General features: G+C 64.7%; 50 protein-coding genes. 23 read left to right on the top strand and 27 right to left on the bottom strand.

Annotation, left to right across the window (positions count from 1 at the left end):
- Nucleotides 1–91 precede the first annotated feature (91 nt).
- Nucleotides 92–235, top strand: a complete 144-nt coding sequence (locus tag FM104_RS16460; protein WP_179206676.1) for a hypothetical protein — start codon at nucleotides 92–94, stop codon at nucleotides 233–235.
- 17 nt (nucleotides 236–252) lie between these two features.
- Here the strand turns inward: FM104_RS16460 and FM104_RS04940 are convergent, their stop codons facing one another.
- Nucleotides 253–1,155 carry a LysR family transcriptional regulator gene (locus tag FM104_RS04940; RefSeq protein WP_087130352.1) on the bottom strand — a complete coding sequence of 301 codons (903 nt, stop codon included), beginning with the start codon at nucleotides 1,153–1,155 and terminating at the stop codon, nucleotides 253–255.
- A gap of 72 nt (nucleotides 1,156–1,227) precedes the next feature.
- Between FM104_RS04940 and FM104_RS04935 the strand changes: the two genes are divergently transcribed.
- From FM104_RS04935 to FM104_RS04920, 4 genes are all read left to right on the top strand, one after another.
- Nucleotides 1,228–2,154 carry a DMT family transporter gene (locus FM104_RS04935; protein ID WP_087130351.1) on the top strand — a complete coding sequence of 309 codons (927 nt, stop codon included), beginning with the start codon at nucleotides 1,228–1,230 and terminating at the stop codon, nucleotides 2,152–2,154.
- 181 nt (nucleotides 2,155–2,335) lie between these two features.
- Nucleotides 2,336–3,007, top strand: coding sequence for a LysE family translocator (locus tag FM104_RS04930; RefSeq protein WP_087130350.1), 672 nt, complete (start codon nucleotides 2,336–2,338; stop codon nucleotides 3,005–3,007).
- Nucleotides 3,008–3,219: 212 nt separating this feature from the next.
- Entirely contained in the window at nucleotides 3,220–3,525 is a 306-nt protein-coding gene (locus FM104_RS16735; RefSeq protein WP_373407834.1) for a GNAT family N-acetyltransferase, read from the top strand.
- A gap of 191 nt (nucleotides 3,526–3,716) precedes the next feature.
- Nucleotides 3,717–4,055 (top strand): ArsR family transcriptional regulator, encoded by a 339-nt coding sequence (locus FM104_RS04920; protein ID WP_087130349.1) that lies wholly within the window; start codon nucleotides 3,717–3,719, stop codon nucleotides 4,053–4,055.
- Between the two features lie 697 nt (nucleotides 4,056–4,752).
- On the opposite strand, the gene FM104_RS04915 is transcribed toward FM104_RS04920, so the two are convergent.
- The 3 genes from FM104_RS04915 to FM104_RS04905 are packed head-to-tail and all read right to left on the bottom strand — an operon-like array spanning nucleotide 4,753 to nucleotide 6,188.
- Nucleotides 4,753–4,989 carry a hypothetical protein gene (locus FM104_RS04915; RefSeq protein ID WP_143738258.1) on the bottom strand — a complete coding sequence of 79 codons (237 nt, stop codon included), beginning with the start codon at nucleotides 4,987–4,989 and terminating at the stop codon, nucleotides 4,753–4,755.
- A gap of 43 nt (nucleotides 4,990–5,032) precedes the next feature.
- The gene (locus tag FM104_RS04910) at nucleotides 5,033–5,446 is read right to left on the bottom strand and encodes a hypothetical protein (protein ID WP_087130347.1); all 414 of its coding nucleotides are present in this window, start codon (nucleotides 5,444–5,446) and stop codon (nucleotides 5,033–5,035) included.
- 46 nt (nucleotides 5,447–5,492) lie between these two features.
- Nucleotides 5,493–6,188, bottom strand: a complete 696-nt coding sequence (locus tag FM104_RS04905) for an SOS response-associated peptidase (protein ID WP_087130346.1) — start codon at nucleotides 6,186–6,188, stop codon at nucleotides 5,493–5,495.
- Between the two features lie 309 nt (nucleotides 6,189–6,497).
- Here FM104_RS04905 and FM104_RS04900 point away from each other — a divergent pair, with 309 nt between their 5' ends.
- A complete protein-coding gene (locus FM104_RS04900) occupies nucleotides 6,498–7,199 on the top strand; it encodes an AbiV family abortive infection protein (protein ID WP_040364787.1) in 702 nt (233 codons plus the stop codon).
- Here the strand turns inward: FM104_RS04900 and FM104_RS04895 are convergent.
- Both FM104_RS04895 and FM104_RS04890 read right to left on the bottom strand, forming a co-directional pair.
- Nucleotides 7,133–8,179 carry an IS481-like element ISKrh1 family transposase gene (locus tag FM104_RS04895; protein WP_087130345.1) on the bottom strand — a complete coding sequence of 349 codons (1,047 nt, stop codon included), beginning with the start codon at nucleotides 8,177–8,179 and terminating at the stop codon, nucleotides 7,133–7,135. The two genes, FM104_RS04900 and FM104_RS04895, sit on opposite strands and share 67 nt — an antisense overlap.
- The gene (locus FM104_RS04890; RefSeq protein WP_026077386.1) at nucleotides 8,176–8,631 is read right to left on the bottom strand and encodes a DoxX family protein; all 456 of its coding nucleotides are present in this window, start codon (nucleotides 8,629–8,631) and stop codon (nucleotides 8,176–8,178) included. Before FM104_RS04890 ends, FM104_RS04895 begins: the two co-directional genes overlap by 4 nt.
- A gap of 83 nt (nucleotides 8,632–8,714) precedes the next feature.
- Here FM104_RS04890 and FM104_RS04885 point away from each other — a divergent pair, with 83 nt between their 5' ends.
- Nucleotides 8,715–9,266, top strand: coding sequence for a TetR/AcrR family transcriptional regulator (locus FM104_RS04885; protein ID WP_012397337.1), 552 nt, complete (start codon nucleotides 8,715–8,717; stop codon nucleotides 9,264–9,266).
- A gap of 30 nt (nucleotides 9,267–9,296) precedes the next feature.
- Here the strand turns inward: FM104_RS04885 and FM104_RS04880 are convergent, their stop codons facing one another.
- Together FM104_RS04880 and FM104_RS04875 are read right to left on the bottom strand one after the other, a co-directional pair.
- Nucleotides 9,297–10,283 carry an IS481 family transposase gene (locus tag FM104_RS04880; RefSeq protein WP_087130356.1) on the bottom strand — a complete coding sequence of 329 codons (987 nt, stop codon included), beginning with the start codon at nucleotides 10,281–10,283 and terminating at the stop codon, nucleotides 9,297–9,299.
- A 102-nt stretch (nucleotides 10,284–10,385) separates the two neighbouring features.
- Nucleotides 10,386–11,330, bottom strand: a complete 945-nt coding sequence (locus FM104_RS04875) for a DMT family transporter (protein WP_218778555.1) — start codon at nucleotides 11,328–11,330, stop codon at nucleotides 10,386–10,388.
- Nucleotides 11,331–11,401: 71 nt separating this feature from the next.
- On the opposite strand from FM104_RS04875, the gene FM104_RS16880 reads away from it, so the two are divergent.
- Nucleotides 11,402–12,295, top strand: coding sequence for a LysR family transcriptional regulator (locus tag FM104_RS16880; RefSeq protein ID WP_087130344.1), 894 nt, complete (start codon nucleotides 11,402–11,404; stop codon nucleotides 12,293–12,295).
- Between the two features lie 310 nt (nucleotides 12,296–12,605).
- Here the strand turns inward: FM104_RS16880 and FM104_RS04865 are convergent, their stop codons facing one another.
- The 14 genes from FM104_RS04865 to FM104_RS04795 all read right to left on the bottom strand — a co-directional run bounded on the left by FM104_RS04865 (nucleotide 12,606) and on the right by FM104_RS04795 (nucleotide 23,078).
- Nucleotides 12,606–12,848 (bottom strand): hypothetical protein, encoded by a 243-nt coding sequence (locus FM104_RS04865; RefSeq protein WP_087130343.1) that lies wholly within the window; start codon nucleotides 12,846–12,848, stop codon nucleotides 12,606–12,608.
- A gap of 30 nt (nucleotides 12,849–12,878) precedes the next feature.
- Nucleotides 12,879–13,427, bottom strand: a complete 549-nt coding sequence (locus FM104_RS04860) for a thermonuclease family protein (protein WP_087130342.1) — start codon at nucleotides 13,425–13,427, stop codon at nucleotides 12,879–12,881.
- 72 nt (nucleotides 13,428–13,499) lie between these two features.
- Complete coding sequence (locus FM104_RS04855) at nucleotides 13,500–14,105, bottom strand: hypothetical protein (protein WP_087130341.1); 606 nt, start codon at nucleotides 14,103–14,105, stop codon at nucleotides 13,500–13,502.
- A gap of 41 nt (nucleotides 14,106–14,146) precedes the next feature.
- Nucleotides 14,147–14,914, bottom strand: a complete 768-nt coding sequence (locus tag FM104_RS04850; protein WP_179206675.1) for a ParA family protein — start codon at nucleotides 14,912–14,914, stop codon at nucleotides 14,147–14,149.
- Between the two features lie 72 nt (nucleotides 14,915–14,986).
- Entirely contained in the window at nucleotides 14,987–15,421 is a 435-nt protein-coding gene (locus tag FM104_RS04845; RefSeq protein WP_087130339.1) for a single-stranded DNA-binding protein, read from the bottom strand.
- Nucleotides 15,422–15,533: 112 nt separating this feature from the next.
- On the bottom strand, nucleotides 15,534–15,779 hold the full coding sequence (locus FM104_RS04840) for a hypothetical protein (RefSeq protein ID WP_087130338.1): 246 nt from the start codon (nucleotides 15,777–15,779) through the stop codon (nucleotides 15,534–15,536).
- Between the two features lie 2 nt (nucleotides 15,780–15,781).
- A complete protein-coding gene (gene nrdH, locus FM104_RS04835; protein ID WP_087130337.1) occupies nucleotides 15,782–16,027 on the bottom strand; it encodes a glutaredoxin-like protein NrdH in 246 nt (81 codons plus the stop codon).
- A 358-nt stretch (nucleotides 16,028–16,385) separates the two neighbouring features.
- Entirely contained in the window at nucleotides 16,386–16,748 is a 363-nt protein-coding gene (locus tag FM104_RS04830; RefSeq protein ID WP_087130336.1) for a DUF3846 domain-containing protein, read from the bottom strand.
- Between the two features lie 206 nt (nucleotides 16,749–16,954).
- Entirely contained in the window at nucleotides 16,955–17,902 is a 948-nt protein-coding gene (locus FM104_RS04825; RefSeq protein ID WP_087130335.1) for a DUF3560 domain-containing protein, read from the bottom strand.
- 95 nt (nucleotides 17,903–17,997) lie between these two features.
- A complete protein-coding gene (locus FM104_RS04820) occupies nucleotides 17,998–18,333 on the bottom strand; it encodes a hypothetical protein (RefSeq protein WP_087130334.1) in 336 nt (111 codons plus the stop codon).
- A 360-nt stretch (nucleotides 18,334–18,693) separates the two neighbouring features.
- Nucleotides 18,694–20,061: a ParB/RepB/Spo0J family partition protein gene (locus tag FM104_RS04815; protein ID WP_087130333.1), complete on the bottom strand. Its 1,368-nt coding sequence runs from the start codon at nucleotides 20,059–20,061 to the stop codon at nucleotides 18,694–18,696.
- An 86-nt stretch (nucleotides 20,062–20,147) separates the two neighbouring features.
- Nucleotides 20,148–20,375 (bottom strand): hypothetical protein, encoded by a 228-nt coding sequence (locus FM104_RS04810; RefSeq protein ID WP_087130332.1) that lies wholly within the window; start codon nucleotides 20,373–20,375, stop codon nucleotides 20,148–20,150.
- Between the two features lie 260 nt (nucleotides 20,376–20,635).
- A complete protein-coding gene (locus FM104_RS04805; RefSeq protein ID WP_087130331.1) occupies nucleotides 20,636–21,865 on the bottom strand; it encodes a hypothetical protein in 1,230 nt (409 codons plus the stop codon).
- 886 nt (nucleotides 21,866–22,751) lie between these two features.
- Nucleotides 22,752–23,078, bottom strand: a complete 327-nt coding sequence (locus FM104_RS04795) for an ArsR/SmtB family transcription factor (protein ID WP_087130329.1) — start codon at nucleotides 23,076–23,078, stop codon at nucleotides 22,752–22,754.
- Between the two features lie 323 nt (nucleotides 23,079–23,401).
- Here FM104_RS04795 and FM104_RS04790 point away from each other — a divergent pair, with 323 nt between their 5' ends.
- The 13 genes from FM104_RS04790 to FM104_RS04730 are packed head-to-tail and all read left to right on the top strand — an operon-like array spanning nucleotide 23,402 to nucleotide 36,605.
- Nucleotides 23,402–24,829: a hypothetical protein gene (locus tag FM104_RS04790; RefSeq protein WP_218778554.1), complete on the top strand. Its 1,428-nt coding sequence runs from the start codon at nucleotides 23,402–23,404 to the stop codon at nucleotides 24,827–24,829.
- Nucleotides 24,829–26,205, top strand: a complete 1,377-nt coding sequence (locus FM104_RS04785; protein ID WP_087130327.1) for a MinD/ParA family ATP-binding protein — start codon at nucleotides 24,829–24,831, stop codon at nucleotides 26,203–26,205. Before FM104_RS04790 ends, FM104_RS04785 begins: the two co-directional genes overlap by 1 nt.
- Nucleotides 26,202–26,783, top strand: a complete 582-nt coding sequence (locus tag FM104_RS04780) for a DUF6668 family protein (protein ID WP_087130326.1) — start codon at nucleotides 26,202–26,204, stop codon at nucleotides 26,781–26,783. The genes FM104_RS04785 and FM104_RS04780 overlap by 4 nt, the downstream gene beginning before the upstream one ends.
- Nucleotides 26,780–27,043, top strand: coding sequence for a hypothetical protein (locus tag FM104_RS04775; RefSeq protein WP_087130325.1), 264 nt, complete (start codon nucleotides 26,780–26,782; stop codon nucleotides 27,041–27,043). The genes FM104_RS04780 and FM104_RS04775 overlap by 4 nt, the downstream gene beginning before the upstream one ends.
- 27 nt (nucleotides 27,044–27,070) lie before the next feature.
- Nucleotides 27,071–27,895 (top strand): hypothetical protein, encoded by an 825-nt coding sequence (locus tag FM104_RS04770; RefSeq protein ID WP_087130324.1) that lies wholly within the window; start codon nucleotides 27,071–27,073, stop codon nucleotides 27,893–27,895.
- Between the two features lies 1 nt (nucleotide 27,896).
- Nucleotides 27,897–29,237: a hypothetical protein gene (locus tag FM104_RS04765; RefSeq protein ID WP_087130323.1), complete on the top strand. Its 1,341-nt coding sequence runs from the start codon at nucleotides 27,897–27,899 to the stop codon at nucleotides 29,235–29,237.
- Nucleotides 29,234–30,757: an SCO6880 family protein gene (locus FM104_RS04760; RefSeq protein WP_087130322.1), complete on the top strand. Its 1,524-nt coding sequence runs from the start codon at nucleotides 29,234–29,236 to the stop codon at nucleotides 30,755–30,757. Before FM104_RS04765 ends, FM104_RS04760 begins: the two co-directional genes overlap by 4 nt.
- Before the next feature lie 12 nt (nucleotides 30,758–30,769).
- Complete coding sequence (locus FM104_RS04755; RefSeq protein ID WP_087130321.1) at nucleotides 30,770–32,371, top strand: hypothetical protein; 1,602 nt, start codon at nucleotides 30,770–30,772, stop codon at nucleotides 32,369–32,371.
- Nucleotides 32,371–34,074: a type IV secretory system conjugative DNA transfer family protein gene (locus FM104_RS04750; protein ID WP_143738256.1), complete on the top strand. Its 1,704-nt coding sequence runs from the start codon at nucleotides 32,371–32,373 to the stop codon at nucleotides 34,072–34,074. Before FM104_RS04755 ends, FM104_RS04750 begins: the two co-directional genes overlap by 1 nt.
- Nucleotides 34,071–34,760 (top strand): DUF4913 domain-containing protein, encoded by a 690-nt coding sequence (locus FM104_RS16260; RefSeq protein ID WP_143738255.1) that lies wholly within the window; start codon nucleotides 34,071–34,073, stop codon nucleotides 34,758–34,760. Before FM104_RS04750 ends, FM104_RS16260 begins: the two co-directional genes overlap by 4 nt.
- A 2-nt stretch (nucleotides 34,761–34,762) precedes the next feature.
- Nucleotides 34,763–35,821, top strand: coding sequence for a M23 family metallopeptidase (locus FM104_RS04740; protein ID WP_087130319.1), 1,059 nt, complete (start codon nucleotides 34,763–34,765; stop codon nucleotides 35,819–35,821).
- A gap of 14 nt (nucleotides 35,822–35,835) precedes the next feature.
- Nucleotides 35,836–36,312, top strand: coding sequence for a hypothetical protein (locus tag FM104_RS04735; RefSeq protein WP_143738254.1), 477 nt, complete (start codon nucleotides 35,836–35,838; stop codon nucleotides 36,310–36,312).
- Nucleotides 36,313–36,329: 17 nt separating this feature from the next.
- Nucleotides 36,330–36,605, top strand: coding sequence for a hypothetical protein (locus FM104_RS04730; protein WP_087130317.1), 276 nt, complete (start codon nucleotides 36,330–36,332; stop codon nucleotides 36,603–36,605).
- A gap of 8 nt (nucleotides 36,606–36,613) precedes the next feature.
- Here the strand turns inward: FM104_RS04730 and FM104_RS16455 are convergent, their stop codons facing one another.
- The 3 genes from FM104_RS16455 to mobF all read right to left on the bottom strand — a co-directional run bounded on the left by FM104_RS16455 (nucleotide 36,614) and on the right by mobF (nucleotide 40,940).
- The gene (locus FM104_RS16455; protein ID WP_179206673.1) at nucleotides 36,614–37,708 is read right to left on the bottom strand and encodes a zeta toxin family protein; all 1,095 of its coding nucleotides are present in this window, start codon (nucleotides 37,706–37,708) and stop codon (nucleotides 36,614–36,616) included.
- Nucleotides 37,705–37,974, bottom strand: a complete 270-nt coding sequence (locus FM104_RS16450) for a hypothetical protein (RefSeq protein ID WP_179206672.1) — start codon at nucleotides 37,972–37,974, stop codon at nucleotides 37,705–37,707. Before FM104_RS16450 ends, FM104_RS16455 begins: the two co-directional genes overlap by 4 nt.
- 68 nt (nucleotides 37,975–38,042) lie before the next feature.
- Complete coding sequence (mobF, locus tag FM104_RS04720) at nucleotides 38,043–40,940, bottom strand: MobF family relaxase (RefSeq protein ID WP_179206671.1); 2,898 nt, start codon at nucleotides 40,938–40,940, stop codon at nucleotides 38,043–38,045.
- A 269-nt stretch (nucleotides 40,941–41,209) separates the two neighbouring features.
- Between mobF and FM104_RS04715 the strand changes: the two genes are divergently transcribed.
- Together FM104_RS04715 and FM104_RS04710 are read left to right on the top strand one after the other, a co-directional pair.
- Complete coding sequence (locus FM104_RS04715; RefSeq protein WP_087130314.1) at nucleotides 41,210–41,464, top strand: hypothetical protein; 255 nt, start codon at nucleotides 41,210–41,212, stop codon at nucleotides 41,462–41,464.
- Between the two features lie 48 nt (nucleotides 41,465–41,512).
- Nucleotides 41,513–41,779 carry a hypothetical protein gene (locus FM104_RS04710; protein ID WP_143738253.1) on the top strand — a complete coding sequence of 89 codons (267 nt, stop codon included), beginning with the start codon at nucleotides 41,513–41,515 and terminating at the stop codon, nucleotides 41,777–41,779.
- 525 nt (nucleotides 41,780–42,304) lie between these two features.
- Here the strand turns inward: FM104_RS04710 and FM104_RS04700 are convergent.
- Together FM104_RS04700 and FM104_RS04695 are read right to left on the bottom strand one after the other, a co-directional pair.
- A complete protein-coding gene (locus tag FM104_RS04700) occupies nucleotides 42,305–42,892 on the bottom strand; it encodes a hypothetical protein (protein ID WP_087130312.1) in 588 nt (195 codons plus the stop codon).
- 22 nt (nucleotides 42,893–42,914) lie between these two features.
- Nucleotides 42,915–43,636, bottom strand: a 722-nt coding sequence (locus tag FM104_RS04695) for a recombinase family protein (RefSeq protein ID WP_256971522.1), incomplete at its 5' end; no start/stop codon positions are given.

Here is a 43,636-nt window from a genome sequence, read left to right as displayed (position 1 = left end):
TTTGTGCACACCAGTACAGATCGGGCGTTGTCCACAGTCCCCAGCACAATGCCCGGATTACTAGGGCCAGCTGTGCCGACGACTTCGGACAATGACAACTGTCGTTGCTCTCACCGCCCTCGGGTCAGTCTTCGCGCAACAGACAGGGGCCTACACAGTCTTGGCGATCACCGCCGCACTGATCGGGGTGCTGGCCATGTCGCGATCAGGCACGGCATCCACAACATCTGACTGATCCAGCGGCAGGCCCCACTAAGCGGGAGACTCCTGTTCGGTGCCGGTCAGATGGTCGATGAACGCCTCTACGCGTCGCGGGGCCGCCCGGCCGTCCGCGAGGAGCTGGATATCACGGTGCATCTGCGTTGCCAGCGGCCGGAACACCACTCCGTTGCCGTCTTCCGGCTGTTCCGCGGAGGGGATGCAGGCGACCGCGAGCCCGGCCCGCACTAGAGCGATCTGCGTCGAGTAGTCCGCCACGAAGTATCGGACCTGGACTTCCACGCCGACTGTGCGCGCGGCCTGTACGAGTGCCCGATGCCCATCGGCCCCTTTGGCGCAGGTCGCCCAGCGATCCGAGGCGAGGTCGGGGTACCCAAGCTGCTTTCTGTCGCGCAGTGGATGCTGCTCCGACAGCGCGATCCAGGCAGTCTCCCGACTCAGCGTGCGAACAGTCGCATTAGCGGGCAGGCTGAGCTGTGCTGCGCTCCACGACTCGGCGAGCACGACGTCGAGACGGCCGTCTGCGAGCAGCTCGATGTGCCGGACAGTCTCGCCGTCTTCGACACGTAGCTCCACCCGAGGATGCCGAGCCTGAAACGCTGCGAGTGCATCCGTCAGTGGCGCGCGGAGCAGCGAGGCCAGCGCGCCGACGCACACCCGCCCGACCAGCTCCTCGCCGCGGTGTAGGTCGCTCTCCGCCTTCGCCATGAGGTCCGCGACCTGCCCAGCGTAACCGGCGAGCACCCGCCCCTCACTGGTCAGGCGCACGCCACGGCCGTCCGGGATTACCACGCGGGTTCCCGCCTCGGCCTCGATGCGTCGCAACTGCTGGGAGACGGCGGGCCCTGTCATGTGCAGCAGCGCTGCCGCCCCCCTGACGGACCCCGTTCGCGCGACGGCGTCAAGCACCCGTAGTCGACTCCACTCCACACTCATACGACATGCTTATCACTAGTGAGCAGAAATGAGAACTAGTCCTAAACTGTATCTGCTGCCTACCGTCGATCCATGATCTCGCTTCCCTCGCCCGACTCGAACCAGACAAAAGTCCTCGCCCCGGCGGCGGTCCTGGCTGGGGCACTGTGTCTGTCCGTCTCAGCGATCCTGGTCAAGGTCGCGGGCGTGGACGCGGCGACGACGGCGATGCTGCGCTGTGCCCTCGCCCTCCTGGCGCTCATACCGCTGGCGTTCGGTGAACGGCGTTGGCACGGCTCTCTTTCACGGCAGGGCATCGGTTGGTCAATCGTCGCCGGGGTCGCGCTCGGCGTCGACTATGCCGCGTGGACCGCAGCGATCTACGAGGTCGGTGCCGGGATCAGCACAGTGCTGATCAACGTGCAGGTTATCGTGCTGCCCCTGCTCGCACTCATCATCGACCGAGAACCAGTCGCCAGACGGTTCGTCTGCGCCCTGCCGTTGATGATGCTCGGGATAAGCCTCGTCGGCGGTCTCTGGAACACGGCCACTCTCGGCCCACAAGCGCTCTCAGGCACAATGCTTGGCCTGTTGGCCGGCGTCGGGTACGGGGTTTACCTCTTTCTCACCCGCCGCGCTACCCGAGGCGAACCCAGACACGCCGTTCAGCCGCTCGCTTGGGCAACGGCCTCAGCGGCCGTGACGACGGCACTCATCGCTCCCTGGACCGGCGGCCTCCACCTGACCGGCATCAGCCTGCGCTCCTGGACACTGTTGGCCGTGCTCGCCGTACTCGGCCAGGTCGTCGCGTGGCTACTGATCCACTACGGGAGCATCAGGATCGCGCCCACGACCACCTCGGGGCTCCTTCTGCTCCAACCCGTTCTCGCACTCGGACTCTCCGCTGCAGTGGTCTCCGAGCGCCCGACGACGTTCCAGCTCCTGGGATCGGCGATCGTTATCGCCACCGTGGCAGTGTCTAATGGGCTCTTCCGGAGACCCAGAGTCAGTCCTGAGTGAGGCAATTGCTGAACGAGCCGCCAATCTACGTAGGCTCACCGCGCTGCATCGGCGCGCTTACACCGACGCGTTCGAACACTCCCGGAATGGCGACATCCAGGACGCATCTCGCAGTGAGCTAGGCACTTGTCACTCGGGTCGAGTGCCGCATGCGTGAGGCCGTCTCCCTACACTCTTGGGGATGATCACTCTGCAGCAAGCCGGAGCGCTCGCACTGGCGTGCGCGTTACTGATCGCAGTTCCTGGCCCCAGTGTCATGTTCGTCATCGGCAGAGCGCTCAGTGTCGGCCGTTCGGCAGCCCTGTCGAGTGTTGCCGGCAACATGATCGGCTGCTATCTCGTCGGCCTCGCCGTGGCTCTTGGTCTGGGCCCTCTGCTGGAGCGTTCCGAACTGCTCTTCCAGGTCATCAAGTGGGCAGGCATCATCTACCTCGTATGGTTGGGAATTCGCACCTTCCGCAGCGCCGGTCCTGCTGTGGAGGGACCCCCTGGGGCAAGATCCGGCGACCACGGTGGCACGCCTGTGCAGACGTCGAAAGTGACATCGTGGGCCGCCGCGCGTACAGGGGTGATCGTCGGCCTCACCAACCCCAAGGCGCTGATCATCTTCACTGCGCTGGTCCCACAGTTCATCAACCCCGACGCCGGCGGCACCGCGCAGCAGATACTCCTGCTCGGTCTCGTCCCCATCCTAATCGGGCTGGTGACCGATACGGCATGGGCACTTGCTGCCGGACGGGCCCGTAGCTGGCTCGGCTCCTCGCCCCGGAAGATGACCATAATCGGCCGTACGGGCGGACTCGCCATCATCGGAGTCGGCGCCTCCACCGCCATCGCCGGAGACCCCCGCTGACTGCCCCCGAGCGCGCCACATAACGGTGGAAGCCACTCGCTAACGTTCTGTCATGAACATTCTTGTCCGACCGATCGCCGAGCGCGACGAGTCCGCCTGGTCCAAACTCTTCACCGACTACAGGGCCCTCCACGGCGCAACAGGAGAACCGGAGATCGTGAGCAACGCATGGAGGTGGTTGCTTCACCGCGAACACTCCTTGCTCGGGATCGTTGCCGTGGATGAGAAGAGACACTCCCGTCGCGCTGGCTAACCTGCGCTGGTTCGCGCGCCCAGACGACGGGGACATCGCGCTCGCTCTGGACGATCTGTTCACCGATCCCGAGGCGCGCGGATCCGGCGCGGCCAGCGCACTCTTACGCGAGGCGGCGGCCATCGCCACCGAAGGCGGTGCGACCGTCGTCCGCTGGATCACCGCCAACGAGAACACGACCGCCCGCCGGCTCTACGACCGGCACGCAACGAGCGCAGGGTGGGTGACGTACGACATGCCGGCAGCACCGCGAACGGATGCCTGACCCAGGCTGTCGACGACACCAACCGCGCGGCAGCCAGCACCCCCATCACCAGGCAATGCCACATATCCCCAGCAGTAGACCGCCAATCACCGATCAACTCCACAGGCGTCGAGGGCCGCGCAGCTGCGCGGCCCAAAAACGACCGATTCTGGGCTGTCCCATAGGTGGGACAGTCTGCTAGTGTCCCATGCATGGGACAGATGGAGTTCAGAGCGGAACGGAACGAGGCCGCGGACGATGCGTTGTGGACTGGCTTCGCAGTGGGTGCGACCGAGGATCAGGTACGGTACGCGATGAACACTGCTCGGGAACGTCTGGCGTCGGCCGAGAACGCGCAGCACCTGGTGGTCTTGCAGGCGATTCGTGCGCTCTCGACGCGCGGTCTTTCCGTGCGCGAGATTGCAGGAGTCGTCGGCATTAGCAAGAGCGCCGTCAGTCGACACCTACGGATGGGCATCGATGGTGTTGCAGTCCGTCAGGTGGATGAGGTCACAGCGATCGTGCGGCATGCGTGGGGCAGGGAGCGATAACGACCGTTTCTGGTCAGTCGTGAAAGTATCCGGCCGGGGCCATCTCAACCATCGCGGCTATCACACTGTCACAGCGCGCTTCCCGTCGTGCCAGCTCGGTCGGATCATCGATAGGCCATCCCCACGCGGCTCCCTCAACAAGGTCGCGCAGCATCCCGAGCCGTTCCCACCGTTCCCGATGCTCTGGTGCTGGCGTCCACGGCTGATATGCGATCTGAGTCACGGCAGTAATCCTCTCTCGCGCTTCCGACCTCGATCATCATCCATTTCGATCCTCACACCTCTCGTTCCATGTCTGTACCCTCTCGCGTGCTTCGGACAGTCGATAGTTGCGTCAGTCCCCAATCGACCGTCAGTGAGTCACCTGTCGGCCGCCCGGTTAGTCGTTGGTCCTGTTGAAGCGGGCGATCTCGCTCATACCGAGAATCCAGCCGCCACCGAGACCAACGATGATGATGCCGACGATGACGATTACTTCGAACATGTGAGTCTCCTTAGTGGTGGTGGGCGGTGCGAGAGCAAAGAGAGCGAAGCTGGAAGAAGCGGAGTGATGCTGGCCCCCGGTACCGGACTGAGCGCAGCGAGGGAGGATAAGGAGGGGGACAGTGGCACGCAGCGCCGGAAGCGTAGCTATCGTCGCGTAGCTCCGAACCACCACCACTAAGGAGACGGTGCTCGCATCCTCGACATTCGACCGTTACTGGTCGGCGTGGGCGTCGCCCAATTCGCCCGACCGAGTGAAGTAGAACACCACTGCCGCGGCGAGAGAGATTGTGGCGAACCACCCGACAGTGAAGGGCGAGAGCACCGCCTCCCCCGACTCATGGAGGCCGGCTGTGACCGCAAGGGCTATGAGCAGGATCGGCCCGAGCAGCACGAACGCAGCGCTGACGTGATGTGCGATGTCGCGACCGGCAACCTTCGTCGTTTCCATATCCATACCTTCCTCCCGGCCTCTGACAGTCGATCGCTCTTGGTCAGCCATTTAGGCCACCAAAGTTCGTCCGTACGATCGTGGGATCAGCCGACGTTCTGGTTCGTCGTCCGGCCGGGTACGGCGGGTAGGTCATCTCCCCTGGGAACGATGCCGAGTGGCGCTTGAGCGCATCGGCAGGCCATTCGAGGATCTTGTATGAACGATCTGCGAGTGCGCGCGGCGACAGATCGTTGTCATCGGGTCGCGCGAGGATCTGGGTTACTCGTCCCGCGGTGAGGCCCGCGGCCTTGGCGACCAGCGAGGGCGGCAGTCCCCCGCTCACTGCGTTGCGCTCGGCCTGTTCGAGGAGCTGCCTCGCCTCGGTCGCGAGGTTGCGCAGCTCGTGCGTGAACCTCGCAAGCTCGTAGACGTTTGCGAGAAGGTCTTGAGGATCCTGAGCTGACTCAATCGACATACCTTTACTTTACTAAAGTAAAGGGTAGTTGTCGAGGGTCCGGCGATCAGAGCACCGGCTGAATGAGCGAAGAGTCTGAGCCATCAGCGGTGCGTGAGTTGTTCACTTTGCGGTCGACGATGTGTTCTCGGATGGTCGAGGCGACGTCGCTGGACGTATGCTCAAGCATTGCCAAGGTCTCGGCCCTGACCTCTCCCGTGAGCTTCTCGGGTGTCAGCCAGGCATCCCAGGTGTCTGGTGTCAGGAAGGCGGGCATCCGGTCGTGCACCTCGCCGCTGGCGTCGCGAGCTTCTCGGGTGATGACGACGAAGCAGCGCGATCGCTCACCGTTGGGCAGTTCCATCGACCAGGTGAGGCCGGCTGCCGAGAGCAGGCCGTCACTGTGCAGGAAGTGCGGGGTCTTGTCGCCCTTCTCGCCGGTCCATTCGAAGTAGCCGCGCATCGGGACGATGCACCGGGCGGCGGAGAACGCGGGCGCCCAGAATCCCGTGGCAAGCTTCTCCATTCGTGCGTTGATGATCGGAGCACCCTTGGGACGGTTGGCCGGCTTCTGCCAGTCCCACCGCACAAGCTCCAGAATGCGCCCCTCACCCCGGTCCCGGACGATCGGGGCATCCTGCGTCGGGGCGATCGAGTAAGCGCCAGCCCACGACTTCCACCACTCCTCCGGCTTGCCGCCTTCCGCGACAAACTCCCGGATCAGCTCATCGGTCTTAGCGTCGTTCGCGAATCGTCCGCACATGCCTCGCAGGCTAGCGCGCACATCAGACGTGCGGAATCGCTACCTCTTGCGTCGCGGCGATCCGGTTCCTCGGACAGCCGATGTCAGCAGGCGCGCTTACTCTCATGAGCGTGGGGACGAGTCAGCGTGAGGCAGATGCGGCGGTTGATCACTTCCTTTTAAAGATCGCCCGGGAGAACCCGTTGCAATCACTCACGGAGAAGGAGTTGCAGCTCGACGTCTTGCCGTTGACGATCTACCCGCGTCCTCTAGTTGTACTGACCGGAGACGTTGATCGAGGATCGGCCGGTGACGCGAGATACTCGCTGCATGGGCGAGCCGCAGGTTGAAGAGGTCAGCGCAGACTTCGCGCGCCGATGGTGGAAGTCCCTGATGGCGAACGCGGTGGCGCTTGTGGAGGATGCCCACGCCCTGGCGGACCGGGGCAGTGCCGGCCGGGCTCAGGCGCTCCTGGTGCTCGCGATGGAGGAAGTGGCGAAGGCACGCTGGCTTTACGAGGCCGCCGAGTGGGAGTGGAGTGCACCTTTGAGCCTCTACGGGGTGCAGCCTCACGAACCTGGCCTGGTTCGGGTTCCGGACGGCCTACGCACCACCCGCGCACCACATGCAGAAAAGCTGCAGGTGGCGGAGCAGTTTGCGTCAGGTCTGGGTGGCTTCTGGGACCCAGACCGTCGGATCGAGTACTACCAGTTGCCGGACTTGGAGACGTTCCATGGGTTGGCGCGGCAGCGGAACCTCGACAAGCAGGCTGGCTTCTATGTCGACCGTGCAGCCGACCGGATCTCCTCGCCGCTGGACATACCCGCCGGGGGGATCGTGGAGCAGATTCGTCGAGCGGCCAAGGTAGTTCAGATGCATCTGATCCAGGACCACACCCGCCAACAAGACGCCTCCGTTCCTAGCCGGATCGACTCGGCGGAGGATCTCCACTGGACGATCCTTCCCTACTCGGACCCCGAGTTCTTCACCGAGGAGCCGCCCGGCGTGGGCGTCGAAGCCACCGAAGAGTAGCCAGCCGCTCTGAGTTTGGTGAGTGGCGGCTGGTTACCGCACGCGGTATGCGGTCGCACTTCGTTGTAGTGCCCCAGCCACGGCTCGAGCGCGTCGCGGCGTTCTTGCTCGCTGGTGTAGCAGCGGGCGTAGGCCCACCCGTCGGCCATCGTCCGGTGGAAGCGCTCCACCTTCCCATTGGTCTGCGGGCGGTACGGGCGGGTCCGTTTCGGCGTGATCGACAGGCCATGGCAGGTGTCGCGCCACAGGTGCGAGCGGTACGCCCCACCGTTGTCCGACAGCACCCGCTCGATGGTGACGCCATGGCCGGCGAACCACTGCACCGCCCGGCGAAGGACGGCGACGGCAGTGACGGCGGTCTCGTCGTCGTGGACCTCGGTGTATGCGACGCGGGAGTGGTCGTCGATGACGGTGTGGACGAACGCGTACCCGAGTTTCGGGCCGCCGTACTGGTTGCGCGGCTTGCCTGGCGTGGCGGCGCGGTTCTTCTCGCCTTGGCGGCGGCCGACGTACCGCCAACCGCCACCGTCAGGGATGTTCCCGACCTTCTTCACGTCCACGTGAACCAGCGACCCGGGGTGAGGGTGCTCGTACCGGCGGACGGGCTCGCCGGTGGCGCGGTCCACGCAGGACAACCGGTTCAGGCGCGCCGTGGTGAGGATGCGATGCACGGTGGACGGTGCGATGTCGAGTCGGGAAGCGAGCTGAACGGGCCCTTCCCGCAGTCGCATTCGAAGGCTCACGCAGCGCTTCGTCACCGACTTCGGGGTCTTGTTCGGCGAAGTCCTCGGGCGCGACGACCGGTCCTGCATGGACTCGCCGACCAGGTAGCGGTCGACCCATCGCTTCACGGTCGGCCATGACACTTGGAACCGCGCGGCGACTTCACTGATCGGCCAGCCGTCGTCGACGACGAGACGGGCGACCTTGAGTCGGTGTCGGGGCGTGAGAGCGGCGTTGGCGTGATGTCCTCGTGTCATGAAGCCAGAGCCACGAAGAGTGTCGCCGCGATGAAGACGCACTGCATCGCCGTTCGCTGCGGCAGGGGCGTGTTGGGTGAGTGCTCAGACCTACGGGCTTGTGACGCGTAGACATTCGCGGGGAACATCACGAACAGCAGCACGGCCAGACTGAGCGCTGCTGCCACGCGCAGCTGTCCCGCCTCGGGAGGAACGAGAAGGGCGACGGCACCCAGCAGCTCGAGCACGCCGGTGAGTGCGACCAGCGCGGCGGGATGCTTGAGAGCCGGTGGGACGATGGCGATGAGCCCTGCCCGCCGTGCAGGGAAGAAGTGGCTGGCGCCGGTCACGATGAACATGGCAGCCAGCCCCACAGCCGTGGCGGCGGGCCAGGAGGCGACGTAGCCGACGCCCAGCGCCCCCACCGCTCGGGCAAGAGTTGTGAAGACGAGCAGGACGATCAAAGGTGCCATGGGAACTCCCTATCTAGACAATGACTAGATCAGGCTAGCCTTTGATCTGGTCGATGCCTAGATCGAACTCATAGGGTGTGGTCATGAGCGACGGATATCACCACGGCGACCTAAGACGAGCACTCCTCGACGAGTCGGCGCAGATGATCGACGAGGTTGGACCCAGTTCACTGTCGCTGCGCGAGCTTGCCCGTCGGGCCGGGGTCTCGCATGGCGCACCCGCGCATCATTTCGGCGATCGACGAGGGCTGCTCACGGCGCTAGCCGCGCAAGGTCTGCGCCTGCTTGCCGCCGATGTGGCCGCAGCCACGGCTGGTGGCTTCGACGAGGCAGCAGTCGCGTACGTCAGGTTCGCACGTGAGCACCCTGGCCACTACGCCGTGATGCACAGGCCGGAGCTGCTCCACGCCGATGACGGTGAGTTGAGTGCAGCCCGGGCATCCTCGATGGAGGCGCTTATGGCAGGCGTCGAATCAATACCCGCAGAACGCAGGGCACACCTGACAACCTCGGAAGCAGCGCACGTGGCCTGGTCCCTGGTTCACGGGCTTGCATCCCTTGCAGCCGAAGGCGCTACCCCCGATCTTCAAACAGACGATCTCGCCCGCCGCGCCGCTCGGCAACTCTTCGCGTAAGTCTTCGATCAACGTCCCCGGTTAGTACACCTAGATGTACTGACCGGGGACGTTAGTCAATCGGGAGAACGGCGGTAGGCCACCACCGGCTGTATGGGGCCTGTGGTGGTTGTAATCGTGCAACCAGCCCTCTAAAGCGCTTCGGCGTTCGGCCTCCGAGGCATAGCAACGGGAGTAGGCCCAGCCGTCGGCCATGGTCCGGTGGAAGCGTTCGACCTTCCCATTGGTCTGTGGACGATAGGGGCGGGTGTACTTGGGTTTTATTTTGAGAGCGTCGCACGTCTCGCGCCACAGATGAGAGCGGTACGCACCCCCATTGTCAGAGAGCACTCGAGAAATAACGACGCCACGCTCGGCGAACCACTCCACCGCGCGATGCAATACACCAACTGCGGTCACGGCAGTCTCATCATCGTGGACCTCAGTGTAGGCGACACGTGAGTAGTCATCGATAACCGTGTGCACGAACGCATAGCCAAGCCTCGGACTGCCGTGTGCATTGAGCGACTTGCCCGGTGTCGCAGCGCGGTGCTTCTCTCCCTGTCGACGACCGACGTAGCGCCACCCGCCACCCTCGGGAATATTGCCAAGCTTCTTCACGTCCACGTGCACCAGCGATCCAGGTGATTCGTGCTCGTAGCGTCGGATGGGTTCGCCGGTAGCTCGATCGACATAGGTCAGCCGATTCAGACCGGCTGCTTGCAGGATTCGGTGCACCGTCGAAGGCGCAATGCCGAGTCTCGCAGAAAGCTGCACCGGCCCCTCGCGTAGACGCTGGCGGAGACTGATGCACCGCTTTGACACGGGTTTGGGCGTCTTCGTCGGAGATCTTCGCGGCCGCGAGGATCGGTCCCACATTGAGTCGCCTGCAAGATAGCGATTGGCCCACCTCTTGACAGTCGGCCAGGATACCTGGAACCGAGCAGCGACTTCACTGATTGGCCACCCCTCGTCTACGACGAGGCGAGCCACTTTCATGCGGTGGCGTGGGGTAAGGGCAGCATTTGAATGTGACATGGTCTGCATCCTCCATGAATAAAGGTTAGGTGTAGCCAAGCAGTTGAGATGGTTTTCGATTATCAATCAACGCACTTGGAAGTTCTTCAATTGGGTTTTGGATCACGTCGAATCTGGTAGATGCCTACGGCCGCGCAGATTGTAAGGGACGTTCGATATCGCGACGGAAGCGACGACGATACCCGCCCCTACAAGTTGGACCGGTGTGGGACGCTCGGACAGAATGGCCGCGGCAAGGCCAAGCGCAAGAACTGGTTGGATCAGCAGGAGCGACGCAGTGCTTGTTGACGTGATCCGATTGCTTCCGTAGTTGATCAATAGCCATGCAATAACTTGTCCGAGCACCGAAAGAGCTACCATCAGCATCCAAGACTGAGCGCTGATGCCGGCTAAGTTGAGTCCGCCGGAAAAGAGGGAGATGACTGTTGTAGCCACAGCTGCGGATGCGGTAGCCCAGGCCAGAGATTGGATTATTCGGGCGGAGTCTTTCCCTGTGGCGCGTCGGGTGAGGAACAGGTAGACGCCGTATCCGAGTCCGGCGCACAGACCCAATAGCGTTCCGGTAAGGGCACTCCGGCTCGCAGCAGAGCTCTCCCATAGCCCACCTACCAGGCTGATACCTAGCATCATCAGTGGCAATATCATTAGAAAGCGCTTCTTGATCCGTTCCCGATCGACGAGGAAAGCCAAAAGCGGAAGCACAATCACCTGCACGTTGATCAGCACTGTGCTAATCCCTGCTCCAACCTGATAGATCGCGGCCGTCCAGGCGGCATAGTCGATGCCGAGTGCGATCCCGGCGGCGATCGCCCACCCAGCACCGCTTGTTGACAATCGGCCGCGCTTGACGCCTTCAGCCCACGCTAAAGGAGCGAGTATGAGCACGGCTATAGCACAGCGCAGCATTGCAGTGGTTGCAGAATCCACTGCGGCCAGCTTGACCATAATTGCTGACATAGACAGGCATAGCGCACCTGAAAGTATGCTTGCCGACGCGATCGCTTGCATCGAGCGAGATTTGTCCCTGAGGGTGAGGTCATACTCCATAATTCGACTGTCCCACCCCAGACTGATTAGCACTACTTCCGATTTCTTCCGACTAATGGTAAGTATTGCGTATGCGTGTGGAGTGGAGCCGATTGCGAATACTTGATGCTGTCGCGCGAGCCGGCTCGGTGACTCGGGCAGCAGCGATGCTGTATATGACGGGCCCGGCCGTATCGCAGCAATTGCGGCGCATCGAGGCAGAGGCTGGTGTCCGAGTCGTCGCCCCCGACGGACGTGGAGTGCGTTTGACCAGTGAGGGTAGGGTTCTGGCAGGTTATGCCTCTCAAGTCGCTGAACTCATGGCTTGCGCAGAAAACGATCTTCGCTCCGGAGACGAACTCGTCGGACGTATTCGCATCGGCGCTCTCGCCTCGACTATTCGCGGCTCTCTTGCTGACCAGCTGTCCGTTTTTCAAAGTCGCCATCCGCGCGTGGAATTGTGCGTGGAGGATGGGGAAACGGTATGGCAACTGGAGCGGCTGCTCGATAGTCGCTTGGACCTTGTTCTTGCCGAATCTTGGAGCAGTTTTCCGATCAACCTGCCTGCAGGAGTATCTACACGCGGTTCGACGAGTGAGGCGCTATGCATCGCCCTTCCGCGGAATCATCGGCTTAGCAATAATCCAACACTCGAGCTAGTAGACCTGAGCGGTGAGGTCTTCGCAACTTGCGGCCGAGATTCCGATGGCCACCAGGCACTCGTACAGCTCGCCCGAGCTAAAGGAGTTGAACTTGACTTTCGGCACTACGTCGCGGATCACTCTACACAGCTCGCGCTTGTTCGCGCTGGCCTCGCTATTGCCTGCGTCCCCGTTTCGGCGCAACAACTCGAGCGTAGTGAGGTCGACTATCGGGAGTTCAGCTCTGTTTTGAACCGAGACACCCTGTTGGTCACCAGGGATAACAGCCAACCGCTCGAAGTCGACGGTCTTGTGGCTCACCTCGCAGCCACTCCTGACGGTTGAAAAACAACTGGACCAGTTGAATCCATGAACTCGCTATTGGCAAGGACATATCGATGGGCCCGATTCGATCAACCTCTCCGGTCAGTACATCTAGTCGCCAAGGCATGGGTTCGGTTCGGGGCGATCCCTTCGCACGTCAGCTGCGTTATCGTCCGGAGCACTTCGACGGCTGCCGGAATCGAGTTCCGCATTCGCGACAAGGTGTTTCGCTGCTGGGTATGGGGAAATGCCGTCACGACATCGAACGAAGGCGATGTCAGAGTTCTCCCCTAAGCTCCGCGGCCCGTACCCGTTTCCGATAACTTCGCTCCTATCGCGTGGCGCGGATCTCGCAATCGGATTCCTCCGAGGCGATGAAGACGGACTCGATGGACGTCTCCCAGTGCTTGTAGCGGCCGGATTCCTCGAGCTCCTGCTCCAGCGTTCTCACGAACGACGTTGTAGCGGAGCCGATGTGGGGCAGGAACGGCCCGTAGTAGGTCGTCCTCTCGTACCCGTCGTGGTTGAGCGTGGTTGCCTTGACAATCACGGCGGTACTGGTGCGGGTGGTCACAGCTGGATTCTCCTTTAGAGTCCTGACATCTCAGCGCGGGCATGCGCCCCAGAGGCCGAGTTGTTCATCTCGTGCGGTCGATTCTGCGGCCCGGTAGTCGGTCTGACCTGCGTAGGGGGCCGCGTAGGTGTATTCGACGCCTACGCCGCCGCTAAGGGCCGCGAGAGCGGCGTTCTGGCCGTCGATGTAGACGTGCCGGAGTAGTCGGCCGTAGTCGTCGACGGCCTGCTGGCTGGAGTCGGTGCGCAGTTCGACAGTGTGGCCGTACAGCAACTCATCAAGGAAGGTTCTGGCTTCCTCTGCGTAGCAATCGGTGACCTCGCCGGCATCGCGCCCGATCTCGGGTGTATCAATGCCGATGATCCGTACCCGCTCAGTGGTGCCGGACAGCTGCACGTCGATGGTGTCGCCGTCGACGACAGCGACGACCTCGCCGGTCTCGGATTGCTCGGGCTGGTGCTCTAGCTGCACGGCGCCGAGGATCCCGACTACGGCGACCACACCGAGAATGATCACGCCGAGGATCCCGCCGGCCAGGCCGACGGTTCTCAGTGCTCTGGTTCCGCGCCTGGTCGTCATGGTGTGCTCCTTGTTGATGTGGGGTGGTTAGTCCCGGTGGTCTGCCGTGTCTGGTTGGTCTATCGTGTGCGACTAGCGCACGAGCCGGTTGGGTAGGCGTTCGGGCGGCGTCGGCAGCGTGCCTCCGTTGCCCGCGCGGGCCTCGTCAATGGCGATGCCGATTGCTTCGGCGGCCCATGCGCTATCCGATGGCCAGCGGCCGGCCTGCTGATCTGCGGTGATCGCTGCGCGCATGCGCTTCATCGTGACGGTGGGGATGTTGAACGAACGAGTGGAACCGGTGCGTTCCTCAGAGCGCACGCGGAGCCCGCCCTGCGCGGCCCGCTGCTTCGGAGTCCGCGCCGCGTGAGCATCGAGCGCTGCGGCGATCCAGCGGGCGAACGTATCCGCCTCTCCCCCGTTCGTCCAGTCAGCGAGGTAGCCCGCTCGAGCACCGTTGAACTCGGCGGGGGTGAGATAGATGCCCAGACGGTCGGTGTCACCGGGGGGCGTCTGCGCGCGCTTCTTCTCGCGTGCTGCTTGAGGAGCCGCGTTCTGTCCGGCGGCGGGCTCCGCGGCCGGCTCGACAGGCTCGGCAGCTGGGGCCACCGGCGCCTGCTCGGCAGGCGCGTCGACGGGTTCATAGAAATCGTGGGCGATCGCGGCCGCGTTGCGGTCGCGGAGGCTTCGACGAGCCATTGTGGTCTCCTTAGTTTGGTTGGTCTTTGCTGGGCTGTTGATCAGGGCACTTGCGGGACGGGAATCCCGGTGATCGTGGCGAGCGTCTGGGCGTAGTCCTCGGCGATCGCGGAGCGTGGTGCGTAGACGCTGACTGGCTTGCCGTCGGTGTAGGCGTCTTTGGCGGCTACGGCCTCACGGACGGGGCTGGTGACGCGGCCGGGGTACTGCTCGGTGAGCAGTTCTAGAACCTCTCGGTCGATCAGTTGCCGATTGTGGTACTTGGTGGGGACCACCCAGTGGAGGCGCTGGCCGGGGCGTAGCCGGGGGGCGACTCGCTGCGCAATAAATTGATCGAGCTTGCCGAGCTGGTCGTACGCTTCGGTTGCGCATTCCACGGGTGCTATCACGACGTCGGCAGCGGCGAGGGCCGAGAGCGTCAGTAGGCCCAATGCCGGCGGGGTGTCGATCACAACGTCGTCCCACTGGTCGACGAACTCGGGGAGGTGATCGCGCAGGGCCGTGATGATCTCGGGCCGCTGGTCCAGCCCTGCGAGGTCTTGAGTCCCCACGAGGACACGCGCTCCCGGAACGCTAGGCGACGGAATCGCCGCCTCGAACGCGGACGCTTCCCCCACGAGAACGTCGGCCGCGACGGCCGACACTTCGGTGTCGTCCGTCACGCCCAGGCGCGTGGTGAGGTTGCCCTGCTGGTCGAGGTCGATCGCCAGCACGCGCCGGCCGGAGGCTGTGAGAAACGCGACGAGATCGGCCGCGGTGGTGGTCTTGCCCGATCCGCCTTTGAGGATCGAGAGCGTGTAAACAGTCAATGTGGTCTCCTTGGTCGATGATGTGCGCGGGGCCGGGGGCGGCTGCAGCCTCTCCCCCGGCCTCTGACGGGCTTAGAACGGGCTGTCACCGTCGGGAATGTCAGCGACTTCCCACGAACCGTTCTGGTCGTCCTGCTCCCCTGCTCCGGCCTTGTGCTCGGCCTTCTGAGCGGTGACCGTGTGGTACTTGAGGCTGAATCCAACCTCAATGGCCGTGACCTGCTGCGCAGTGCGCTGCTGCTCGGTCGCCTTATCGGTCCATCGGTTGGTTTCGATGCGCCCCTCGACAGTCACGCGCTCTCCCTTGTGACACGAAGCGGCGACGTGCTCGGCCTGGTCACCCCAGACCTCGACGCGAAACACGTTGGGCTCCTCGTTCTCCCAGCCGTCCGCGGTGCGGCGCCGGCGGTTCTCCATAACAGTGAAGCGAGCGACGGCCCGGCCGTTCGGAGTGGAGCGCAGCTCCGGGTCTGCGGCGAGGTTTCCAGCGAAGGTGATGAAAGACATGGGTTTTACTCCTTGTTGATGTGGGCGGTTAGTCCCGATGGTCTGCCGTGTTATTAGTATCAGTCTAGCCTAGTTGGTCAATAAGGTCTAGTAATGCTGGCGTGTTCTTCCTTTATGGTGACTCCTTCGTTTCGGGCGGTTCCAGCTGCTCCCCCTCCGACAGTCGACGCTGAAACTCTGCGATCTGCTCGGGGCTGTAGTTGGCTTTCATGTACCAGTGGTTCGTCTGCCGCTGCCAGTAGTCGACGTCGCCCCGCAGGTCCGCGTTCTCGGCTTGCAGTCTGGCCAGCTCCTGGCGCATGAAGTGGTGAGCCTCCCAGGAGACAGGCCCGCGCTCTTCCGCCTGCTCGTCAGACATAGTTACACCAGGTGAGCCGCGACGCGCTCGATGTGGCCGGGACGAAAGCCGCTCCAGTGATCCTCGTCGTCGACGACCACGACCGGAGCCTGTATGTATCCGAGTTCCTTGACGTACTCCAGCGCAGCTTCGTCCTCGCTGATATCCACGATCTTGTACGGAATGTTCTTGGCGTCCAGCGCCCGATAGGTGGCATTGCACTGAACACAGCCCGGCTTGCTATAGACCCGCAGCTCGTTCTCGATCATGTTCTCTGTCCTTTCTCGTCCAATTCGCTGGCTCGTTCCTGATAAGCGGAGCAGTGCCGCAGCAGCAGGGCCGGAACACAACCGCAGGCGGTGGAGGAGAGAATTTTGCCGCGATGTGAGGGAGCGTAGCGAACGCGTGGCAAAAATCTCGGAGGAGCCGGCCCCGTAGGGGCTTGTGTGCCGGACCGCGGCGGCAATGATGGAGCGTCAGGAACGATGCCCGAAGTCGTTGAACCGTGCGGCCCGAAGGGTCGCGCCTCCGATCGCGCAGCGATCTGTGAGGGCGGGTCGGCGCTCCGTCGCCGGCCCGCCCGAGCCGGGAGGCCCTGGGCTCGATGCCCTGGGGCCTCCCCCGCCCTCAGCCCTTGGCGATCACGACCGCTCGCAGGATCGCGCGCTTCTGGTCTTCCGTGAGGCTGACATGGTCGCCCTCGTCCGTGTAGCCGAGGAAGACGACGGGGCCGGCGATGTAGTCGCCGGGAAGGAAGCGAAAGCCGAGCACTAGCGCCACGGCGCTGGCCAGGTCGTTGGGTTCTGCTCCGGTGAGCTTTCCCTCCTCGTCGAATATGGCATCGATGCCGCCGGACAGCTCGATCGTCTCGATACGTTCGCAGCCGATCGAGCTATACAGCGATCGCAGCATGTCTGAGCCGTCAAGCTCGGCCGTGGTGACGGTCTGGTCAACCGAGGCGTCAACGCGAATTCCGGTAAAAGTGGCCATTATGTGCTCCTTGTCGATGTGGGGTGGTTAGTCCCGGTGGTCGGCCGTGTTGTTAGTATCAGTCTAGTCTAGTTGGTCAATGACGTCTAGCTATTCTCTCCGCGGATTCTCGGCGGTATGATGGGCGGGTGCTTCCGGTGTGGTACCGGTCGCCGTGTTGATGTCGGGCCCGGCTCCTCCTGTGGGGGACCGGGCCCGACTGCGGTCTAGCTGCCACTGGTGGCTGCGCGGTGGTCCTGGACCTCGGCCCACGGTGAGCGGTCGGTCCAGCTGTAGGGGGTTTCGACGCTGACAGTCTTGGCGTTGGCGCGTGCGACCTTGTACCAGGTGCCGCGGATCTTCACGGCGTCGCCCTTCTTGACGGTCTCGGGGCTGTATCCGGTGGCCTGGCCGCTGGCGATCTGATCGTCGCGGACCTGCTGCCAGTAGGCGAGCTGGTCGCGCATCTCGTCGAGCCTGGGCGCGTAGTGTGCCGCACGCTTGGCTTTCTGCTCCTCGGTCGCTGGCCGGTAACCCGTCTCTGCGTCGTATACGTCGGCATCGATCTGGCGCTCCCAGCGGCGGATGTCTGCGGCGATCTTCTCGATGCGGTTTGCGACGGTGACGGGGTTGTACCGTGCGCTGGTTGTGTGTGCGGCTGCTTCGGCTCGGCGGGCGGCTTCCTCGGCCTCGTGCAGCGCATCGATGCCGCGCCGGGCACTGTTGTGCGCCTTGTCGATGGCGTTGCGGTGGCGGCGCTCGGAGTGGTGCCCGATCTTGATGGGCTCGCCACCTTCGGGCAGGCTCGCCACGTCGCGCTCGTGCTTCTGCCACAGTTCATTTGCTCGGGAGGTCTTGCGCTCTGCCTTGGCGTCGAGTGCGTCGACGCGGGCCGCCTGGCGTTCGGCCTTGGCTGCTTCAACCTCCGCTGTGCTGCGCGTGGTCATGTCGAGCTGCAACGTCTCGAGCTCAAAGCCTGCGGCCTCAAGTGCTGCGGCGGTGCGGGTGATTACGTGGTGCTGGGGGAGTCGGTCGCGGCTGTTCGGTACGTACCATGCGCTGATGCTCCGACCCCATCGCCAGCGGTTCGCCTTGAGGATTGCGGCGGTCCCGTCGCCCTTGGCCGTTCCCTCGATTATCGTTCCGGCTTCGTGAGTGTGGGTGATGGTCAGCATGTCGTGTGCTCCTTGTTCATCTGGGGTGGTTAGTCCCGGTGGTCTGCCGTGTTGTTAGTATTAGTCTAGTCTAGTTGGTCAATAGTGTCTAGCGTTTATGCCGATAGTGCTTGCTCGATCTCGACGCGCTCGAAGCGGTCAGCGATTTTTGCGGCTACGCGCTCGGCTCGCGCCCGGTTCCGGTGGATCGTCGACCGGCGCTTGTCGAAGGTGACGCCATAGCGGGTGCGCAGGTTGATGTCAGTTTCGCTGCACAGATAGCCGGTCTCGCCCTTGTACGTGACGAGGATTCGGACCTCCAGGACTCGGGGGGCGTAGTCGACCCCGTGCGTCCCGATGCGTTCGGGGAATGCGTCAGGTTCCGGGGCGCGTAGTTGCGGGTTGATGCGACTTACCCACGGTTCGGGATCTATGTGTGCCGTGTTGTTCATATCTCTCTCCTCCTCGTTTTTTTGCCTTGAAGGCACGTAGTGCCTGTCAGGGAGCGCCAGCTGGAGCGACAACACGAAGTGCGGCGGCGGAGAGAATTTCGGGCGCGATGTGAGGGAGCGCAGCGACCGCGTGCCCGAAAATCTCGGGGGAGTCGGCCCTGCGCAGCGGGGCTTGCGTGGAGGGTGGCCGACCGTAGACTGCCGCAGGCTTCAAGGCAAAAAAGGGTGGCGCCGCAGGCGTCAGAGCAGTCGTCCGCGCAGCGGTCGTCGGATAGGACCGGCCTCCGTGCCGGTCAGCGCCGGCCTCCGTGCCGGCGGGTGCCTCGGCCGAATGGCCGAGGCACCGCGCTTGCATCGCTTCTACTCGTTCTCGGTCGGTTCGATCATTGCGGCGATCTGCTCCACGGGGGAGAGGGTGTAACCCCAGCTCGTGAGGGTCTGCAAGTAGTGCGCTGTCTCCTCCCGGGGGTGACGCCATGTGTCGCGGCCGGTGCTCGCCTCGATGCCACCGAGGACGATTGCGAGGGTGACGTGTCCAGCCTTCGCGGGGTGAGCCGCGAGGAAGTCGGCGAATCGGTCACCGTAGTAGCCCGATACCGGCTCGACGCTGAGAAGGTCAGCCGCAAGGGCATTCCCGCTCATTTCTCCCGCGACCAGGTGCCGCGCTTCGGTGAGGCATCGGGCGATCACCTGCGCGGAGTCCTTGGGGAGCGTCTTGCGGCTGAGGAACTGGGCCAGCCACTCGCGACGCACGCTCTCGGCGGCGTCCCAATCCTTGTTGTTGGCAATGAGCTGCTTGCGCTCTGCCTTCTCTTCATCCGTCATCGGCCCGCCCTTACGGGCCATACCGTCGTCCGCGATGCTGTAGCCGATCGCCTCGGGGTCGTCGACGTAGTAGGTCACCTGGCTTGTTCCGTCGCGGTGTCCGCGGACGTAGACGGCTACGCCTTCCTTTCCCTGGATCTCTTCGGCGGAAACGCGCTCTCCCTCGCTCGTGCGGAGGCTGCCGAGGCGGTAGGGGGTGCGGGCATCCCATGCGGGGGCCTCCGAGAGGATGCGGTGCCCCTTGGTGGCTTCGACCTGCTCGCCGGATTCGCGGGCCTCAGCGGCGGCGCGGTCATCGCGGGCGCGCTGTACGGCGTGGGGGAAGTATCCCGGCTCGTCGGTTGCGACCTTCGTCAGTGCCGCCACGGTCTCCGGGGCATCCTCGAACTCGATCAGGAGCGCGGCCTGGTCAAGTGTCATGCCGACCTCAGCGATCAGGCGGGTTCCGGTGTCGCTCGCGGCGACGGTCAGACCCGTTTTGATCTTGTCGCGCTTGGTTCCGGTGCGCTTCGCGATCGCGGTAGCCGAGAGCCCTTCGAGTTCGAGCGCTTTCCATGCCTGGATGCGGTCTCCGTCGGTGAGGTCCTGACGCTGGTCGTTCTCCACCAGCTGCTCGATGATGCGTTGGGCGTCGTCGGCTTCGTTGGCCTCCACGATGTAGACCGGCACGCTCGACAGTCCGACCTGCTGAGCGGCCAGTGTGCGGCGCTGTCCGTAGCGGACGTGCACGCCGTTCTCATCGCGCGTCGCGACGATGGGGACGAGCACGCCGTTGGCGGTCACACTGTCGAGGAATCCCGTGGTCAGCGTCGCTTCGACTTCGGTGCGGACGTTGGTGGCGACGTCGATGCTCTGGGGGTCGATGAGTTCGAGGACTCCGGCGGGTGCTGTTGCAGTGGTCATTATGTGCTCCTTGTCGATGTGGGGTGGTTAGTCCCGGTGGTCTGCCGTGTTGTTAGTATCAGTCTAGTCTAGTTGGTCAATGACGTCTAGGTGTATTTGGAGTTCTCTATCGTCGTGTAGGTGGGCTTGTTCTCGATCCAGTCGTGTTCATGGAGCACGAAATCAGGGTGATCCTGAACGGTGTATTCCTCGCCTTGGCTGTTGAGGATTGTGAGCCGGTCCCGACGGCCGGAAGTGATGACTCGTTCGATCACGTCGCCGGTGTCCAGTACCGTCCCGATGCCCGTCTTCCAGCGCAGAAACTTGACCTTCATGTGACTCTCTCCCTCTCGTTGTTTTTCCCTGGTGGGTGGGGCGGTAGCTCAGAGAGCGGAGCTGGAGAAGCGGAGTGACGTTGGGCCCCGGTACCGGACTGAGCGCAGCGAGGGAGGATAAGGAGGGGGGACGGCGGCACGCAGCGCCGGAGGCGTAGCTATCGTGGCGAAGCCCCAACCCACCTTGGAAAAACAACGATCACGGCCGACAGGCCGGGATGTTGAGACAGAGGCCGGCTCGCCGGCCTCCACACAGTGGTTCAGAACGGCAGTTCGTCGTACTCGTGGGGATCGGGAGTGTGGTGTCCGGCACGGATCTGCGGCGGGCAGTCAGGGCAGGGCCGCGCGACCTGGTAGCCGCCGTCGGTGAGGGTGTTGATCCATCCGTACCCGTCGCATCCGGCGTTGCCGCACGCTTCGGGCGGGGGAGTGGACGACTGAGCTTGCATGGCGGGGCCGTACACCGCGGCGTCGACGTCGGGGAGAATCGCGACGCCGCGCAGCAGCGTCTTGAGGAGCCCGAACGGGCTCCATGCCGGTTCCCACGTGCTCACGCGCAGCGTGCTTGCTTCGCGGTGCAGCGCCACGGCAAGCTGCACGGGTCCCCATCCGGCTTGCTCATAGGGTTTGAGCTGTCCAGCGATCCGTCCGGGACGGACGCCAGCGAAAACGCGGGCCAGTCCTGGATCGGTCAGCACTTCGACGGCGAGGCCGAGACCAGCGCGAGGTTTCCTCCGGATCGTGGGACCCCCCTTCGTATTCAGCTTCCTTGCCGCGTCAGCGGCAACAGGATTAACCATCTGTAGAACGTGAGGGAGGTCGAAAAGCGGTCCACTACGTGGTAGGGGGGTGGCCTCATCAGACTGTGAACGATCCGCAACACGCGGCAGGGCGAATCGGCCAGGCTTCGGGGTCGTGAACTGCGCAGCATGGCGGGGCGCGAAGACACCGACAGCGAAGACGCTGGTGAAGCCGCGTTGCTTGTGCTGGTCGTGGCCGTGCCAGAGGGTGATGCGCTCGAGCTGGGTGAGTTCTCGGCCGCGGTACAACTCGACGTAGAGACCGGCACGACGGCCGATCTGCCGGGCCTTCTGCACGGTCTTCTCACCGTCCTTGTATCCGGCTCTCACGGCCGCGTGGCGGCGTGACGTGCGCAGGAGCCCACCTGACTGCGCGGCGTCGATGATGTCGTTGCGCCAGATAGCGCGCAGCCCGTCTCGACCGATCTTGCGGCCGCGCGCCTCGTCGACGGCGGGAAGGTCGATGATCTTGTCGACGATCGCGAGCATCTGGTCACGACCCGGCCAGCGAGGGAGCCTACGGCGCAGCTCGTCGAGGGTGTCGGCAGAGTCGACGGAGATCCCGTCGTGCCTGTCCTGTACATGGGTGATCGCCTGACGTCGACGAAGCGCGCCAGGGGACCAGGCGCGGCCGGTCTCGGTGATCCTTGCGTAGTCGAGGGGGAGCGATGCAATCGCGGCGGTCGTCATCGGTGACCGTCTGTCGCAACGGTCAGCGACAGACGCAGATCTCGACGGGTCTCCTGAACGGGGGACACGCCGAAAGATTCGTGAAGGTAGCTTGAAAAATCGGCTACACCGGGTACCATAAAGGCATCTCCTTCGCGTGGAGGTACAACGAAGCCCCGGCTCCTACACCGGTTCTTCCTCACATCGCCTTCATCTGTTCCGGTCGGCAAACTTCGACAGATGAGGCACAAGAGTTTCGAGGCCCGCCCCTGGCGGGCCTCACTCGTTAAGCGCTATGCCGGGCAGGCTCCTCTCCGGCTTCGGGCCACTCAAAAGGCACCGGGTGAACCGGTGCTGGGAGTTCCCAATCCTCCGGGTACCCTTGCGGTCCCGGAGTCGATGCACGCAGCGCGGCCTCGATGATTGCCCACTGGGGCAATCCCGTTGCGCGCGTGTATGCGTCGAGCAGGCCCTTCGCGTCTTCGGCTAGGTCGACCTGGATGCCGACCACGGGCGTTCCACGCTTACGCCGCAGCGGAGGTGCGGACGAAGCCTTTCTACTGATCGGAGTGGGCATGGCTGTCACAGTAGCCAAGTCCTAGATCTATGGAGCGGCGACACGCGGACTAGACCTAGGACTTTCCGAGGCGGCGCAGTCTCGGCCGCCGTCGACGGAGCTCCGGCACGATCTATGGGGTCGACGCTGCGCGTCGCTGCTCCGTTCAGAGCGGTGTTGCGCAGCGTTCCGGCCGCGTCAAGGGCGCTACGCGATTCCTTCGGAATCCGGCCCAAGGGCCGGCCCTTGACACGCCCTCCACGCTGCGCAGCGGCGGCAATTATCAGCCGATGGCGAACCATCGGCTGACCAGCCGATACAAGCGAGAGGGTGGGAATGCGCGACGCGAGATCAGTCTTCAGCGAGCAGGAAGTCACGGTACTCGCTGAGTGTCGTGATGACAGCTTGCCGGTCGAGCGTGTAAATCACACGGCGCCCGTGGTGGACTTCTTCACCATCGGTTGTGACGACGCCAATAGAGACGAGCTGCTGGAGGTGCCGGAAAACCGTCTGGTAGCTGACGCCAAGCTCCCGCTCGATCGCGCCGGAAGTCAGGCCGTTGGGGTGTTGGGCGAGGACGCGAATGATCGCCCCTCGAATCGGATTGGCTCCGAGCATCTCTACCGCCTTCGTCGCTGCGTCAGGCAGCGGCGTTGGGGGAGATGCGTAGCGAGGCATTCCTTCATTGTGCCGCAGACCTGCTTAACCGTCATAAGACTACCATTTAATGGTAGACTGGAGCACGAGAATCAGGTAGACCAGAGGTACCGACAACTCCAGCAATTCGGGACGGAAATCAGCGAGGCGCTGCCTGTCCCCCATTTGGGGGACAGATTCGTTAGGTGTCGGAACTTTCGTATTTACTGTGAGGATGCTGGCAGCGTATGCCGGCACTGCGAACCTCGGGCGGAGGCGAAGTGGGCAGGGAAAACGCTGTACCGGCGTGGCCGGTGATCGGCTTGACGTTCGAGGACAACGCTGCCGTTGCTGATGCAGCAGGCGTGGGCGAACCTATCCGAGTCGCGGCATATCCAGATCTCGCGACGGCATCGGCCTCGGCCGCTGCGGCGGCCGCCCGACGTCTGAACGTCGCCCGGTGCCGCGTACAGGGTGTGGGTCCAGACGGCGAGGTCTGGGTGATGGTCGTCGACGCCGAGGCGGAGACCCTGGAGGACCTGGACGGCGGCGCAGCGGAACGTCACGCGGCCTCAGGACGAGGCTCGAAGCTCTCCCGCCGAATGTCGGTCATTCCTCAGCGTTGGTGGCTTGTGATCGGTGTCGCCGCGGTGGCCGTGGCCGGGATCGCGGTTGTCGTGATCCCGCGCGGGGTGTTGCCCGCTCCCGCGACCGGACCGATCGCGGAAGATGAGGTGCCGGTACCCGATGCCGGTCAGCTGCCAGTCTCGGCACCCGCGGGCTGGGACACATATGCATCGTGGGTCATTGACTCGGCCAAGCCAGGGGCCGCTGCGATCCTGGCCGGAGACGACATCCTGGTACTTGCGGACGGCGCGGATGTGATCGCCGTCGACGCGGAGACCGGGCAGGAGCGGTGGCGCTCAGGAACCTCCGGCGACGTGACCGCGCTCTATGCGCCGTCGGGTACCGACGTGATCTTCGCGGCCCGCTCGAATACGGGCGTGAGCGTACTCGATCGAAAGACGGGGACCGTTTTGACGAACGGCGAGACGACCGCGCAAGAGATTGTCCTGGGCGATGTCCCGTACGCGGAACTCCCGGGCCAGGCGGCGGCGGTGCTGCTCGGAACGTCGTGGGAGCGCCGGCAGGTGCCCGCGACGGCCGTACCCGTGGGAACGGTGGACGCGGGCCTGGTGAGTGTGAGCGTGGAACAGGGAAACCTCTGGGTGACGACGTCCAACAACCCAGTGTTACCTCCGGCGGTGCCCTTGCAGGCACCGGCGGATGGGCTGAAGCTGTCTCGGACTGTGGCGTTTGTCGACGGCAACCTGATCCTGGCATGGGCAGATCGGTTCGGCCCGCAAACGTTCACGATCGATGCGGTCTCCGCTGCTGGAACGCTGGAGCGTGTTGGCACGTTCGACGCGACTGGCCGATCGTCGGGCGGAGCGAGCGTCGATGCTCTCTCCGGCCTTGTTGGGATCGGATCGCTGCTCCTGGACGTCGATTCGCAGACGGTCACAGAGTCGGAGCAGGGGACGGTGGTTGCTAGTGCCGGCTACGGCTGGACCGAGCAGGCCGGCAACAACCGTGTGCGAATCGCCCCGGACGGATCGACGTTGCCGCTGCGCAGCAGTGCGGTGATCCCGGATGTGATCTTGCCCAACGGTCAGGCGGTGGTCCGTGCTGCCCGTGGCTCTGACGGAAACGCCTACTACGTACTGGAGGTGCAGCAGCCGACCGAGACTGCCACCCCCGAACCAACTCCGACTGACGGAAAGGGACAGTGATGGAACTTATCGAAGCTGTAGTGACGGCAGATGGCGTGGGAACTGTGAGCGCTGGGGGAGAGGCGGTGCAGGTCGCCGGTCCTGGCGACCTCGCTACCGCCCGTGCGGCGGTTCTCGGCGCTGCGAACGACGCTGTGCGAGAGAGCGGGAAGGCACACCGGCTAGAGATCACCGACCAGGGCCAGCGACACGTCTTCGCGGTGCATCCGGACGGTTCGCGGGTACCGCTTGCAGACGATGCGTCGGCAGACACGCCAAGTCCGACGCCGGCAGAGACGCCGACAGTCGCTCCTGCGGAGCAGCCGAAGGTTCTCGAGGAAGTGCCTACCGACGCGGCGCTGCTGGGCTCTGCCGTGACCCCGGTTCCAGAGGCGGAACCGACGATCACGATCCCGCCTCGCCCGACGCTGCCTCCGAAGCCGGGGGATGATGCGGCGGTGCTGCCGGCGCCGACTCGTCGCAGTCTGCGCCAGACCTCATTCCTGAAAGCGGATGCCGAGGTTCCTCCCGCGGCCACGGGTGTGCGCGGACTTCTGGGCCTCGTGGGTATCAAGGTTGCGCCCTCGGCTGCGGAGTTGGCGCTGCTCGAAGATATCCGGGTGGTCGCGCGGCATCATCCAGGGACGCGGACGGTGCTGGTGGCCAACCGTAAGGGCGGCTCGAACAAGACACCGACCGAAGTGTGCCTGAGCGCTGTATTCGGCTCTTATGGCGGCGGCGGCGTCGTCGCGTGGGACAACAACGAGAACCAGGGCACCCTGGGCTGGAGGACCGAAGCGGGGCTGAGCGAGGCTAGCGTGCTCGATCTTCTCCGTGACGAGGAGCGGCTACTGCTACCCTCGGCCGGACATGGTGCCATTGCTGGGTATGTGCATCATCAGACCGACGACATGTACGACGTTCTGCGTTCGGACGAAAACGACGAGGGAGATCACGAGATCTCCGCTGGCGAAGTTCACCGGGTGCACGCGATTCTTGAGCGCTACTACCGGCTTATCCTCATCGACTCGGGTAACACATTGCGGGCCGCGAACTTCCGTGCCGCGGCTGAGCACGCCGACCAACTCGTTGTACCGACGACGACGATGGAGGACCGTGCCGAGGCCGCAAAGCTCACGCTCCAGACGTTGGAGTCCCGCGACGAGCACAGTGCGGAGCTCGCAGCGAACGCGGTGGTCATCATCTCTCAGTGGAAGCCTGAGGACAAAGCCGAGGCGCAGCGGATGGCGGAGCAGTTTGCACCGCTCGTGCGAGCGGTGCAAATCGTCCCGTATGACCCTGCACTCAAGGCGGGTCGTATCCGATACAAGGCGCTGCGCCCGGCCACGCGGAGGGCCTGGCTTGCCGCTGCGGCCGCAGTGGGGCGGGGACTATGACGAACCCATTCCTCCCCGTGGCCGAGCCTGAGGAGGCTCCTGAGGAGATCGAAACCGATCCCATCCTCGGTGATGCCCTCGAACAGACCGGCCTCGGCGCTCCGCGCATGGCGCGCGACATTGCGCCAACCCCACCTGTTGCGCCCGCACCGGCCATCACGGCAGACACAGTGTGGCTGGTGGGAGCCTCTGGCGGGGTCGGCGTAAGCACCCTCGCTCGCCTTGCAGGCGAGAGCGTGATCGATGGCGGACTACACGAGCCGGTGTGGCAAGCCCCGGTGTACGTCGTCGCCGCGACGCATCCGGCAGGGCTGGAGGCTGCCGCTGAGCTCGCACGAGCGAACGCGCGTGGAGATGTCTCGTACGACATCCGCGCTCTCCTCCTCGTGCACGATCGCCCCAAGCTGTCGCGGGCCACCGTGCAGCTGGCAAAGCAGGTCTCGGGTGTGTACCCGCGGACCATGACAATCCCGTTCATTCCCGCCTGGCGGGAACCGGGAACACCTGAGATCCCCAAAAGCGTCCGTGTGCAGCTGGTGATGGCTGCACTGGCACCAAAGAGAAAGAAGAAGTCATGAAGTTCCTCAACTCAGTAGCTACTTACGTTCCCCCGTCCGGTGGTACCGCCCCTCCGGGGGTCGAGAACATCAACACGATCGTCACGTGGGCACTTTGGGCCGTCGGTGCGATCCTGTTCGTCTTCTTCATCGTGGGGCTCGTCCAGGCTGCGCAGGCACGCAACCGAGGCGGTCAGGCGGACGCCTCAGCGCCGGTGTGGCCACTCGTCCTCGCAATCGTCCTGGGCGCTGCGGGAACAATCTGGAACGCGATCGCCTAAGCGGCGCACGAGAGGACGGAGCGAGACATGCCGAAAGACAATCCAGGCTGGTGGAGCCGGAACGCGAACCGCGTTGCACGCCCCGAACAGCAGACCTCGGAGCAAGCCAAGCGTGCCCCGTGGGTGTTGCTCGCTTTCATCGCGCTTATCGTCCTCGTAGCCGTTGGCGTGTGGGCGCTGCGCGTGTTCTGGTTCGAACCGTCACAGACGGCGGGACCGACCTCTCAGCCCTCAGCGTCCGAGGCGCCGGTAGCGCCGTCGGCCCCTCCCGCGGAGAACGGGACTTGCACGCTCGACGCCACAGATCGGGACATCAGCTCGACCCCGCCGGAGGCAACCCGTTGGGTGGTCGAACGGTGGGCTGCACTGCCCGAAGTCGACGGCGCCGGGCCCTGCGTCGAGGTGGACGACTACAGGGTGGGCTTTGCTCCCACTCAGACCGGTGCGGTGCTCGCGACCTATCACTACCTCGTGCACGGCAACACCGGATCTCCTGACGCCGGCACACGAGGCTTGCTGGAGCATGCAGTGCTCGACGGCCCGCTTAAAGCGGCCATTCTGCAAGACGTCGACGACGTTGAGAACGGCGTGGAAGTGCGGGTACCCGACTCGAACTTTGCTGGCGTCCAGTTCCTCGGCTATCGGGTGGTGTCGTTCGACGACGATCAGGCCGTGATTGAGGTTCTGCTCGGGAAGGACGGCGCCACATCGGGCTCACTCACCGCGAAGTTGGTATGGCAAGACGACGACTGGCGTATCGATCCTGCGTCGGCCAATGAATGGTCGTCTACGCAGCGGAACGTGAGCGCGCAGGGGTTCGTACTTTGGACACCGGAATCGGCCGGAGACTGACATGAGACCTCTTGCATGGGATCCGCTCGGTGACGTCCTGGAGGAGATCGGTAACTTCTTCTCGGATGTGTTGCGAGACACTGTCGCAGCACTGATTCAGGGCGTGACTGAGGCCGTGAAGTGGGTGTCGACGTACTTCCTGTACTTGCCCGCACCGGTGCTCCAGGGTGAGGGTGAGGGCTGGTCTCCTGCGGAGCGGGTGCAGGCGTACACCGACTGGGCAGTGATCATCGGCGGCATGCTGGGCATGGCGTTCGCGTTGATCATGGTCGCTCGCCGGAAGGACGCCGATTCTGCTGTGGACGTCACCCTGGGCTTCTTCCGGGTGATCCTCGTCACGGGAGCGGGTATCCCGACGATCTCGCTGCTGGCGAAGTTCTTCGACGAGGCATCGCCGTGGCTCATCAACAACATCAGCGGTGGCACGATCGAGGAGGGCTTGGGCACGCTGATCGGCGTGGACGCTGCGGCTGCGTCGGGGATGGGCGTGGGTGTGCTCGTTCTGATGCTCGTCGCGCTCGTGTTCGGCGTGCTCGGCGGCATCCTCAACCTGTTCATGGTCATGTTCAACTGGGGTGTTCTCCCCGTGGTTGCGGGACTCCTGCCGGTTCTTGCTGCGGCTGCGATGTCGGCGCGAGGACGGAACGGTTTCAACCGTGTGGTGGCCTGGACCGCCGCAATCCTGCTGTTTAAGCCCGTTGCCGCGATCATCTACGGTGTCGGCATCGCCGCCGGCCGGATGATCACGGGCGGAGTTGAGGACTCCGGGCAGGTCGTTCTGCAGGCGCTCTATGGAACAGTTCTGCTGTGTGCGGCGGGGATCGCCCTGCCGGCGATCGCACGTATTGTCGCGCCAGCGATCGCGGCGGGAACGCAAGGCGGCGGTGCCGGATTCCTAACGGGCGCTGCCATGGTCGCGGTCGGTGCGGTTGGTGGAGCTGGAGCTGCGGCGGTCGCCGCCGCCGGTGCACGCGGAGGCGGCATGCAAGCTGCGACCTCGGCCGGAGAGCAGATAGCGAAGGGCGCTTCGTCGACACAGGCCCCATCAACATCTGGTGGCGCATCCGGGCCGCAGGGCGGTGGCAGCACCAGCGGCGGAAACAGCACCGGTGGCAGCGGCACGGGGCCTGGTGGTTCGTCTGGTGGTTCGTCTGGTGGTTCGTCGACGAGCGGGGCGGGTCCGTCGACGGGCAGTGCGGGCTCAGGCGCGGGAGGGGCGGCTGGCGCCACTGCGACCCGCGGATCGCAGTGGGCGCAGCGTTGGGCGGCAAGCGGTGCCCAACAGGCGCAGGCGCAGGTGGGTTCGGTGGAGCAGTCAATGGAAGCAGGGAGTGAGCGATGAGCGAGCGTCTTTACGGGAACGTGCAGGAGCCGCACTATGCGCGGACGATGGGCCTGTCCATGGCCTCAGTCGCGCTGGTGATCGCGGGGGGCGTCTCAACGTTCTTCATGATGCAGTTCTTCGGCGTCCCGATCCATTTCGCAGCGATCGCGCTGCTGTTGGCGATCGTCGGGGTGTGGTTCTTGGAAACGGGTCGAAAGCAGGGGCGTACGCGCCTGGAGAGAGCGGTGGGAGCACGTATGTTCCGTAAAGCGAAGAAGAAGGGTGCGACAACCTATCTCAGTGGGCCGACGTCGCGGATGCCGGACGGCTCGCACCGCGCGCCGGGGTTGCTGGCGTCTACGGAGATGTTCGAGGGGACGGATCACCTGGGCCGGCCGTTCGCGTTCCTGTGGGATCGCGTGAAGCGCACGGGAACTGTGTTCTTCACCGCGGCCTCGTCCGGGCTGGACCTCCAGGATCAGGACACGATCGATTTCCTCGTCGATGGCTGGGGCGGCTACCTGCACCAGTCGAGCACACTGGCCGCGTTGGAGCAGGTTTCGGTGACCGTGACGAGCATGCGGGACACGGGTGAGCGGCTGCCGGCGGCGGTGGCGGAGCACCGATCCCGCGTGGACGCGTCGGTGGTGCCGACGTTCTCGCGAGAAGCCGTCGACGAGATTGTGGCGGCTGTGAACGCGGGGACTGGCCGGGTTGATGCCCGGCTCGCTGTGACGTTCTCCGGCGCACCTGACGCCGATCAGGGTTTGGAAGCGCGCAGTCGTGAGGATCTGATGGGCGAGGTCATGGTGCACCTGCCGGCGATGATCGAGCAGCTGGAGCTTTCTGGTGGCGGCGTGGTGTCGTATCTCGCTGCGCAGGAGATCATCGACACGACGTATGTGGCGTACAACCCCGAGGCCGCGGTGGCGGTCGAGCGGGCGCGCCTGTCTGGTGTCGGGACTGGCCTCACGTGGGAGGAGGTCGGCCCGGTGTATGCGAATGCGGACAACATCGAGAGGTACGAGCACGGTGCTGGATTCTCGCAGTCGTTCCAGGTGTGGAGGGCCCCGGCTGGTGTCTTCCGTGAGAGTTCGATGATGGCGCTGTTGAAGCCGGATGACATCAGCGAGCAGAAGCGGGTCACCATTCTCTACCGGCCGATGACCATGGAACAGAGCCAGTCGCGCGTGCAGACGGCGGTGGCGGATGCGGACTACGAGACGAACCAGAAGGGTCGTAAGGCAACGGGTGCGCAGCTGGCATCGGCGGGGCGCGTGAAGCAGACAGAGACGGAAGTCTCTGCACGTGGTGCGGCTCTCATCCGGTTCTCGTTCATCATCACCGTGACGGTGATGGACCCTGCCGCGCTGCGGCGCGTGCCGTCCATGGTCCGCAATGCGGCACAGACCGGTGTGCAGCTGAGTGTTCGTCCAGCCACCGGCAACGAAGATGCGTCGTTCGCGATCGGCCTCGGACTTGGGATCGTCCCGGCGAAGTGGGCGACGGTATCGCCGCAACTGCGGCAGGCGCTGTAAGGAGGCGATGACATGGGTGTTCTCGACGACGTTTTCGACAAGGTAGCCAGCAGCACGAACCGGCTCCTGGGTCGGCAGCCAGCTGTCACCGCGGACGCGCTGCCCTTCCCGGGGCTGACCGCCAAGGGCGTGCAGGGGGCAACCCTTGGTGCTCACGTGTACGTGGAGGCTCCGCCGGAGTTCGAAGCCTCCAGCCTCCAGGTGTGCGGTTTCTGGCCGTTCAGCGTCGGGGCGTCTACGCCCCTGGTCGGCGCGGTGCTGGGCAAGCACTTCTACAGCGGCGGACCAGTGCTCGGCGACCCGATGACCGCGTTCAAGCGCGGCATCATCTCCGCGCCGTCTGCATTCATGCTCGCCCTCAACGGCCGCGGTAAGTCGTCGCTCGTCGCGAGAATGCTCCTTGGCATCTCGGACGGCGGCGACCTCCCCATGATCCTGGGAGATCTGAAACCTGACTATGTCGGTTTCAACAAGGAAATCGGGGGGTTCGAGTTCTCCCTCGGCCGCGGCATGGGCGGGATCAACGTTCTCGACGCTGGCCCGTGGGCTGAGCATCTGAGCCGCCTCGACCCTGCACGGCGAGAGGGAATCGACGAGCTGGAGTACGCCCGGCTCTCGAAGCGATACAAGGAAGTGGTGGGGCGGGTGCACGGCCGTCGCCTCAATGCCCTCCGCGGCCTGGTGGAGATGGTTCTGCGCGAGGAACTGACCGAGAAGCGGTCAGAGGTCACGGTGCTCTCGGTGGCGGTGGAGATCGCGGCCACAGAGGCGGCGAAACGAGGCGAGCAGCCACTACCGTCTGATGTGCTGCGCATCATCACCGAGCGGCACCCGCGGGTGCGCGAGAACATTCTCCCGGCGACCGACGACGATTACGACAAGCTCACCTCGAACCTCCGCACTGGCCTGAACGGCTTGGGACCGCACGGGCCGTTCGGGGACGTGTTCTGCCGGCAGACGACCGAGCAGGTTCCGATCGACCGGGCGCTGTGCTTTGACGTGTCGAGTATCCCGTCGACGGACGCGCAGCTGCGCGCCGCGGCTCAGCTGGCGTGCTGGTCGTACGGGCAGTCGGTATCCGAGTGCGCGAAGATCCTGTCTGAGGAGGGTCTGGAGCCCGAACGTCACCACTTCATGGTGATGGACGAGCTGTGGCAAATACTCGAGGCCTGGGACGGGTCGGTGTACCGGATCAACGCGATTACTCGCTTGAACCGGACCGAGGGTCTGGGGCAGATCATGATCACTCATTCGATGAAGGACCTGGAGCTGTCCACGCCCGAGCGGACGAAGATCGCTCGCGGCTTCGTCGAGCGTTCGTCGATGTTGTTCCTGGGCGGCCTCGCCCGTAACGAGATGCCGGATCTTCTCAGCATCCGCCCTTTCTCCAAGAAGGAGCAGGATCTTCTTGTCGCATGGTCGGCCGAGGGGTCGACCAATCCTGTAACGGGCAAGCCTTCCCCGCCCCCTGGACGTGGGAAGTTCCTCATGAAGACCGGAGACATGCCGGGCGTCCCGTTCACCACGGGCCGCCAGCTGACCCCTCGTGAGAAGCAGATTCACGATACGAACGCCGCGTGGGCCGCGGCTATCGGCGCGCACGGGGACAACTGATGCACGGGCGTAGGTATCCGGCAGGGCCGTACGTGATCGCGTTGGCGGTCGCCGCGGTGATCTACGCCGCGATTTATCTGGGGCAGCTGATGTGGCCGGGTGAGGGCCGCGCGATGTCGTGGAATCCGCTCGCCGCAGCGATTCAGCTGGTCACGGGTGAAAGCTCGTGGCCTCCAGGGGCAACAGTGTTACTCCTGGTCGCGGCTGTCCTTCTCGCGGTGCTCCTGGTCGTGCTGTGGAAGCGCGGCGGGCAGGGAACGTCCAAGGGCCCTCGCCGGATGACGGATCTCGAACGTCGCGTGAACGCGAACCAGAACACGGGCCGCATTCAGGAGCGCGAGCGCCGTAAGGAGATGCGGCACCTGCACCCGGATGCCGAGATCTCCGAGGCGGGCGTGCAGATCGGCCGGTCCCTCGATTCCGGCCGTCGCTGGGTGCTCCAGTCGTACCGGCAGTGCTCAGCTCACGTGTGGGGGCCGGGCCGCGGAAAGACACTCACACAGGTGGTCCGTCACTCGTACTATGCGCCGGGCGCGTACGTGATGACGTCCAACAAGACAGACGGGGTGAAGTATGTTCTCGCCGCGCGTGCTCTGCAACACCCGTCTGGCCGGGTGTGGATGTTCGATCCGGATCGGATCTTCCGGGCCGGGGAGCGTCCCGCGTTCACGATCGATCTATTCGCGACGGTGAAGGACACGAAGTCGGCCGAGAAGCTGGCCAGCGTGTTCGAGAAGTCCGCGCCCACGGCCGCTCAGACGGGCGGCGATGCGCAGTTCGACCCTCAGGGCCGGGAGTTCCTGGCCTGGTGCATGCTGGCGGCCGCGGTCTCTGGAAAGCCACTCCGGCAGGTGCACATCTGGGTTTCGGAGGGCAACACCGCCGACCCGGCTGAACGCCTGATAGACGCAGGCTATACCGGTCCTGTTGCGGCGCTGCGCGGCCTCGCCAAGCAGCCCGAGCGGACACGCGGAAGCGTGTTCGCCACCGCGCAGCGCATGGCGTCTGCGATGGTCCACGACCACCTGATGGCGTGGGCAACGCCCACGCCGGGAGTCCCGGTCTTCGACGCAGCACGGTTCGCGGTGTCCTCCGACACTCTGATCCTCCTGACTAAGGACAAGGCCGGCCCGCTGGCGGCGTTCGTGTCGGCCCTGGTTACGCAGGTGGCGGAAGCGGCGGTCTCGGAGGCGGGCCGGCACCGGTCGGAGCGTCTGCCGGTCCCGATGGTCATGGACCTCGACGAGTGCGGGAACGTCGTCACACTTCCCGACCTGCCCGACTGGTACACCCACTTTGGGTCCAAGGGCATCATCATCAACGCCTACTTTCAGTCGCCGGCGCAGGGCGAAGCGACCTACGGTCGTGAGCGGTTTTCGCAGCTGTGGGACGCCGCAGGTGCCCGCGTCTTTGGGGGCGGCATCGACAATGAGCCCTGGCTGCGGGCGCTGTCGGATCTGATCGGCACGTATGACAAGACGATGTTCTCGACGACCACAAGCCAGGGTTCGCGGTCGCGTTCGGAGTCGACGCAGAAGCAGTCCCGCGCGAGCGTGGCGGACCTGGCGAACCTGGCTGAGTGGCGTGCGATCGTGCGGACGAGTAACGGGGTGTCGGTGATCGTTGAGACGGTGCCCGTGTTCAAGGATCCGGCGTTCGCGGAGGTCATGCGCGCTGGAGATCAGATCGGAGTAGGAGCATGAGCGATCAGGAGACAGGTACGCCGGATCCTCGCGCGATCGCATACGCGGCGGCCGCAGTGGACGCGGCCAGGCAGGCTGTGCATGACGCGGAGTCCAAGCTGGCGGCCGCGGAAGACGTGCTTGCGGATGCTGAGGGCGACGTCACCGTTGCGGAGGCGAAGCTCGAAGACTTCCGGTCGCTGGAGTCCAAACTGCCGTGGCAGCTGGCGGCGGCAGAGCAGGACTTGGCCAAGAAGCAGCGTGCACACGCGCGCGCCACGGCCCGCCTCGCGGCGCCTAAAGCCGCGCTCGACGAGGCACGGGACGCGCTGAGCGCGGCCCACGCTGAGTTGGCACAGGCACGGGTGACACCGGCACAGCCGCTCCCTGAGGACGCCGGCATGCCGCCTGGTGCGTCGGACGAGCTGGTGGCCTGGGTGGAGAAGCTGACGAGCTATCTGGAGAGCCTGGAGCGCGAGGATTCCCGCTGGTGCCCGCAGTGGCAGGAGCACCCTGAGGCGGTCTGGCGATTGACGGCGCTGCATCGTGAATTCGAGATCTCGTTCGCGGACGACACGGTGTCCGGTTGGTGGGTGAACCACTTCGACCGGCATGCGCCGTTCATTTTCGGGTCCACGGGGATTTTCCAGGCGTGCGAGACGGCTCACGATCCCGACCGGTCCTTCCGGTTCTCCCGGAGGGCGTGACTATGTGGAAAGTCCTCGGTGGTACCGGCATTCTGCTGCTGAGCTTCCTCATCGTGGGAGTCATCGTGCTCGACTCCGCCGGCACCAAGGAGGCGTGCAACCCTGCCGCCTCGGCTATCGATCCCACCTCGGTACCCGAGGGACCTGTGAGCGGGTATGGCCACGATCAGCTGGTCAACGCCGCGATCATCGCGAAGGTTGCCGCTGACAGGGGTCTTCCTGCCCGTGCGCAGCTCATCGGCGTCATGACGTCGATGGGCGAGTCCTCGTTGGTCAACGTGGACTACGGGGATGACATCAACGGCGTCACGAATCCTGACGGCACAGCGACTTGCTCGCTGGGTCTGTTCCAGCAGCAGTGGTGCCTGGGATGGGGCACGCGAGAGCAAGTGATGGATCCCGTGTACTCCTCCGGAGCGTTCTTCGATCGTCTCGTGCAGGTGCCCGGCTGGGAAGATCTCGAACCGACGATCGCGATCAACCGCGTGCAGGGCAACAGCGACCCGTATCACTACGCCCGCTATGAAGGGGCCGCAGGAGAAGTGCTTGCGGCGATCGGTGGCGCGAAGCCCGGCGCCGGATGTGTGGGCGACGGGCAGTGGACGTCATCTTTCGATGCGACGGCCGACGTCTCCTTTACCGACGTCTTCGGGATGCGCGATGCATCGCTCACCGGGTACGCCTACCTGCACTCTGGAATCGACCTCGCCGCGGCAGAGGGCACGCCGCTGCTCGCCGCGGCTGCCGGGACGGTGAAAAGCGTCTCCACAGTCGATGACAGCGCCATGGGACTCCACGTCATTATCACGCACAGCGACGGCACCGAAACGCAGTACATGCATATGAGCAGTGTGCTGGTGCGGGATGGAGATACCGTCGCCGGGGGCGAGCTGATCGGTGAGGTCGGCAACACCGGCCGCTCCTATGGGGCGCATCTGCATCTCAGCATCTTGGTCGACGGCGAATTCGTCGACCCGCTCCCATTTCTGCAGGCGCGCGGCGTGGACTACTGCACGCTGGCAACACCGCAGGGTTCTAAGACGATAGCCGCGTGCAGATAGTGAAGGGCTCCATCATGAGGACTCATAAGACAACCGCCGTACTCCTGGCCGTGGCGGCGCTGATGCTGACCGGCTGTGCGAGCGAGCCGACGCCGGCAGCGTCACCCCCGGCGTCGGAGTCAGCCGACCACGACCATGGCGATCACGATGTGCTCGTTCCCAGCCCGACGACGACGCCCGATCTCGATGCGACGGCGACGGCCGCGGTCGATGCGCTGGAGGCGTATGCGGACCGAGATCTGGACTATGCAGCCTGGTTCGAGCAGCTCAAGCCGCACCTGCATCCCACGGCGGTGGAAGCGTACAGCACGGTGAATCCGTCGCGTCTGCCCGTGGTGGAGATCCAGGACGGGGCCGAGGCCGCGTCGACGTCGACCGACACCTACGCCGTGGTGTACGTGCCCACCTCGCTCGGGGACTACACGATTGAGCTCCGCAGGGACGACGCGACGGCCAGCTGGGGCGTGACACGCTTCCAGCCTCCCGCGTGAGGCTGGGCTGACGCGGGATGTCTGTCTTTGATCAGGACGTAATCACGAGAGCGCAGGTCGTGCGCTCTCGTCTTGCTGCGCTGCGCGCGCATCAGACGGAGGAGCGGCGGCGGCTGCACGCGCTCGTGATTCAGGATCTCCTGGGTGCCGGCTACTCGCTGAATGAAGCGAGCCGACTCCTGGGGCTGTCTCGTACCTTTGTCCACAAAGAGTCGCAGCGCGACACCACGGCGGCCGAGTGCGGCGAGTTCGAGGCAATCAAGGCAGCAGTCGAGCAATACGTGCTCGGCTAACGCCGCGCTCACCGCTCGCGGCCGAGGCTCCGGTTCTTCGCAACGTCGGCCGCGATCGCCGTGCCCTGGACGTCCTGGGCGCTGCGGGCCGCGATCTCTCCAGGGGTGCGCGTGGGCCCTCGGTCGACGTCGACGCCCCACCATTTCGCATGATCGCGGTCGGTCGAGCTGCGCGGTCGGCCGCCTGGGATCTCTGCGCTGGCCACGGCCTCGCGTGCAGCTGTGCGTAGGGCCGGGTTGTGCGTGTGCCGGATGATCTCAGGGCCGGCGGCGGCGAGGCGTCGCATCGTCTCGTTGAGGTCTTCGGCTACCTCGGGGAGCCGTGAGACTCGCGCAGCGGCGACCACGAATTCGCGCACCCATTCGCGACCTTCGCGCGCCGTCATTGAGGCTGGGCTGCGGCCGGCCTCAATCGCGCGTCGAGCTTCGGCGCCCACCGTCTGGGCGACGTCGGCCGTCACGGCACGCTCATAGAGCACACCCTGGGCGCGTGTGGTGACGGTGATGCGGTCGACGAGGCCACGGCTCACGAGCTGCTCGACCGTGGCGGGCATGGCTTCGTACGCGGTTTCGTGTGCGGCAGAGGGCGTCCACCGGTTCTGATCGTTGCCGGCGGCTGAGCCAAGGTAGCGGCTGACGGTCCCGAGCGCGGAGACGGCGCCGGGGACGGCGAGCACATGCGCCTCGACGCGATACCCCTGCGCGCGGAATGCGGCCGCGGTGGCCTCGACAACGGCCGACTGCCGCATGGTCGTTTCGAGGATGACGCTGCGCCGCTCGCTGCGGAGGTGATCGGCGGCCATGCCGACCCACGCTCCCGATGCCTGCGCAGTGATGTGCGGCATGGACAAGGGGTCCTTGTCCATGGTCGTCCAGTAGTCGGGATGGAACTGGCGAAAGTCGTCTCCGATGACGGGGACGGCTGCCGGCTGATCGTCGCGCACAGTGGCGATCTCGCGTGACTTCCCTGCGCCGGGTTGTGCACCGACGAACACGACGGAAGGGTGCAGCTCGGCGGCGCCGGTTGCGGTCAGCGTCGGCGCGATGTCGCGATCGAAGATCTCGCGCAGCTCGGCCGCGCTGAGATCACCTCGCGAACTCACGCAGTCGCGCGCAGCTGACGCAGACGCGAACGGTATTCGGCGGTCTTCGCCTGGATCGTCGCGAGGTCTCGGCCCGAGACGCTGTTGACGTCCTGCCAGAGAGCGATCTGCGCGGCCTTGGCCGCCTCCCGCTCGGCCTCGGTGCTCGCGTTGCGCGAGAGCCACACGTAGCCGCCACCAAGTTCGGTGGCCGTCTCGCGCATGATGTCGTAGACCATCGGATCGAAGTCGACGATCTCGGGGGCGAGAACTGTTGCCTTGGCCATGTGATCCCCTCCTTCGTCTACTGCCTCCAGTGTACGCCCGCCCTCGGACAACCGGCAGGCGCGATGTTTTAGCGCTCCCTGCCGCGCTGTCGGGCTCGCTGGCGGCCCTTCTGCGCGTCGCGGGCAATCCGGGTGGCCTCGGTGTCCCGTGCGGCGCGAGTGGCCGCGTCGGGGCTGCGCACGCCCTCCTTGGGCCTGGCGTCGCGCTCGCGCTCCTGGCGAGCCGTCGACCTGGTCGTATCGGCCGCTGGTCGTGTCGCCGGCTTGTCGACGTCGACGCCCCACCACGCCGCCTGCGCGCGTTGGCTCTCCGAGTGAGTGCGGGTGCCGATAGTGCCCTGGAGATCTCTGGCGGCCGCATCGCGCTTACTCTCGACGCCCCGATCGCCCGCTTCGCGCGTCATCGCTTGTACGAACAGCTCACGCGCCTGCAGCCGGGTCTCAGCCACGACGTGCAGCGTGTTCGCCTCACGGCCGCGAGTAGCGGAGACGTACACCGCGGACGCGCTGGAGGAGTCGGTGACGATGCCGTGGCCGGCCTGCACGGTCGCGCCCTGCACACCGAACTCAGTGGACGCGTACGCCAGGTGCGTGTGCTCCTTCACGTACTCTGCCGGCAGCTGCACAACTCGCTTGCCGTCGGTCACGGTGACCGACTGATCAGAGTGGACACGCTGCACATTCCAGACATCACGATTCGCGACGCCCAGATCGCGGTCGTTCTTGCGAGTCATGAGACGGTCGCCGTTGCGGATCGTCAGCAGATCGCTACCGGAGATCTCGATGCCGGGCGTCGTCGTGTGACCGGCCTGCGCGTGTGCTTGCTGGATCAGTCCATTAAGCGCAGCTGCTTCCTCGTTGGTCGCCGTGGCGATCGCCACGGTGGATCCAGCTCGAGCACGCGCGATCGCGTCATCAGTAATGACGGCGCGGGCGTCGTCCATCGTCTCGTGGATGACGAGGTTGCCGCGGTCGTAGAGCTGGTCGAACAGCTCTGCCGGCTCCTCGCGCGATCGCATCTGCAATGTGAGCTTGGCGTAATCCGTATCCAGCCTCCCCTCCGGTGTCACGAAGCGATGCAGCGCGGTCAGGTCAAGCGGCGTCGGGTGGGCACCAACGGCCATGTCGAGCACGCCGCCTCGACCCACTGCCGGCAGCTGTGCCCGATCACCCACGAGGGCGAGCGATGCGCCGTTCTCGTCTGCGATCTGAACGAGAGCATGCGCCATGTCCTGGTCGATCATGCCGGCCTCGTCGACAATGATGCGAGTGTTCGCGTCGACGCGGAACTCATCTGATGGTCCTCGGTACTCGAACCATGTGGCCGGATCGATCTCGCCAACGGCCAGGCGCGTCCAGCGACCATAGGTGTCTCGCCGGAACCCGTAATCGTGCGCGAGCTTGTGCGCCGACGACGCGGGAGTACCGAGTGCTGCGCCGGCCTCCTGTGCAGCGCGAAGCGTCGGGGCGACGACGACGAACCGTCGCCCTTGGCCTGCGGCCAGCTCGGCGGCCGTCTTCAACATCGTGGTCTTGCCTGCGCCGGCCGCACCCTCCGCGACCACAAGCGGGGCCGTGCTCGCGAGCGCGCGGGCAGCGTCAGACTGCTCCTGAGTAAGGTTCCCTAGAACCGGCTCACCCGTGACCAGCGCGGACTCCAAACCGCGCTGCGTGAATGCTCTCCGTAGGTCATCCTCGACGGCCACCACACGCTCCGACGTGATCCATCGAACCCAGTCAGGCACCTCGGCCTGGTAGTCGATGTCCAAGCGCAGGAGGGAGTCGGCAGCGGCCGAAGCGGTCTCCCGCACCCAAGCCTCTACAGCCTCCTTTGGCGCCACCGCACCCGACTGTCCGAGAGCAACACCGACCTGCCCTTCAAGGTCTGCGAGCGACCATGCAGATTTGGATTCCTCCAGGGTCGAGATCGCGACCTGCGCCACGCGAACCCGGTCCACATCCGTGAGCGCGATGGGCGCCGCGTCCTCGCGCCCTGTAAACCCGTCCGTGCGCAGACCGGCGTCGTGCAGTTCACCACGCCACCGGTCCTCAGCGCGCCCAGCGTCGTGCGTCTTATGCGGCCTGTCCAGCGCCCACGACTGCTGATCCCACTCGCGCAGAAGCGCGCGTGGAGGCTCCTGCCCTGGGTTGAGATCGCGCCACGCGCGCTCCAACTTGGTGACGTTCTGCTGCACCTGGAGGGCGCGCTTCGACATCACCTCGGCGTGCTTGGAAAGCTCAACCACCTTGCCGGTCGACGCATCGAAAGTGAGACCAGCAGAGCGCAGCGCAGCGCGCAGGCCGCTGTGGGTGGAGATCACCGCTTCGGCTACACCACGCAGCGCGCCCTGCTGCTTCAACGTCGCAGCCGTGTGCAGACCGCGCCACTTCCCCTCGGAGAAAACTCGCGTGTTCCACTGCACATGAATGTGGCGGTGAGGATCCCCCGCCCGCGATGTGCGGTGTAGGACAGCGACCTGTTCGAAACGCTCGACGGGCACGAACTCTTGCGCGCCGCGTGGACCAACACGCGTGACTGAGTTCTGGGCCAGATAGGAACCCATCGCGTTCGCTGCATCCGCCTGCGCGGCGTCGAGTGCAGCCGACACCTCCGGGAACAGCGCCGCCGCGACCGACAACGACTTGTCACAGTTGACGGTCATCTCAGCGAACCGCGGAGACGCGGGCCGCGTGACGACTTCGCCGTTAGAAGCTACGCGCGTCTCATCACGCGGGATGCCGCGCTGCTCCCCCGTGAGTGGGTCGCGCCAGTCGACCCACGCCTGGTAGGAGTCGCCGTCCAGCTTAGACTCAGCGCGCACCTCACCTGTGCTGTCGAGCGCAGTCCACTGTGCCACAGCATCGCCGTTCTCCAAGTAGTACTCGTCAGCGTGCGAGTGGTCCGATTCGAGGTAAGCGCGCGCGGCAGCGCCAGCCCCTCGATAGAAGACCACTCCGCCGCGCATGCAACGAGTATATCTATGAGCGAAGCTCGTAGCATACGTGCATCCGTTTTCAGTGTCTCTCGGCAGAGAGGCGTGCTGGAATCGGATGAGGTGAGTTGCAGTCAGGAAGTCTTGGTCTATGGGACTGGGCATGGTTTGAAAAGGTGAGGTGCAGTCGAGAAGTCATGGACCCCCAAGCTGATGCATCACTGCTGTAGTCACGGCCGACAGAAAGCGCGATCGCAAACCCGATCACCCCACGAAGCCGACCGCCGAGATATGCTTGGCGCATGGCGCTCAACATTCGCGAAGTCGTAGAAGCTCAGATAGCCGACAAGATCTCTAAGGGCGAGGCCCTCGAACAGAAGATCGCGGCCGCCGAAGAAGTGGCCGCAGCGCTCGCCACCGCGCAGAAGGAAGTCACCACTGCACGGCGCGACGCGCTCAACGCAGGGTGGACAGAGACCGAGCTAAAGCGTCTCGGGCTCGCTGGTTCACGCGCCCCTCGAACTCGCAAGCCGCGCGTGGCGACGCCTTCGGAGTAGCCAGCCATGATCCCGACGCCAACGCCGATAGCTGAGTTCACTAACGGCGTGACGCTCTTCCTAACGGGCATCGGAACCTTTGCCGCTGGGCTGGCTCTCACGGCCGCGTTCGTAGGCGCTCTGCTTCTGCTTGCCCTCCCACCAGGTCGGCGTGACCCTTGGTACGTCGTCTACGGTGCCGGCGTCTTCATCTCTCTCCTGCTGTCGATCTTCATCGGCAACTGGTGGTGGTTCGGCGTCGCAGCCGCAACGCTCCCGGTCTTCCTCGGCATCCGGTGGCTGTACCGTCGATACGTTCGCGACGCCACCTGGTAAGCAGCAGGCGTTAGGTTCGTTCAGAACAACGTGGGGTGATCTTCACCCGCTGCGCTGAGCGCGCGGGCGATGACCTCCAGGTCCCAACCGTGGTCGCGCACAGCGTCCCGGAGTCGGCGTGAGCGAGCGACGCGGTCAGCCCGTGGAAGACTGGCAAATCGTTCGATCGTGAAGCGGTTGCGCTGACGGCCGGCGCGTGCAGTGTCGCGCTGGTTCTCGGGCGCTCCCCCGACGCGTAGATGTGTGACCGCGGGATCGACGTCGACATGTACGCATAGGGGAACATCGCACCGGTGCAGCAGCATCGTGTCAGGCGCGAGATCGATGCCGGTTAGGTGCCGGTACAGGAACCGCTGCGGCCGCATCGTTCGCTGTCGTGTCCCATCACCGGCTGTCCAAAATCGCCCGTACCCATCGTCACCAACGGCGCCGGTCCAGATCCAGCAGTCGCCCTCCTCGGGACCTTTGACGACGTACGACCAAAGACGGTCGATGTCGGTGCGTCTCGCGCTCCGTGCCGGCACCTCAGACACGGCGCTGACCGAGCGCCGCAGACACGCGCGACATGGCAACCTCCGGGTGCACCCATCGCGGCAACCGTTGGTCGAGAACAGCCTGAGTGAGACCGAGCTCCTCCATCTGCCACGTGATTTGAATGCGGCCGTCGGCGTCGTACATGGGCCGGCCGTCATCCCACGTCATGTACGCAGATTGCACACGCTGCTCATCCTCCGACGTCATCGGCTCAGTCTGATCCTCCACGTCCAGGATCAGCGCGCGTCGGGCGTGATAGCCGACCGTGGGGAAGTCGGGATCTGTGAGCACATTCCCGACCGGGCGCACGCGATAGACGGCGCCCGACCCACGTCCTTTGAGGACCGCTGATGCGAACACGCGTGCGAGGTCTCTATCGCTGGTGAAGTACACCCGATCGGCTCGCGCCTCGGCCAGGTAGAGGGAGCTGCGCATCGGATCATCGATCTCCTGGTCGGCCGGAGGGACCACCTCACTGCCGACAGAGAGTCCGCCGATACCGCCATGCCATAGCTCGACATCGGCCCACCGATCGCGTTCCAACTTCCGCGCCGCTTTCGCAGCTCGTGCCTTCCCCACATCTGCTCCTTCGTCGTGACTCTTACGCCGTCGCGCTCGTGTCTGGTTTCGTGAGCGCCCGGCGCACGCTGGAGCCGCCGACGCCGAGCGTGTGGCCGATGCTCTCCCAGCTGTAGTGCTCCTCACGCATGCGCGCTGCGGTAGCGATCCGGTCGGGTGTCATTACGCTTGGTCGGCCGCCGACGCGGCCTCGGCTGCGCGCGTAGGCGAGGCCGCGTTGGGTGTTGTCCCTGATGGTGTCGACGCGCAGCTGCGCGAACACCGCGACGATGCCGTAAAGGGCTCGCCCCATCGGGGTCGTCGTATCAATCAACGGCTCGGTGAGACTAACGATGTTGACCTGGCGAGTGTCGAGGTCCTGCAAGGTCTCGATCAGGATCCGCTCACTGCCGGCGAGGCGGTCGAGGCGGCGCACTTTGAGCGTGTCCCCGGGTCGGAGGTAGTCGAGGCAGGCGAGCCATTGCGGGCGGTCTGAGACGCGGCTGGATTCGCCATGGTCGACGAACACACGTTCGCAGCCGGCGGCGCGCAGCTCAGCCTCCTGCGCCTCGGGGTTCTGCTCCCGCTTCGAGACGCGGGCGTATCCGACTTCATGGGCCATGCCGAAAACGTTACTGCCGAAGTTCCGGCGCGTTTTGGTTTCGGCAGGGGTTTCGGCAGATCGTTTCACGGCGTGTCGCGTACCCGTCTGTCGATGTCCGAAGTCGTCGGCACTTCTGTCCGAAGTCCTCAACACGCGTGTGC

This window comes from Microbacterium esteraromaticum (assembly GCF_900163815.1).
GTDB classification, from domain to species: domain Bacteria; phylum Actinomycetota; class Actinomycetes; order Actinomycetales; family Microbacteriaceae; genus Microbacterium; species Microbacterium esteraromaticum_B.
Note: the sequence above shows the minus strand (reverse complement) of the source record. Positions and strands in the feature narration are given on the sequence as shown.

Bases quoted from the DNA above. Each gene is read 5' to 3' on its own strand.
- FM104_RS04760 (WP_087130322.1), top strand. From the start codon at position 29,234: ATGAGCGAGCGTCTTTACGGGAACGTGCAGGAGCCGCACTATGCGCGG.
- FM104_RS04715 (WP_087130314.1), top strand. From the start codon at position 41,210: ATGGCGCTCAACATTCGCGAAGTCGTAGAAGCTCAGATAGCCGACAAG.
- FM104_RS04775 (WP_087130325.1), top strand. From the start codon at position 26,780: ATGAAGTTCCTCAACTCAGTAGCTACTTACGTTCCCCCGTCCGGTGGT.
- nrdH (WP_087130337.1), bottom strand. From the start codon at position 16,027: ATGATCGAGAACGAGCTGCGGGTCTATAGCAAGCCGGGCTGTGTTCAG.
- FM104_RS04770 (WP_087130324.1), top strand. From the start codon at position 27,071: ATGCCGAAAGACAATCCAGGCTGGTGGAGCCGGAACGCGAACCGCGTT.
- FM104_RS04890 (WP_026077386.1), bottom strand. From the start codon at position 8,631: ATGGCACCTTTGATCGTCCTGCTCGTCTTCACAACTCTTGCCCGAGCG.
- FM104_RS04875 (WP_218778555.1), bottom strand. From the start codon at position 11,330: ATGGAGTATGACCTCACCCTCAGGGACAAATCTCGCTCGATGCAAGCG.
- FM104_RS04910 (WP_087130347.1), bottom strand. From the start codon at position 5,446: ATGTCGATTGAGTCAGCTCAGGATCCTCAAGACCTTCTCGCAAACGTC.
- FM104_RS04820 (WP_087130334.1), bottom strand. From the start codon at position 18,333: ATGAACAACACGGCACACATAGATCCCGAACCGTGGGTAAGTCGCATC.
- FM104_RS16260 (WP_143738255.1), top strand. From the start codon at position 34,071: ATGAGCGATCAGGAGACAGGTACGCCGGATCCTCGCGCGATCGCATAC.
- FM104_RS04750 (WP_143738256.1), top strand. From the start codon at position 32,371: ATGCACGGGCGTAGGTATCCGGCAGGGCCGTACGTGATCGCGTTGGCG.
- FM104_RS04935 (WP_087130351.1), top strand. From the start codon at position 1,228: ATGATCTCGCTTCCCTCGCCCGACTCGAACCAGACAAAAGTCCTCGCC.
- FM104_RS04900 (WP_040364787.1), top strand. From the start codon at position 6,498: ATGGGCGAGCCGCAGGTTGAAGAGGTCAGCGCAGACTTCGCGCGCCGA.
- FM104_RS04815 (WP_087130333.1), bottom strand. From the start codon at position 20,061: ATGACCACTGCAACAGCACCCGCCGGAGTCCTCGAACTCATCGACCCC.
- FM104_RS04840 (WP_087130338.1), bottom strand. From the start codon at position 15,779: ATGTCTGACGAGCAGGCGGAAGAGCGCGGGCCTGTCTCCTGGGAGGCT.
- FM104_RS04755 (WP_087130321.1), top strand. From the start codon at position 30,770: ATGGGTGTTCTCGACGACGTTTTCGACAAGGTAGCCAGCAGCACGAAC.
- FM104_RS04805 (WP_087130331.1), bottom strand. From the start codon at position 21,865: ATGACGACCGCCGCGATTGCATCGCTCCCCCTCGACTACGCAAGGATC.
- FM104_RS16880 (WP_087130344.1), top strand. From the start codon at position 11,402: ATGCGTGTGGAGTGGAGCCGATTGCGAATACTTGATGCTGTCGCGCGA.
- FM104_RS04880 (WP_087130356.1), bottom strand. From the start codon at position 10,283: ATGTCACATTCAAATGCTGCCCTTACCCCACGCCACCGCATGAAAGTG.
- FM104_RS04895 (WP_087130345.1), bottom strand. From the start codon at position 8,179: ATGACACGAGGACATCACGCCAACGCCGCTCTCACGCCCCGACACCGA.
- FM104_RS04860 (WP_087130342.1), bottom strand. From the start codon at position 13,427: ATGACGACCAGGCGCGGAACCAGAGCACTGAGAACCGTCGGCCTGGCC.
- FM104_RS04930 (WP_087130350.1), top strand. From the start codon at position 2,336: ATGATCACTCTGCAGCAAGCCGGAGCGCTCGCACTGGCGTGCGCGTTA.
- FM104_RS04855 (WP_087130341.1), bottom strand. From the start codon at position 14,105: ATGGCTCGTCGAAGCCTCCGCGACCGCAACGCGGCCGCGATCGCCCAC.
- FM104_RS04885 (WP_012397337.1), top strand. From the start codon at position 8,715: ATGAGCGACGGATATCACCACGGCGACCTAAGACGAGCACTCCTCGAC.
- FM104_RS04915 (WP_143738258.1), bottom strand. From the start codon at position 4,989: ATGGAAACGACGAAGGTTGCCGGTCGCGACATCGCACATCACGTCAGC.
- FM104_RS04780 (WP_087130326.1), top strand. From the start codon at position 26,202: ATGACGAACCCATTCCTCCCCGTGGCCGAGCCTGAGGAGGCTCCTGAG.
- FM104_RS04825 (WP_087130335.1), bottom strand. From the start codon at position 17,902: ATGCTGACCATCACCCACACTCACGAAGCCGGAACGATAATCGAGGGA.
- mobF (WP_179206671.1), bottom strand. From the start codon at position 40,940: ATGCGCGGCGGAGTGGTCTTCTATCGAGGGGCTGGCGCTGCCGCGCGC.
- FM104_RS04765 (WP_087130323.1), top strand. From the start codon at position 27,897: ATGAGACCTCTTGCATGGGATCCGCTCGGTGACGTCCTGGAGGAGATC.
- FM104_RS04810 (WP_087130332.1), bottom strand. From the start codon at position 20,375: ATGAAGGTCAAGTTTCTGCGCTGGAAGACGGGCATCGGGACGGTACTG.
- FM104_RS04940 (WP_087130352.1), bottom strand. From the start codon at position 1,155: ATGAGTGTGGAGTGGAGTCGACTACGGGTGCTTGACGCCGTCGCGCGA.
- FM104_RS04730 (WP_087130317.1), top strand. From the start codon at position 36,330: ATGTCTGTCTTTGATCAGGACGTAATCACGAGAGCGCAGGTCGTGCGC.
- FM104_RS04845 (WP_087130339.1), bottom strand. From the start codon at position 15,421: ATGTCTTTCATCACCTTCGCTGGAAACCTCGCCGCAGACCCGGAGCTG.
- FM104_RS04830 (WP_087130336.1), bottom strand. From the start codon at position 16,748: ATGGCCACTTTTACCGGAATTCGCGTTGACGCCTCGGTTGACCAGACC.
- FM104_RS04785 (WP_087130327.1), top strand. From the start codon at position 24,829: ATGGAACTTATCGAAGCTGTAGTGACGGCAGATGGCGTGGGAACTGTG.
- FM104_RS04795 (WP_087130329.1), bottom strand. From the start codon at position 23,078: ATGCCTCGCTACGCATCTCCCCCAACGCCGCTGCCTGACGCAGCGACG.
- FM104_RS04740 (WP_087130319.1), top strand. From the start codon at position 34,763: ATGTGGAAAGTCCTCGGTGGTACCGGCATTCTGCTGCTGAGCTTCCTC.
- FM104_RS16450 (WP_179206672.1), bottom strand. From the start codon at position 37,974: ATGGCCAAGGCAACAGTTCTCGCCCCCGAGATCGTCGACTTCGATCCG.
- FM104_RS04905 (WP_087130346.1), bottom strand. From the start codon at position 6,188: ATGTGCGGACGATTCGCGAACGACGCTAAGACCGATGAGCTGATCCGG.
- FM104_RS04735 (WP_143738254.1), top strand. From the start codon at position 35,836: ATGAGGACTCATAAGACAACCGCCGTACTCCTGGCCGTGGCGGCGCTG.
- FM104_RS16460 (WP_179206676.1), top strand. From the start codon at position 92: ATGACAACTGTCGTTGCTCTCACCGCCCTCGGGTCAGTCTTCGCGCAA.
- FM104_RS04920 (WP_087130349.1), top strand. From the start codon at position 3,717: ATGGGACAGATGGAGTTCAGAGCGGAACGGAACGAGGCCGCGGACGAT.